Source organism: Pseudomonas sp. LBUM1678, from assembly GCF_059695575.1.
In genome coordinates this window covers 3950748-4008418 of the sequence record NZ_CP166775.1, presented here as the reverse complement: position 1 = coordinate 4008418, position 57671 = coordinate 3950748, and the positions used below count along the sequence as shown (strand labels likewise).

45 protein-coding genes (2 of these 45 cut by a window edge) are annotated in these 57671 nt (G+C 60.7%); 19 read left to right on the top strand and 26 right to left on the bottom strand.

Annotated features, from left to right (window positions below; genetic code table 11):
- Positions 1-1691 carry the 5' portion of an amidohydrolase gene (locus ACA070_RS18170; protein WP_497447744.1) on the bottom strand. The gene continues 52 nt to the left of window position 1, outside the view, so 1691 of the gene's 1743 nt are visible here — the first part of the coding sequence; it begins with the start codon at positions 1689-1691; its stop codon lies beyond the left edge, outside the window.
- A gap of 103 nt (positions 1692-1794) precedes the next feature.
- On the opposite strand from ACA070_RS18170, the gene ACA070_RS18165 reads away from it, so the two are divergent.
- The 8 genes from ACA070_RS18165 (at position 1795) to ACA070_RS18130 (ending at position 10608) form a co-directional block, all read left to right on the top strand.
- Positions 1795-2727, top strand: coding sequence for a LysR family transcriptional regulator (locus ACA070_RS18165; RefSeq protein ID WP_497447743.1), 933 nt, complete (start codon positions 1795-1797; stop codon positions 2725-2727).
- 168 nt (positions 2728-2895) lie between these two features.
- Complete coding sequence (lexA, locus tag ACA070_RS18160; protein WP_497447742.1) at positions 2896-3513, top strand: transcriptional repressor LexA; 618 nt, start codon at positions 2896-2898, stop codon at positions 3511-3513.
- Positions 3513-4130, top strand: coding sequence for a translesion DNA synthesis-associated protein ImuA (gene imuA / locus ACA070_RS18155; protein ID WP_033061610.1), 618 nt, complete (start codon positions 3513-3515; stop codon positions 4128-4130). The genes lexA and imuA overlap by 1 nt, the downstream gene beginning before the upstream one ends.
- A gap of 7 nt (positions 4131-4137) precedes the next feature.
- Positions 4138-5553, top strand: coding sequence for a Y-family DNA polymerase (locus ACA070_RS18150; RefSeq protein ID WP_497447741.1), 1416 nt, complete (start codon positions 4138-4140; stop codon positions 5551-5553).
- Positions 5529-8627 carry an error-prone DNA polymerase gene (locus ACA070_RS18145; protein WP_497447740.1) on the top strand — a complete coding sequence of 1033 codons (3099 nt, stop codon included), beginning with the start codon at positions 5529-5531 and terminating at the stop codon, positions 8625-8627. Before ACA070_RS18150 ends, ACA070_RS18145 begins: the two co-directional genes overlap by 25 nt.
- A 248-nt stretch (positions 8628-8875) precedes the next feature.
- Positions 8876-9550, top strand: a complete 675-nt coding sequence (locus tag ACA070_RS18140; protein WP_165557471.1) for a CsgG/HfaB family protein — start codon at positions 8876-8878, stop codon at positions 9548-9550.
- A 60-nt stretch (positions 9551-9610) separates the two neighbouring features.
- On the top strand, positions 9611-9952 hold the full coding sequence (locus ACA070_RS18135) for a DUF4810 domain-containing protein (protein WP_497451979.1): 342 nt from the start codon (positions 9611-9613) through the stop codon (positions 9950-9952).
- On the top strand, positions 9949-10608 hold the full coding sequence (locus ACA070_RS18130; protein ID WP_497447739.1) for a DUF799 domain-containing protein: 660 nt from the start codon (positions 9949-9951) through the stop codon (positions 10606-10608). The genes ACA070_RS18135 and ACA070_RS18130 overlap by 4 nt, the downstream gene beginning before the upstream one ends.
- Positions 10609-10740: 132 nt before the next feature.
- Here ACA070_RS18130 and ACA070_RS18125 read toward each other — a convergent pair whose 3' ends face one another.
- The 7 genes from ACA070_RS18125 to ACA070_RS18095 form a co-directional block, all read right to left on the bottom strand.
- Complete coding sequence (locus ACA070_RS18125; RefSeq protein WP_461958573.1) at positions 10741-11403, bottom strand: flavin reductase family protein; 663 nt, start codon at positions 11401-11403, stop codon at positions 10741-10743.
- Between the two features lie 12 nt (positions 11404-11415).
- Positions 11416-12903 (bottom strand): amidohydrolase family protein, encoded by a 1488-nt coding sequence (locus tag ACA070_RS18120; RefSeq protein WP_497447738.1) that lies wholly within the window; start codon positions 12901-12903, stop codon positions 11416-11418.
- Positions 12900-14096, bottom strand: a complete 1197-nt coding sequence (locus tag ACA070_RS18115; protein ID WP_497447737.1) for an amidohydrolase family protein — start codon at positions 14094-14096, stop codon at positions 12900-12902. The genes ACA070_RS18120 and ACA070_RS18115 overlap by 4 nt, the downstream gene beginning before the upstream one ends.
- 138 nt (positions 14097-14234) lie before the next feature.
- Positions 14235-15287 (bottom strand): extracellular solute-binding protein, encoded by a 1053-nt coding sequence (locus tag ACA070_RS18110; RefSeq protein ID WP_497447736.1) that lies wholly within the window; start codon positions 15285-15287, stop codon positions 14235-14237.
- A gap of 19 nt (positions 15288-15306) precedes the next feature.
- The gene (locus tag ACA070_RS18105) at positions 15307-16095 is read right to left on the bottom strand and encodes an ABC transporter permease (protein ID WP_497447735.1); all 789 of its coding nucleotides are present in this window, start codon (positions 16093-16095) and stop codon (positions 15307-15309) included.
- Complete coding sequence (locus ACA070_RS18100) at positions 16092-17009, bottom strand: ABC transporter permease (RefSeq protein WP_497447734.1); 918 nt, start codon at positions 17007-17009, stop codon at positions 16092-16094. The genes ACA070_RS18105 and ACA070_RS18100 overlap by 4 nt, the downstream gene beginning before the upstream one ends.
- Position 17010: 1 nt before the next feature.
- Positions 17011-18096: an ABC transporter ATP-binding protein gene (locus ACA070_RS18095; RefSeq protein WP_497447733.1), complete on the bottom strand. Its 1086-nt coding sequence runs from the start codon at positions 18094-18096 to the stop codon at positions 17011-17013.
- A 141-nt stretch (positions 18097-18237) separates the two neighbouring features.
- Between ACA070_RS18095 and ACA070_RS18090 the strand changes: the two genes are divergently transcribed.
- The 3 genes from ACA070_RS18090 (at position 18238) to ACA070_RS18080 (ending at position 24160) form a co-directional block, all read left to right on the top strand.
- Positions 18238-18927 (top strand): GntR family transcriptional regulator, encoded by a 690-nt coding sequence (locus tag ACA070_RS18090; RefSeq protein ID WP_222586402.1) that lies wholly within the window; start codon positions 18238-18240, stop codon positions 18925-18927.
- A gap of 327 nt (positions 18928-19254) precedes the next feature.
- Positions 19255-21366, top strand: coding sequence for a hybrid sensor histidine kinase/response regulator (locus ACA070_RS18085; RefSeq protein ID WP_497447732.1), 2112 nt, complete (start codon positions 19255-19257; stop codon positions 21364-21366).
- Positions 21367-21523: 157 nt separating this feature from the next.
- Positions 21524-24160: an excinuclease ABC subunit UvrA gene (locus ACA070_RS18080; RefSeq protein ID WP_497447731.1), complete on the top strand. Its 2637-nt coding sequence runs from the start codon at positions 21524-21526 to the stop codon at positions 24158-24160.
- A 139-nt stretch (positions 24161-24299) separates the two neighbouring features.
- On the opposite strand, the gene ACA070_RS18075 is transcribed toward ACA070_RS18080, so the two are convergent.
- From ACA070_RS18075 to ACA070_RS18050, 6 genes are read right to left on the bottom strand one after another with little or no spacing between them, the layout of a single operon-like run.
- A complete protein-coding gene (locus ACA070_RS18075; RefSeq protein WP_497447730.1) occupies positions 24300-26243 on the bottom strand; it encodes a PAS domain-containing hybrid sensor histidine kinase/response regulator in 1944 nt (647 codons plus the stop codon).
- A complete protein-coding gene (locus ACA070_RS18070) occupies positions 26233-27108 on the bottom strand; it encodes a sensor histidine kinase (RefSeq protein WP_497447729.1) in 876 nt (291 codons plus the stop codon). The genes ACA070_RS18075 and ACA070_RS18070 overlap by 11 nt, the downstream gene beginning before the upstream one ends.
- Positions 27101-28111 carry an ATP-binding protein gene (locus tag ACA070_RS18065; RefSeq protein ID WP_497451978.1) on the bottom strand — a complete coding sequence of 337 codons (1011 nt, stop codon included), beginning with the start codon at positions 28109-28111 and terminating at the stop codon, positions 27101-27103. Before ACA070_RS18065 ends, ACA070_RS18070 begins: the two co-directional genes overlap by 8 nt.
- Positions 28108-28512, bottom strand: a complete 405-nt coding sequence (locus ACA070_RS18060) for an anti-sigma regulatory factor (RefSeq protein WP_461958583.1) — start codon at positions 28510-28512, stop codon at positions 28108-28110. The genes ACA070_RS18065 and ACA070_RS18060 overlap by 4 nt, the downstream gene beginning before the upstream one ends.
- Positions 28509-28871 (bottom strand): STAS domain-containing protein, encoded by a 363-nt coding sequence (locus tag ACA070_RS18055; RefSeq protein WP_497447728.1) that lies wholly within the window; start codon positions 28869-28871, stop codon positions 28509-28511. The genes ACA070_RS18060 and ACA070_RS18055 overlap by 4 nt, the downstream gene beginning before the upstream one ends.
- A 4-nt stretch (positions 28872-28875) precedes the next feature.
- Positions 28876-29727, bottom strand: a complete 852-nt coding sequence (locus tag ACA070_RS18050) for an STAS domain-containing protein (protein WP_497447727.1) — start codon at positions 29725-29727, stop codon at positions 28876-28878.
- Positions 29728-30010: 283 nt separating this feature from the next.
- Between ACA070_RS18050 and ACA070_RS18045 the strand changes: the two genes are divergently transcribed.
- Positions 30011-30289 (top strand): hypothetical protein, encoded by a 279-nt coding sequence (locus ACA070_RS18045; protein WP_497447726.1) that lies wholly within the window; start codon positions 30011-30013, stop codon positions 30287-30289.
- A gap of 53 nt (positions 30290-30342) precedes the next feature.
- Here ACA070_RS18045 and ACA070_RS18040 read toward each other — a convergent pair whose 3' ends face one another.
- Entirely contained in the window at positions 30343-30864 is a 522-nt protein-coding gene (locus tag ACA070_RS18040) for a DUF4142 domain-containing protein (RefSeq protein WP_497447725.1), read from the bottom strand.
- Between the two features lie 219 nt (positions 30865-31083).
- Here ACA070_RS18040 and ACA070_RS18035 point away from each other — a divergent pair, with 219 nt between their 5' ends.
- Together ACA070_RS18035 and ACA070_RS18030 are read left to right on the top strand one after the other, a co-directional pair.
- On the top strand, positions 31084-31326 hold the full coding sequence (locus ACA070_RS18035) for a hypothetical protein (protein ID WP_497447724.1): 243 nt from the start codon (positions 31084-31086) through the stop codon (positions 31324-31326).
- 111 nt (positions 31327-31437) lie between these two features.
- Positions 31438-31698, top strand: coding sequence for a hypothetical protein (locus ACA070_RS18030; RefSeq protein ID WP_497447723.1), 261 nt, complete (start codon positions 31438-31440; stop codon positions 31696-31698).
- A 32-nt stretch (positions 31699-31730) separates the two neighbouring features.
- Here the strand turns inward: ACA070_RS18030 and ACA070_RS18025 are convergent, their stop codons facing one another.
- The 4 genes from ACA070_RS18025 to ACA070_RS18010 form a co-directional block, all read right to left on the bottom strand.
- Positions 31731-32693, bottom strand: a complete 963-nt coding sequence (locus ACA070_RS18025; protein WP_497447722.1) for an IS110 family transposase — start codon at positions 32691-32693, stop codon at positions 31731-31733.
- Positions 32694-33171: 478 nt separating this feature from the next.
- A complete protein-coding gene (locus tag ACA070_RS18020) occupies positions 33172-34263 on the bottom strand; it encodes an SMP-30/gluconolactonase/LRE family protein (RefSeq protein WP_497447721.1) in 1092 nt (363 codons plus the stop codon).
- Positions 34260-35405 (bottom strand): SRPBCC family protein, encoded by a 1146-nt coding sequence (locus ACA070_RS18015; protein ID WP_497447720.1) that lies wholly within the window; start codon positions 35403-35405, stop codon positions 34260-34262. The genes ACA070_RS18020 and ACA070_RS18015 overlap by 4 nt, the downstream gene beginning before the upstream one ends.
- Before the next feature lie 100 nt (positions 35406-35505).
- On the bottom strand, positions 35506-36369 hold the full coding sequence (locus tag ACA070_RS18010; protein ID WP_497447719.1) for a LysR family transcriptional regulator: 864 nt from the start codon (positions 36367-36369) through the stop codon (positions 35506-35508).
- A gap of 261 nt (positions 36370-36630) precedes the next feature.
- Between ACA070_RS18010 and ACA070_RS18005 the strand changes: the two genes are divergently transcribed.
- On the top strand, positions 36631-39267 hold the full coding sequence (locus ACA070_RS18005) for an MGH1-like glycoside hydrolase domain-containing protein (protein WP_497447718.1): 2637 nt from the start codon (positions 36631-36633) through the stop codon (positions 39265-39267).
- Positions 39268-39408: 141 nt separating this feature from the next.
- Here ACA070_RS18005 and ACA070_RS18000 read toward each other — a convergent pair whose 3' ends face one another.
- From ACA070_RS18000 to ACA070_RS17990, 3 genes are all read right to left on the bottom strand, one after another.
- The gene (locus ACA070_RS18000; protein ID WP_497451977.1) at positions 39409-41256 is read right to left on the bottom strand and encodes an amidohydrolase; all 1848 of its coding nucleotides are present in this window, start codon (positions 41254-41256) and stop codon (positions 39409-39411) included.
- Between the two features lie 306 nt (positions 41257-41562).
- Positions 41563-41877 carry an SCP2 sterol-binding domain-containing protein gene (locus ACA070_RS17995; RefSeq protein WP_429521146.1) on the bottom strand — a complete coding sequence of 105 codons (315 nt, stop codon included), beginning with the start codon at positions 41875-41877 and terminating at the stop codon, positions 41563-41565.
- 64 nt (positions 41878-41941) lie between these two features.
- The gene (locus tag ACA070_RS17990) at positions 41942-42652 is read right to left on the bottom strand and encodes a histidine phosphatase family protein (protein WP_497447717.1); all 711 of its coding nucleotides are present in this window, start codon (positions 42650-42652) and stop codon (positions 41942-41944) included.
- A 204-nt stretch (positions 42653-42856) separates the two neighbouring features.
- On the opposite strand from ACA070_RS17990, the gene sohB reads away from it, so the two are divergent.
- Together sohB and ACA070_RS17980 are read left to right on the top strand one after the other, a co-directional pair.
- Complete coding sequence (sohB, locus tag ACA070_RS17985; RefSeq protein ID WP_497447716.1) at positions 42857-43879, top strand: protease SohB; 1023 nt, start codon at positions 42857-42859, stop codon at positions 43877-43879.
- A 175-nt stretch (positions 43880-44054) separates the two neighbouring features.
- A complete protein-coding gene (locus tag ACA070_RS17980) occupies positions 44055-47861 on the top strand; it encodes a dermonecrotic toxin domain-containing protein (protein ID WP_497447715.1) in 3807 nt (1268 codons plus the stop codon).
- Positions 47862-47908: 47 nt separating this feature from the next.
- On the opposite strand, the gene ACA070_RS17975 is transcribed toward ACA070_RS17980, so the two are convergent.
- Entirely contained in the window at positions 47909-48403 is a 495-nt protein-coding gene (locus ACA070_RS17975) for a DUF934 domain-containing protein (RefSeq protein WP_497447714.1), read from the bottom strand.
- Positions 48387-50045: a nitrite/sulfite reductase gene (locus tag ACA070_RS17970; protein WP_497447713.1), complete on the bottom strand. Its 1659-nt coding sequence runs from the start codon at positions 50043-50045 to the stop codon at positions 48387-48389. Before ACA070_RS17970 ends, ACA070_RS17975 begins: the two co-directional genes overlap by 17 nt.
- Before the next feature lie 523 nt (positions 50046-50568).
- On the opposite strand from ACA070_RS17970, the gene ACA070_RS17965 reads away from it, so the two are divergent.
- A complete protein-coding gene (locus ACA070_RS17965; RefSeq protein WP_497447712.1) occupies positions 50569-51642 on the top strand; it encodes an ABC transporter substrate-binding protein in 1074 nt (357 codons plus the stop codon).
- Here the strand turns inward: ACA070_RS17965 and ACA070_RS17960 are convergent.
- Together ACA070_RS17960 and metH are read right to left on the bottom strand one after the other, a co-directional pair.
- Positions 51639-51857, bottom strand: coding sequence for a DUF2970 domain-containing protein (locus ACA070_RS17960; RefSeq protein WP_497447711.1), 219 nt, complete (start codon positions 51855-51857; stop codon positions 51639-51641). The genes ACA070_RS17965 and ACA070_RS17960 overlap by 4 nt on opposite strands.
- A gap of 329 nt (positions 51858-52186) precedes the next feature.
- Positions 52187-55897 carry a methionine synthase gene (gene metH, locus ACA070_RS17955; protein WP_497447710.1) on the bottom strand — a complete coding sequence of 1237 codons (3711 nt, stop codon included), beginning with the start codon at positions 55895-55897 and terminating at the stop codon, positions 52187-52189.
- A gap of 155 nt (positions 55898-56052) precedes the next feature.
- On the opposite strand from metH, the gene ACA070_RS17950 reads away from it, so the two are divergent.
- Positions 56053-57671: the 5' portion of a fatty acid cis/trans isomerase gene (locus tag ACA070_RS17950; protein WP_497447709.1), read on the top strand. Its footprint extends 679 nt past the window's final position; the window shows 1619 of its 2298 coding nt (coding positions 1-1619); its start codon is at positions 56053-56055; the stop codon falls past the right edge of the window.

Sequence of the window (57671 nt, the reverse complement as noted above, 5' to 3'; positions counted from 1 at the left end):
TGGGTGTCGTGCAGGGCTTTGTTGTCGACGCTGAACACGTCGCGGTCCAGCACGATGAAATCGGCTTGCTTGCCGGGGCTCAACGAACCGATCTGCTTCTCCAGCCCGATGGTGCGCGCAGCGTTCAGGGTGTAGGCGTAGAACATCGTTTCGCGATCGATGCGTTCATCAGCATTGAGCACACCCAGCGGACCTTCGCGGGTGATGGCCTGGGCCATGGCGTTCCACGGATTCGGAGAGGACACCGCCCAGTCACTGGCACCGGCGATGGTCGCGCCCTGTTTGAGCAGCGAATGCGCCGGGTACTGATAGCGGAAGGCGAGCGCGCTGACATACGGCTTGATCATGTCCAGGGTGTACTCGTCGGCGCTGGCCCACAGCAGTTGCATCGAGGCGATGACGTTGAGCGGCTTGAACCGCGCGAACTCTGTCGGGTTGACCATTTGCAGGTGGGTGATCGAGTGGGTCACGCCGCTCTGGCGATCTTTGCGCGCCTGGGCGATGCCGTTCAACGATTCACGCACCGCGCGGTCGCCGATGGCATGGATATGCACCAGCCAGCCACGCTGATCGATGGCGCTGACCAGTTCACCGAAATGCTTCGGATCGATCAGCAGCTCGCCCTGTTTGTGCGAGTTGCTGTACGGATCGATCATTGCTGCGCTCTGCGCCGGGTATTCGATCACACCGTCGGCGAAGATCTTGACCCCGGGCAAGGTCAGGTTCGGGATGCCCTGGAATTGCTGGCGGACCTTGTCCAGGGTGTCGAGATCGGCCGGCACGCTTTTCGGGTTGGCCACCAGCAACGCGGCGACGTGGGCGCTCAGGCCACCGCTTTCGGACAGCGCTTTGTACACCGGCAGTACGCCGACGGTTTTCTCCGTGGGTTTGAGGGCGAACACCGGCTCGCCAGGCGCGGCGTTGGCGGCGGGGTCCATCCACGCGGTGATGCCCAGGCTGTTGTTGTAGCGCACAGCGGATTGCGCGGCTTTCAACATGTCGGCGGGGCTCGGCACCGGCATCTTCGAGGCGACGCGATCCCAGCCGGCGTCCACCAGGAAACCGTTGGGGTTGCCATCGGCGAGTTTGCCAATGGTGTCTTTCTCGGCGTCCGGCAATGACTTGAGCAGCGCCGCATCAATCCCGGCGCGTTCGAGCATCACGTTATTGGCCCACGCGGTGTGGTGATCGCTGCCGGTGAACACCACGGGCACCTTGGCCCATTCGTCATTGTTGAATTTCTTGCCGAGGGCTTCGGCCTGGGCCCAATAAGTCGAACTCATGCCCGCCACGCTCAGCACATCGCCATGCCGGGCCTTGCCGTCATCGCGCCAGGCTTTCAGGCGTTTTTCCAGTTCGTCGAGGTCGACCACCTCGTCTTCCATATTGGCCGAGACCATTTCCAGGCCGCCGAAAACCGCGTGGGAATGGCTGTCGATCAGGCCGGGCATCAGGGCTTTTCCGCCGAGGTCGACGACTTTGGTGCCCGAGTCGATCAGGGCCTTGATCTGCGCATCGCTGCCGACTTGCAGCACTTTGCCGTCCTGTACTGCCAACGCCTGCACCTTCGGTTGGGCGCGGTCGGCGGTGAAAATCTTGCCATTGATCAGCACCAGATCGGCCGCTGCCATGGCTTCCATCGAGGCAAAACTGACTGCGGCCATCAATAGATTCGGGATGAATCTTTTCATTGAATGTTTCCTTGTTATTGCGTCTGATGGCCAGATTAGTGGCTTGTCACGGCAAGCAGAACGCCTTGCTCACGAAAAACGTTTTTGCCTGAATGGAAAAAGAATGGACAAGTTGGGTGCATTGAAAATGTTCGTGGTCACGGCGCAGCTGGGCAGTTTCAGCCGCGCCGCCGAGCAACTGGGCAAGACCCCGTCGGCTTTGACCAAAGCGGTCAATCACCTCGAGGCGGAGCTTGGTGCGCGGTTGTTCGAGCGCAGCACCCGGCGGATTTTGCTGACCGAATCGGGTCGTCTTTATCTGGAAACCGCGCGCCAGGTCTTGCAGCGGCTGGAGGAGGCCGGTGAGGAAATCGAGCAGTTGCAGCATGGCCTGCGCGGCAACCTGAAAATAACCGCGCCGCTGGCGTACGGGCAGGCTTTTCTCGATCAGGTGTGCGGCGGTTTTCTGGAGCAATACCCGCAGATCAACCTGCAAGTGGACCTGTGCGATGAGTTCGTCAATCTGCTGGAAAGCGGCTACGACCTGGCGTTGCGCGAGGGGCATGACGACTTGCCGGGGTTGATTGCTCGCGTTGTCGGCAGCAATCGGCTGGCGTTGTGCGCCAGCCCTGATTATCTGGCGCGCAAGGGGTTGCCGGTCACGCCGGACACCCTCGATGACCATGAATGGCTGCTCTATTGGCATCCATTGCTCAGCCGCGAATTCTGGTGGGCCGAGCGCGACGGACAGCGTTTGTGCCTGCCGCTAACGCAGTCGCCACGGTTGCGCAGCGACAATTACGACCTGTTGCTGGCCAATGCGTTGGCCGGACGCGGCTTGCTGCACACGCCGTTGTGGAGTGCCGCGCCGTATCTGGCGGATGGCCGGCTGGTGCGGGTGATGGCCGATTACACCATCGATCCGGACAGCTTCGGCTCGTACATCCTGGCGGTGTACCCCAGTCATCGACGGGCCACCGCCAAAGTGCTGGCTTTCATCGATTACATCGCAGGGTTTCTGGCGTCTCGTGGTTTGAGTGGTGACTGCGGCGGATGATGCTGGCATTTCGATGTTTACGCGCATGCATTGGCCTGGCTCTTCCTGTAGCAGCTGTCGAGTGAAACGAGGCTGCGATTTTTTAAAGAGCAAGATCAAGAGCTCGCAGCCTCGTTTCACTCGACAGCTGCTACAAGTCCTTGCCAGGAAAATGCCGAAAGAGTACAAATGTACTCCATGACGACTCTAACTCCCCGCCGTACTGCCATCCTGACGTTTATCCGCGATCGAATCGCGGAGCACGGTCAGTCCCCGAGCCTCGCTGAAATCAGCGAGGCGTTTGGTTTCGCCTCTCGCAGCGTGGCGCGCAAGCATGTGCTGGCGCTGACCGAGGCCGGTTTTATCGAGGTCAATGCGCATCAGGCCCGGGGCATCCGTTTGCTCGGGCAACCGGCGCGGCCCGAGTTGCTGGACATCCCGGTACTCGGTCGGGTGGCGGCGGGTGCGCCGATCGGAGCCGATGCCGAGGTACACAGCCGCTTGCTGCTCGATCCGTCGATCTTCTCGCGGGTGCCGGACTACATGCTGCGGGTCCAGGGGGATTCGATGATCGAGGACGGCATTCTCGACGGCGACCTGGTGGGCGTGCACCGCAATCCCGAGGCGCTCAACGGCCAGATCGTCGTGGCGCGGCTCGACGGCGAAGTCACCATCAAGCGTTTCGAGCGGGTCGGCGACGTTGTCCGGTTGCTGCCGCGCAACCCGGCTTACAAGCCGATCATCGTCGAGGCCAGTCAGGACCTGGCCATCGAAGGGGTGTTCTGCGGTCTGGTGAGGCAAGGGTGATGGGCGCCGTCGTTGCGCTGGATACGCTGTTCAATGGCGGCCAGGTCTGGAAGGGCCGGCCTGCGCCACCGGCTGTCAGCCCACAACCCACCGGGCATGCCGCGCTGGACGCGGCGTTGCCCACGGGCGGTTGGCCGGAAGCGGCATTGACGGAAATCCTCCTGGCCGGGCAGGGCGTGGGTGAGTTGCAACTGGTGTGGCCGGCACTGGCGCGGCTGTCGGCAGCGGGTGAACGTATCGTGCTGGTGGCACCGCCTTACGTGCCGTATCCCCAGGCCTGGCAGAACGCCGGGGTCGATCTGCGCCAGTTGTCGATCATCCAGGCCAGCGAGCGCGATGCGCTGTGGGCAGCGGAACAATGCCTGCGTTCGGGCAGTTGCGGTGCGGTGTTGTGCTGGCCGCACAAGGCCGATGACCGGGCGCTGCGGCGCTTGCAGGTGGCGGCGGAAACCGGCTCGACCCTCGCGTTCGCCTACCGCTCGATCAATGAAGCGATCAACCCTTCGCCCGCCGCCCTGCGCATCGCCATCGATGCCCGGCCTGCGCAATTGCGCGTGCTCAAGTGTCGGGGCGGGTTGGCGCGTTCGGCGCCGATTGCCTTTCCCGTGGGGCATTGAGGTTGCCATGCGCTGGGTCTGCATTCTTTTCCCGCAATTGGCGCTGGACGCGGTACTGCGTCAGCGCCCCGATCCCGATGAACCGTTGGCGCTGCTGACCGGCCCGGCGCAGCGTCGGGTGTTGCAAGCGGTCAACGCTCCGGCGCGGGCGCTGGGCTTGCGTCCGGGTCAGTCGATGACCGCCGCCCAAGCCTTGAGCAAAGGCTTTGTCACGGCCGAATACGACGTCGCCGAGATCGAACACTGGCAGCAGTTCCTGGCGGCGTGGGCCTATCGCTTCAGCTCTCAGGTCAGCGTGCATTACCCGCGTGCCGTGGTGTTTGAAATTGAATCGAGCCTGGGGTTGTTCGGGCCTTGGCCGCAGTTCGAGGCGCGGTTGCGCGTCGAGCTCGGCGAACTAGGCTTTCGTCACCGCATCGTCGCCGCGCCCAACCCGGTGGCCGCGCGGGTGTTGGCCAACGTGTATGACGGTCTGGTGGTGCCGGACGATCAAGCCTTGCGGTATCACCTGGGGCAGTTGCCCGTCGACCGGGTTGCCCTGGAGCCGGCGGTGGCCACGGCGTTGTCGCGCATGGGGTTGCGCACCTTGAGTCAGGTGCAGGCGTTGCCGCGCAATAGCCTGGCGCGACGTTTCGAGGCGCAGGTACTCAAGCACCTGGATGCCTTGTTCGGTGAGCGGCGGCTGGCGCTGGCGTTCTACCTGCCGCCGGACCGGTTTGATGTGCGCATCGAACTCAATTTCGATGTGCAGTCCCATCAGGCGCTGTTGTTTCCATTACGTCGCTTGACCGGCGATCTGTCGGCATTCCTCTGCGGTCGGGACAGTGGCGTGCAACGTTTCGACCTGCACCTGGAGCACGCCGGCTTGCCGGACACGGTGATCAAGGTCGGCCTGCTCAGCGCCGAGCGCGATCCGGCGATGCTCTTCGAACTGGCCCGGGGGCGGCTGGAACAGGTCCAGGTCGCGGCCCCGGTGCGCGGTTTCCGGCTGCGCGCCGAAGACCTGCCGAGCTTCGTTCCGCAGCGTCAGGAGCTGTTCGACGACCGTCCGCAGCAGTCCTTGCCCTGGGAGCAACTGCGCGAACGCCTGCGCGCGCGGCTTGGGGATGAGGCAGTGCATGGCTTGCGCTTTCAGGCCGATCACCGGCCAGAGTGCGCGTGGCAGGCACGGGCCGACAGCCAACTCTGCGCGGGGTTGGCAGGCGTGCAACGTCCGGGCTGGTTGCTGACGGAGCCGCAGGCCGTGCACGAAGGCTCGACACGGATCCTCATGGGGCCGGAGCGCATCGAGTCCGGCTGGTGGGACGGCGACGATGTGCGCCGCGATTACTACCTGATCGAAACCCGTTCCGGCCAGCAGGGCTGGGCCTACCGTGCGGTGGGTGAGGGCGGCCCGCTGTGGCTGCAAGGCTGGTTCGCATGAGCGTCGAGTATGCGGAGCTGCACTGCCTGTCGAACTTCAGTTTCCAGCGCGGTGCTTCCAGTGCCCTTGAGTTGTTTCAGCGGGCGAAAAAGCACGGCTATCAAGCGCTGGCGATCACCGATGAATGCACACTGGCCGGCATCGTCCGCGCCTGGCAAGCGGCCAAGTCGGTAGAACTGCCGCTGATCATCGGCAGTGAAATACGCATCGAGGACGGTCCGAAACTGGTGCTGCTGGTGGAAAACCTTGAGGGGTACCAGACCCTGTGCCGGCTGATTACCCGTGCGCGGCGCCGTACTCAGAAAGGCCAGTATCAGGTGCTGCGTGAGGACTTCAGCGAACCGATGCCGGGGCTGTTGGCGTTGTGGGTGCCGGACACGGTCGATGATTTTGCCAGCGGTCACTGGCTGAAACAGACGTTCAGCGATTGCCTGTGGCTGGCGGTGCAGTTGCATCGAGGTCAGGACGACACCCGGCGACTGGACGCACTGCTGACCCTGGCGCGGGAACTGCGGATTCCAGCGGTGGCCAGTGGCGATGTGCACATGCACACCCGTGGACGGCGCGCCTTGCAGGACACCATGACCGCGATCCGTCATCACCTGCCGGTGGCCGAGGCCGGATTGCGCCTGCATCCGAACGGCGAGCGGCATGTGCGCAGCCTCGATGCTTTGCAATCGATCTACCCGCAAGCACTGCTCGACGAAACGCTGATGATCGCCCGGCGCTGCACTTTCGACCTCGGCCAGTTGCGTTATCAGTATCCTCGCGAGCTGGTGCCGGAAGGCCAGACGGCCACGTCCTGGCTGCGGCATCTGACGGACGAGGGGATCGCGTGGCGCTGGCCAGACGGTCCGCAAGCCAAGGTGCTGGTGCAGATCGACAAGGAGCTGGAGCTGATCGCCGAGCTGGGCTACGAAAGCTACTTCCTCACGGTTCACGACATTGTGCGGTTCGCCCGCGCGCAAGAAATCCTCTGTCAGGGCCGTGGTTCTGCCGCGAACTCGGCGGTGTGTTTTGCCTTGGGCATCACGGAAATCGACCCGGATCGCACCACGCTGTTGTTCGAACGCTTTCTCTCCAAAGAGCGCAATGAACCGCCGGACATCGATGTCGACTTCGAACACGAACGTCGCGAGGAGGTCTTGCAGTACGTGTTCCAGCGTTATGGCCGGACCCGCGCCGCGCTCACAGCAGTGGTCAGCACGTATCACGCGGCCGGGGCGGTACGTGACGTGGCCAAGGCCTTGGGGTTGCCGCCGGATCAGATCAACGCCCTGGCTGATTGCTGTGGCCATTGGAGCGATGTAACTCCCCCCGTGGAACGCCTGCTTGAAGGCGGTTTCGACCCCGAGAGCCCGGTGCTGCGCCGGGTGCTGAGTTTGACCGGGCAACTGATCGGTTTCCCCCGACATCTGTCCCAGCACCCCGGCGGTTTCGTGATTTCCGAGCAGCCGCTGGACAGTCTGGTGCCGGTGGAAAACGCTGCCATGGCCGAGCGCACCATCATTCAATGGGACAAGGACGATCTTGACGCGGTCGGGCTGCTCAAGGTGGATATTCTGGCGTTGGGCATGCTCAGCGCGATCCGTCGCTGTTTTGATCTGCTGCGCCGTCATCGCAATCAGGACTTGAGCCTGGCGACGATCCCGTCCGAAGACTCGCTGACCTACGACATGATCGGCCGTGCCGACACCATCGGCGTGTTCCAGATCGAGTCCCGAGCGCAGATGTCGATGCTGCCCAGGCTCAAGCCCCGCAAGTTCTACGACCTGGTGATTGAAGTGGCCATCGTCCGTCCGGGGCCGATTCAGGGCGGGATGGTGCACCCGTATCTGCGCCGCCGGAACAAGGAAGAGCCCGAAACCTATCCCTCGCCGGAACTGGAAGTCGTACTCAAACGCACCCTCGGCGTGCCGCTGTTCCAGGAACAGGTGATGCAGATTGCGATTGTCGCCGCCGATTACAGCCCCGGCGAGGCCGATCAGTTGCGTCGCTCCATGGCCGCCTGGAAACGTCACGGCGGGCTGGAACCGCACAAGGATCGGCTGGCCGCCGGGATGAAGAAAAACGGCTACACGGCCGAGTTCGCCGCGCAGATCTTCGAGCAGATCAAGGGCTTTGGCAGCTATGGTTTCCCCGAGTCCCACGCCGCCAGTTTCGCCTTGCTGACCTACGCCAGTTGCTGGTTGAAATGCCACGAGCCGGCGGCCTTCGCCTGTGCGCTGATCAACAGCTGGCCCATGGGTTTCTACAGCCCGGACCAGATTCTGCAGGACGCGCGCCGGCATCATTTGCAGATTCGCCCGGTGGACGTGCGCGCCAGTGACTGGGATTGCAGCCTGGAGCCGATCACCGGCGCGCAGCCGGCGATTCGCATGGGGTTGCGGATGATCAAGGGCTTTCGCGAGGACGATGCCCGGCGCATCGAAGCGGCGAGGGCGAAGGGGGTATTTGTCGACATCGCCGACCTGGGTGAGCGCGCGCGACTCGATGCCCGTGCCCAGGAGCAACTGGCCGATGCCGGTGCGCTGCGAGGCCTGGCCGGTGACCGTCATCGGGCGCGCTGGGAAGTGGCGGGGGTGCACAAGCAACTCGGTTTGTTTGCCGGTTTGCCGAGCCAGGAAGAACCTGCGATCTATCTGCCCAAACCCACCGTGGGCGAGGACCTGCTGGCGGACTACAACAGTGTCGGCACCACCCTCGGTCCGCATCCGCTGGCGTTGTTGCGCGGTGAATTGAAAGCCCGGCGTTGCCGTAGCTCGAAAGAACTGATGGAGGTCGAACACGGGCGACCGGTCAGCGTCGCCGGGCTGGTCACCGGTCGGCAACGTCCGGGTACTGCCAGCGGCGTGACCTTCGTCACCCTGGAAGACGAGTTCGGCAACATCAACGTCATCGTCTGGCGCGACCTCGCCGACCGACAACGCCAGGTATTGGTCGGCTCGCAATTGCTCAAGGTCGATGGCCGCTGGGAAAAGGAAGGCGAGGTGCGGCACCTGATTGCCGGACGCTTGAGCGACCTGAGCCCCTTGCTGGACGGCATCAGCGTACGCAGCCGCGATTTCCGCTGATCCCAACCACTGAACGCCACTGATCGTTCCCACGCGGAGCGGGAACGATCGCGGCAGCCAATGCATTGGCGCCAATAAAAATTAAACACTGTTCTCAGTGATGGCACTTTGGCATAATGCCGGCCGCCGACGTCCCACACGTCGATTATCGATTCGATTCCCCCTCGCTTTTTCGCCGCTGCCCCCCGCAGCGGTTGGCTATGGCCGTGCCGGGATAACCGTTTTTTCAGAAGGAATGCACAGTGAGAATGATCTCTCGGATGTTGGTATCGGCGGCAGCGATTGCCCTCTTGGGCGCAATGGCCGGGTGTGCGACCGAAAGCTCGCGCGCCTTGCCGATCGCAAAAGTCGAAAGCGCCAGCGTGGTTTATAACGGTGTTCGCGTCCCCATGGCGGTCGGCAAATTCGACAACCGTTCGAGCTACATGCGCGGGATCTTCTCCGACGGCGTGGATCGCCTCGGCGGTCAGGCCAAGACCATCCTGATCACTCACTTGCAGCAGACCAACCGCTTCAGCGTGCTGGACCGCGACAACATGGGCGAGATCCAGCAGGAAGCCGCGATCAAGGGCCAGTCCCAGCGCCTCAAGGGTGCTGACTTTGTGGTCACCGGTGACGTCACCGAGTTCGGCCGCAAAGAGACCGGCGACCACCAGTTGTTCGGCATTCTCGGTCGCGGCAAGACCCAGGTGGCCTACGCCAAGGTCAACCTGAACATCGTCAACATCAGCACGTCCGAAGTGGTTTATTCGACTCAGGGCGCGGGCGAGTACGCCTTGTCCAACCGTGAAGTCATCGGCTTCGGCGGCACCGCTGCCTACGATTCGACCCTCAACGGCAAAGTGCTCGACCTGGCCATGCGCGAGGCGATCAATCGTCTGGTGGACGGGATGAATGCCGGGGCATGGAAACCGGGTAACTGATCAAGGTCGATGACAAGGAGCGGTACAAGCATGTTCAAGACGTATGTGTCGTGGGCGCTGATGGCGTCGACATTGCTGGTCAGTGGCCTGTTGGCTGGTTGCGCCGGCCCGAAAACCCTTTACCAGTGGGAAAGCTACCAGCCTGAGGTCTACGAGTACTTCAAGGGGGAAGAACCCAAGGAAGCTCAGGCCGAGGCGCTGGAACGCGACCTGCAGAAGATCAAGTCCACCGGCAAGACGCCGCCGCCTGGCTACCACGCTCACCTGGGTCTGTTGTACCTGAGCATGGGCAAGGACGATCAGATGGTGCAGCAGTTCCGGACCGAGAAAACCCTGTTTCCCGAGTCGACGCCGTACATGGATTTTCTGCTTAAAAACGCCAAGACCGGAGACATCCAATGATCGCGCGCTCATTGAAACTGCTGGCCGGGCTGCTGGCGCTGGCCGTGCTCGGTGGCTGCGTCAGCCCCAAGACCGTGGACTATTCGGCGTACAAGCAAGCCCGTCCGAAAACCATTCTGGTGCTGCCGCCGCTGAACAACTCGCCGGACGTCAAGGCGTCCTACAGCATGTTGTCGCAGGTCACGTACCCGTTGGCGGAAGCCGGTTACTACGTGCTGCCGATCACCCTGGTCGATGAGACATTCCGCCAGAACGGCCTGACCACTCCGGCGGATATTCACCAGGCACCGGCCAACAAGCTGCAGGAAATCTTCGGTGCCGATGCGGCGCTGTACATCACCGTGACGGACTACGGCACTCGCTACATGATCATCAGCAGCGAAACCGTGGTGACCGCCACCGCGAAACTGGTGGACCTCAAGAGCGGCACCACCCTGTGGACCGGCTCGGCCCGGGCTTCGAGTGAAGAGGGCGGTAACAACGGTGGCGGTAGTTTGGTGGGCATGCTGATTACGGCAGCGGTCAAGCAAGTGATCAACAGCTCCACCGACGCCGGCCACCCGATTGCCGGCGTGGCCAGTGCACGACTGCTGTCGGCCGGGCAACCCGCGGGCTTGCTGTACGGACCGCGTTCGCCGAAATACGGTACTGACTAAACCCCACAATCCTGTAGGAGCTGTCGAGTGAAACGAGGCTGCGATCTTTTGATCTTGCTTTTAAAAAGATCAAGATCAAAAGATCGCAGCCTCGTTTCACTCGACAGCTCCTACAGGATTTTTGTGTGACCGCTACTTGGCCTCAGGCCAGAACCGCTCCCCGCCGCCGGGTGCATCCGTCCACGCCTGCAACGACCGCGTCGGCAAATCAAAATAGTCCCGGGTTCGCGCATAACCATGCCCACCCATGCGCCCGATCGCATCCAACCCCAGCTGATCGATGTACAGGGTTTTCGGGTCGATCAATTCGTCCCGCACATGCGCCATCAACACTTCCCCAAAGATAATCTCCCGCGACTGCCCGATGGACAACGCCATCATCCGCCGACATTCCAACGCCACCGGCGCCTCGCCGATGCGCGGGCATTTGACCGTGGTGCCGGCAATCGCCGTAAGCCCCGCAGCCGTCAACTCATCGAAGCCAGGCGCGAAGGGCACCGCGCACACATTCATCGCCTCCACCAGCGCATCGCTGACGATGTTGACGGTAAATTCCTGATTGAGCTGGATGTTGCGGGTCGTGTCCTTGGGGCTTTGATCACCGTAGTTCTCCACGCCCAGCGCGAGGATCGGCGGGTCGGCGGACAGTGCATTGAAGAAGCTGAACGGCGCGGCATTGATCCGGCCTTCACCATCAATGGTGGTGACCAGCGCAATCGGCCGTGGCACCACGCTGCCGATCAGAATCTTGTATTTGTCCCGGGCACTCAATGTGCTGAAGTCGAAGCTTTGCATGGGCAGACATCTCTAAAGAAGGGGATCAATCGCGCTCAGCGGCGCCTGTGCGCTGTAGTCGTCGGCGAACGGGATGGCCGGTTTGAACAGGGTTTTCCAGTCCGGTTGGCCAAAGGCCCGGTCGCTGTGGCTACGCATCAGTTTTTCGAATTGTTGTTGGGCCTGGCGTTGCAGGGCGGGGTAATCGATGCCCTGAACCTGGCCGTCCTGCATGACGCAGCGGCCATTGATGTAACTGGCAATACAGTCGTCACCGCGACCGGCCAGCACCAGGTTTTTCAGCGGGTCGAACAACGGCCCCAGGTGCAAACCGCGCAGGCTGAACACCGTGATGTCGGCCTTGGCGCCAGGCGCCAGGCGGCCGAGATCGTCGCGGCCCAAGGCTTTGGCGCCGCCGAGCGTGGCGGCGTTGTACATATCCAGCGTGGAGGTCAAAGCCCCACCGCCCTCCATCAAACGGGCGATGTTCAAGCCCTGGCGCATGTTCTCCAGCAAATCCGCCGGCCAGGTGTCGGTGCCCAAGGCGAAGTTGATGCCCTTGGCCCGATAACGACCAAAGGAATTCAGCGCCTCACCGTCGCGGGCAAACACCACCGGGCAATGCACCAGACTGGCGCCGCCATCCACCACACGTTGCAGATCGTCATCGCCTGAGGTGTAGATACCGTGGGGCAGCAGGCTGCGCGGGGTCAGCAGGTCCAATTGCTGCAACCAGCGCAGCGGCGACACACCGCGCAGTTGCTCGACCATCGCCACTTCACCCAGCCCTTGGCAGCAATGCAAACGCATCGGCGCGTTCAGTTCACGGCTCAGCGCGACGGTGCGTTGCAGCAGCGCCGGGGTGCAAGTCTGGATTCTGTCCGGCAACAACGCACCACGAATCAAACCCTCATGCGTACCCTCGAAATCATGGAAAAACTGAACAGCGGCGTCCAGCCCTGCCATTCCCCGCGCCTCATCCCAGTGATGCCCGAGGGTGCCATCGGCCCGCCAATAACTCATGCCGCTCATGTAGCAGGGGCCGAGATAAGTCCGCAGCCCCAACTCGGCAGCCACTCCCGCCACGGCAGCAAATTCGTCGTAGGTTTCGGCCCACTCGCGGTAATACATCGAGGTGATCGGCATGGCCGTGGTGATGCCGTTGCGGATCAATTGAGTGAAGGCGTAGCGGTATTTGAAGACTTCTTCGTCGGGGTTGAAACTCTCGCGCGGACCAGCCGCCAGAGAGTCTTCGGACCACATCCGGCCCATGTCGCGTTCATCGCCGTTGTCCAGCGTCAGCACCGTGGAATCCAGATCCCCCAGTGCATCCAGGTCGATGAAACCCGGGCCGATCAGCGCGTTGCCGTAGTCGATCCACTGATCTATCGGCCCCGCATAATCACGCCCGACAAACACAATGCGCGAGCCTTCGAACACCACTTCGCCGTCGCGCCACAGCACGTGCTGCGTGCCGTCGAAACCGACCACGCAACTGGCCTTCAGACCGATGCGTTTCACAAGCGACTGTCCAGCAAACGGCCGCCCGTAGCGATCAACTCACCGCCGCGATAGACCTGGCGCGCGGGTCGCGAAACCACGGCTTCACCCAACGTTTGCACCGGCATCAGCAGGAAGTCCGCCGGGCGACCGATTTCCAGCCCATAGCCTTCACAGCCCAACGCCCGAGCACCGTTCACCGTTGCCGCTTCAAACGCTGCCGCCAGTTCATCGTCCTTGTTCAAGTCAAAACGGAACGCCAACAACATCGCCCGTTCCAGCATGTCGCCGTTGCCCATCGGCGACCAGGCATCGCGAATGCCGTCCGAACCCAGGCACACGTTCACGCCTGTTTCACGCAACGCGAGGAACGGCGGCACCGCGCAATCGGCGGGTGCTGAACTCATCAGCGAAATCCTCAATGCCGCCAAGCGTTCGGCCAGCGGTTTCACCTGGCTCCACGGCAACATCCCCAGGCAGTACGCGTGACTGATCATCACCCGACCCTGCCGCCCGAAACGCTCGGTGTAGTCGGCGATCAACGCGATTTGCCACAGGCCCAGTTCACCTTTGTCGTGCAGGTGAATGTCAACGCCACGGTCGAATTCGCTGGCCAGTTTGAAGACGAAGTCGAGTTGCGCGACCGGGTCGTTGTCGATGCCGCATGGGTCGAGGCCGCCGACGTTTTCCACGCCCAGCGCCATCGCTTCACGCATCAATTCGGCGGTGCCGGGGCGGCTGATCAGGCCGGTTTGTGGAAACACCACCAGCTGCAGATCGATCAGGTCGCGGTAAGTGTCGCGCAGCTGTTGCATGGCCTCGACATGACGCAGGCCGAATTCCGGGTCGATGTCGACGTGGCAACGCATGGTCAGCGAACCACGGGCGATGCAGTTTTCCAGCAGCGCGCCAGCGCGTTGGGCGATGGGCGCCTCGACTTCACGCAAGACGCGGCGCTCGTTGGCGATGTAGTCCTTGAGCGTCGGGCCGGCGCTGTTCGGGCGCCAGGGTTGGCCCCAGAGGGTTTTGTCGAGGTGGACATGGCTTTCCACCAGGGCCGGGGTCAGGAGCTGGTGTTGACCATCGATGTCGGTGGCGGTCAGTGAGGCGCCGGAGGCAGGGCGCCGTTGTTTGAACACGCCATTCTCAATCAGCAAATCTTCGGCGGTGGAACCGTAGGGCCGCACGTTGCGTAGCCAGCGGGATTGGGTCATCTAAACCTCGAATTCTGTGTTGTTTGGGAGGACCTCATCGCTGGCAGGCCAGCTCCCACATGGATCTGCGGTGTTCACAAAACCCCTGTGGGAGCTAGCCTGCTAGCGATAGCCGCGACTCGGTTTCAAGCCAGGCAATCAGCCCTTGAGCTTCGACCAAACCCGATCCTGCAGCTCCCGCGCCTTGTTGCTGCACTCTTTTTCCGGGCGCAAGCGCGAGGCGAATTCGTCGGGCATGTTGATGGCGTCCATGACTTTCCACTTGGCGTCGAGCAGCTTGTCGCTCTGGATGCCGTTGGCGTAGGCAATGGAGTTGGACACGGCGGCGGCGTTTTCCGGTTTCATCATCCAGTCGATGAAGATCTTCGCGTTGCCGGGGTGCGGCGCGCTTTTGGGCACGGCGAAGTTGTCCTGGAACATGGCCAGGCCTTCGCGCGGATAGACGTATTTGATGGTGCTCTTCTGCAACGTGGCGCGGGCGGTCGAGCCGTTCCAGTTCTGCATCATGATCACTTCACCGGAGGCCATCCGGTCGACGGTGTTGTCCGAGCTGTACATCTTCAGGAACGGTTTCTGTTTTTGCAGCAGCTCCAGAATGCGCTTGGCGTCCTGCGGGTTTTCGCTGCATTCGTCGACGTTCAGGTAATGGCTGGCGGCGTTGATCACGCTGCTGGAGGTGTCGAGGGCGGCCAGTTGTCCTTGCAGTTCCTTGCGCGGTTCGAAGAACTCTTTCCACGAGTCATCGAGCTTGCCGCCGGGCACCCGTGCGCTGTCATAGGAGAACCCGGTGGTGCCCCACAAGTACGGCGCGGAGAACTTGCGGCCCGGGTCGAAACTCGGGTCGCGGAACGCCGGTTTCACGTATTGGAAGTTGGGCAAGGCCGCTGCGTCGATTTGCAGCAGCAAGTTCTGGTTGATCAAGGTGCGCATGATCGACTGCGACGGCACGATCACGTCATACGCCGCGCCGCCGGCCTGCAACTTGGCCAGTAGGGTTTCGTTGCTGTCGTAGCCGTCCATGGTGACCTTGATCCCGGTCTCCTTTTCGAACTTGGCCAGCAGGTCGACCGGGTAGTAGTCGGTCCAGTTGTAGAAGAACAATTCCTTGGGTTCGGCGGCCTGTGCGCTGAAGGCGGTGAAGCAGCTCAGGGCCAGACCGGTGACGGCGAAACACATGTTTTTCATTTTCATGTTTTTGTGCGCTCCAGGATTATTGGTTTTTGCCGCGCTGTCCCAGCCAGAAGGCCAACACCACCAGCACGATGGAAATCAACAGCATCAGGGTCGAGATCGCGTTGATCTCCGGCGTCACGCCGGCCTTGATCGCCGAGAAGATGTACACCGGCAAGGTGGTAGAACCCGGGCCAGCGACAAAGAAGGTCATGATGAAATCGTCGAGGCTGACCACGAACGCCAGCACCGAACCGGACAGCACCGCCGGCCACAACAACGGCAACGTGACCCGGCGAAACACCTGCCACGGATTGGCGTACAGATCGTTGGCTGCCTCCAGCAGGCTCTTGTCCAGATCGTTCAAGCGAGCGCGGATCGGCAGGTAGGCGAAGGGAATACAAAAACCGACGTGCGCGACGATCACTGTCAGCAAACCGAGCTTGATCCCCAGCGCCATGAACAGCAGCAGGGTGGCCACGGCGGTGACGATCTCCGGCAGGATCAGCGGCAGGTTGATCCCGCCCTCGACCATCTTCTGTCCATAGAACGGTCGGTACGTCGCCAGCGCCGCGAGCAGCGCAATCGCCGTGGCGCAGACCGTGGCGATGCTGGCGACGATGATCGAGTTCAACGCCGCGGTCTGGATCGATGGGTTGGCCAGAATCCGTCCGTACCAGGCGAACGAGAACTCGGTCCACACCGTCGCCGAGCGGTTGGCGTTGAAGCTGTAGGCGATCAGGACAAAGATCGGCACGTACAGATACGCCAGGATCAGCAGGCTGACTTCGCGGGTGAGCGGCAGTTTTTTCAGGTGCAGGGCGATCATGCGGTGGCTCCCCGACGTAGCGTTTTAGCGGCGTTGCGGCTGTAGAGGGCGTAACCCACCAGCGACAACAGCAGAATCCCCAGCAACAGGAACGACAGCGAACTGCCCAGCGGCCAGTTGCGCGCGGTGCCGAACTGCTGCTGGATCAGGTTGCCGATCATCAGCGTCTTGCCGCCGCCGAGAATCGCCGGGGTAATGAAGGCGCCGAGGCTGGGCACAAACACCAGCAGCGCGCCGGCAATCACCCCCGGCATCGACAGCGGGAGAATGATCCGCTTCAGCGCATGCCAACGATTGGCGCCAAGGTCGTAGGCGGCTTCCACCAGACGCCAGTCGAGTTTTTCCAGGGTTGAGTAGATCGGCAGAATCATGAATGGCAGAAAGCTGTAGACCAGCCCGACGCTGACGGCGAAGTCGTTGTAGAGCAGGGTGATACCACCGGCCTGCGGGAACAGCGCGTTGAGGCTTTGCGCAAACCAACCGTGCTCGCGCAGGATGATCAGCCACGCGTAGTTGCGGATCAGCAGGTTGGTCCAGAACGGAATGGTGATCAGCAAGACCATGAGGTTGCGTCGACGCGGGGTCAGGCTCGACATCCACAACGCCACCGGAAAGCCGAACAGGAAACACAGCAACGTGGTGCCGCCGGCCTGGAACACCGAGCGCAGCAACGCCTGGGCATAGACCCAGTTCAGTTCCAGTTCACCGTCGAATCCTTCCTGGAAAAACAGCTGCACGTAGCTTTGCAATTGCCAGTCGGCCTGCCAGTCAACACCGCCATACACGTTTCGCGGCAACAGGCTGATGTAGCCCATGATGCCCAGCGGAATGGCGATCAACGCCAGCAAAGTCAGAACCACCGGGCTGAGCAACAGCGCGCGGTTGAGGGCGGGAGAAGTACTGCTGACGCTCATCTCAGGCCTCCATCAACAGACAGGCGTGAGGCGGCAGATTGACCGCCACACGATCACCGACGACACGGCCGCGGTTGAGGCCTTCGTTGTTCTCGCGCAGCATGACTTTGATGTCGTTGTTCAAGCGGCATTGGTAAAGGGTCGCGGTGCCGACATACAACACCGCTTCGATCACGCCGCGCAGGTGATGCGGTTGCGTCGGGTCGACCAGTTGCGAACGCTCCGGGCGAAAGGCCAGTTGCACGTTGGCGCCGTCGAAGCCTTGAGCAGGGCAAGGGATTTCCACCGGCATGCCGCTCGGCACGAAGAGTTTTTCGTTCTGCTGGCCGCGCTTGAGGTGGCCGGGAAGGAAGTTGATGTCGCCGATGAACTGGGCAACGAACTGATGCTGCGGGCGTTCGTAAATATCGTTGGGCGTGCCGATCTGCAGGATCTTGCCGGCGGACATCACGGCGATGCGGTCGGACAGGGTCAGCGCTTCTTCCTGATCGTGGGTCACGAAAATAAACGTGATCCCGGCTTCCTTCTGCACGCGCTTGAGTTCGACCTGCATTTCCTTGCGCAACTTGAGGTCCAGCGCCGACAGCGGTTCATCCAGCAACAGCACTTTGGGTTTCGGCGCCAGGGCCCGGGCCAGGGCCACGCGTTGCTGTTGACCGCCGGACAATTCGGCCGGTTTGCGCCTGGCCAGGTGTTGCATTTGCACCAGCGCCAGCATCTCATCGACACGCTGTGCAATTTGCTTGTGATCAAGACCCTGCATCTCGAGGCCGAAGGCGATATTCTGCGCGACACTCATGTGTGGAAACAGCGCGTAGCTCTGGAACACGGTGTTAACCCGGCGCTTGAACGGCGGCAGATCATTGACCGCTTCGCCGGCGAGACGGATCTGGCCTTCGCTGACACGCTCGAAGCCGGCGATGGTGCGCAGAAGGGTGGTTTTGCCACAGCCGGAAGGGCCGAGCAGGGTGAAAAATTCGTTGTCGGCAATGTCGACTGAAACGTTGTCGAGGGCTGGAGCCAGCCCCGGATCGTCGGAATACCGCTTGGAGACACTACGCACTTCGATCGCTATTGGTTGACCCATAATGGTGCAATCCTCTAATTATTGTATGCAATATCTGGATGCAATCTACAAATAACCGGATTAACCTGCCCGTGCAACCCCCTTTTTCCAAAGGCTACTCATCGCCTGGGGCCAGTTGTTTAGCGCTAAAGGAGTGTTGAGATGACCGAGAAGAAGCTCGAAACCACGGTCGACCGCGTCTACCAAGGGGTTTACGAGGCGATCAGCAAACGTTCGTTGCGTCCCGGCATGAAGCTTGGCGAGGCGTCGCTGGCCGAACTTTTTAATGTCAGCCGCACGTCGGTTCGTGCTGCGCTCAAGCAATTGGAAGCGGATGGGCTGGTCACCACCGAGCCCAATAAAGGTGCGTCGGTATCGTTGCCCAGCGACGAAGAGATCCGCTCGTTGTTCGAAACCCGGCGGTTGATCGAGATCGGCATCGTCAGCGAACTCTGCCGTCGTCGCGACACCGCGGTGACCCAGGACCTGCGCGATCACCTGTTACTGGAGGATGAAGCGCACCGCAGTGGCGACCATGAACGGCTGATTCATTTGCTCGGCGAGTTCCACATCAAGCTCGCACGAAGCCTGAACAACCCGGTGCTGCTGGACTGGTTCCAGAAGCTGATTTCCCGCGCCTCGCTATACGCCGCCGCGCTGGATGACGACAGCCACGAGGCGTGCCGCGACGACGAACACCTGCGGCTGATCGAGTACATCGAGGCCGGCAATCAGAGCGCGGCGATCGAACTGACCTGCATGCATTTGAACGGCATCGAGAAGGCGATTCTCGATGTTGCTGCCACACTGAAAACCGGCTATCACCCGCTCAAGCACCTGATCGAGGTTTAATGGTGCACCCCGATATCTGTAGCAGCTGCCGAGCCTGCGAGGCTGCGTTCGGCGGCGAAGCCGTCGTGAATTCACGCCACGCGGTGTATCAGATAGACCGTGCGTTCTGGTTTTACGACGGCTCCGCCGCCGAACGCAGCCTCGCGCTGCTCGGCAGCTGCTACAGGGCTGTTCGTCAGGCAAGACCACAATAATCTGCAGACCAAGAATCGGCTAACCTCTATGAAACCATTGACGTCGATGGTGCTCGAAACAAACGGGCCCGCGCCGTCCTCGCGCAGTTGCGATCCCGCACGTCAGCCACTCACAAGGACACAGAGCCAGTCGATGCAGTTTCTTTCTGATAGCCACGGGTGTGCCGGCTGGAACGGTGAAATGGCCGGGCGCATCCGCGCGTTCGACTGGAGCCGGACCGAGCTTGGAACCATTGACGCCTGGCCCGCCAGTCTGTGCAGCGCGGTGCAGCTGATGCTAGCGTCCCCGCTGCCGATGGTGATGCTCTGGGGACGGGCGGGTTACATGATCTATAACGATGCCTACTCTGTGTTTGCCGGTGGCCGCCATCCGTATCTGCTGGGTGCTCCGGTGGAGCTGGGCTGGCCGGAAGTGGCCGAGTTCAATCGCCATGTCGTCGACACCTGCCTGGCAGGCGGCACCTTGTCTTATCGCAATAAAGAACTGGTGCTGCTAAGGAACGGGATTCCTGAAGACGTCTGGATGGACCTTTATTACAGCCCGGTGGCAAATGATGAAGGGACGCCGGCCGGGGTCCTGGCGATTGTGGTCGACACCACCGAACATGTGATATCCGAACGCCGGCGCCAGGAAGCCGAAGACGCTTATCGCGCCGACAACGAACGGGTGCGCCTGGCGCTCAATGCCGGGGCTTTGCTCGGTTCGTTCGTCTGGGACATCAAGGGCAATGTGCTGTCCGGCGACGAGCGCTTTGCCCGGACTTTTTCCTACCCCGCCGAGCAGAACCTGGCCGACCTGTGCACCGACATCGCTGAAGCAAAGATTCATCCCGACGACCGCAATTGGGTCCAGGAACAGGTCAGTCAATCAGTGGCAACCGGCGAGCCCTTCAATGCCGAGTATCGGGTCCTGCGCCCCGACGGCAGTTATCTGTGGGTGCAGGCCAGTGGGTGTTGCGAGTTCGACGAGCAGGGCGAGCCATTCCGTTTTCCCGGTGTGTTGATCGACATTCACGAACGCAAGATTGCCGAAGAATCCTTGCTCAAATTCACCCGCAACCTCGAGCAGCGCGTGGCCGACGAAGTCGATGCGCGGCTGGCGGCTGAAGAACAATTGCGCCAATCGCAGAAGCTCGAAGCCATCGGCGGCCTCACCGGCGGCGTGGCCCACGACTTCAATAACCTGCTGCAGGTGATCGCCGGCAACCTGCACTTGCTGGCGCGGCATGAGCCGGACAACGCCAACGTGCAGCGCCGGGTCAGTGCATCGATTGCGGCCGTCGAGCGCGGCGCCAAACTGTCTTCGCAATTGCTCGCGTTTGCCCGCCGCCAACCGTTGTCGCCGGCGGTGTGCAATCCACAGCAGATCTTCGAAGGCTTGGGCGAGCTGTTGCAGCGGGCGCTGGGGGAAACCATCCAGATCGAAGTGCAGGTTCCGCAAGCACCCTGGCACATCAACGTCGACCGCAACCAACTGGAAAACGCCATTCTCAACCTGGCGATCAATGCCCGTGACGCCATGCAGGGCGAAGGGACCATCGAACTGAGCGCCGAGAATGTGGCGCTCGACCGTAAATTCTGTTCCGGCAAGGGCATCATGGCGGGCGATTATGTGCGAGTCGCGGTCGCCGATACGGGCGCTGGCATGTCACCCGAGGTGCTCGGACAGGCGTTCGAGCCGTTTTTCACCACCAAGGCCGACGGTCAAGGCACGGGCTTGGGACTGAGCATGGTGTTCGGCTTCGTCAAACAGAGCGGCGGGCACATCGAGATCTCCAGCGTCGTCGGGCAGGGCACTCGTGTGCAGCTCTACTTCCCACGCAGCTTGCGAGCGTTGCCCAGTGAAACAACGCAGCGGGTTTCACCCCGCCGGGGCGGGCACGAAACCATTCTGGTGGTGGAGGACAACGAAGCGGTGCGCAGCTCGGCGGTGGAGTTGCTGCGCGAAGAGGGCTATCAGGTCCTGACCGCGGCCAACGGCGACCAGGCGATGCAGATGTTGCTGGAGGGTGTGGTGGTTAACCTGATTTTCACCGATGTGGTCATGCCCGGCCTGATCAAAAGCTCAGACCTGGCGGCCTGGGCCAAGGTGCAAAATCCCCCGGTGGCGGTGCTGTTTACCTCCGGCCACACCCGAGACATCATTTCGCGCAATCACCAACTCAGCCCCGATACCCATTTGCTGAGCAAACCGTATGGGCCCGAAGCACTGACACACATGATTCATACCGTCCTCAGCGGCTAACCACATTCAATGTGGGAATATCCCCCTGTGGAAGCGAGCCTGCTCGCGAAAGCGTACTGTCAGTCGACATCAATGTTGAATGATAAATTGCTATCGCGAGCAGGCTCGCTCCCACAGGGGTTTTGTGTTTTTTCAGCTATTCAATTAAGGCCACTCGATGACTTCAACGCGCACCTCCAATCCTCCTTCCGGCATGGTCAGGGTCCGCGGTGCCCGGGAACACAACCTCAAGAACATTGACGTCGACATCCCCCGGGACGCATTGGTGGTGTTCACCGGGGTCTCGGGTTCGGGCAAGTCATCGCTGGCGTTTTCCACCCTGTATGCCGAAGCACAACGCCGCTATTTCGAATCCGTGGCGCCGTATGCGAGGCGTCTGATCGATCAGGTCGGTGTGCCGGACGTGGATTCCATCGAAGGCCTGCCACCGGCCGTGGCCCTGCAACAGCAGCGCGGCACACCGAGTACGCGGTCTTCGGTGGGCAGCGTGACGACGCTGTCGAGCCTGATTCGCATGCTGTATTCCCGGGCCGGCAGTTATCCGGCGGGGCAGCCGATGCTGTATGCCGAGGACTTTTCGCCCAACACACCTCAAGGCGCCTGCGCCGAATGTCATGGTTTGGGCCGAGTCTATGAAGTCACCGAAGCCTTGATGGTCCCGGACCCGAGCCTGACCATCCGTCAACGCGCGGTGGCTTCCTGGCCAACGGCGTGGCAAGGGCAGAACCTGCGCGACATCCTGGTGACGATGGGCTACGACGTTGACAAACCCTGGCGCGATCTGCCGAAAAAACAGCGGGACTGGATCCTCTTCACCGAGGAAACACCGACCGTTCCGGTGTATGCCGGGCTCACCCCCGAAGAAACCAAAGTCGCGCTCAAGCGCAAAATGGAGCCCAGCTACCAAGGCACGTTTACCGGCGCCCGACGCTACATCCTGCACACGTTCAGTCATTCGCAAAGTGCGCTGATGAAGAAGCGCGTCGCGCAATTCATGCTCGGCAGCCCGTGCCCGTTGTGCGACGGCAAACGGCTCAAGCGCGAGGCGTTGTCGGTGACCTTTGCCGGCTACGACATCGGCGAGCTGTCGCAGATGCCGTTGCTGCAAGTGGCCGAGGTGCTGAAACCGGTAGCGGCCCACAGTTACCTGGAACAGGCCGAGGAGGCGGGCGAAGTGCTGACGCACAGCCAGACCCGCGAGGCCCGTGAACAGCGCGTAGCCCACGGCGCCAGCGCTCATGCCAACGCGCCGGACGTGCGGCATACGCCTAACCTGTCGGTGGAAAAACGCCTGGCCGCGCAACGGATCGCCCAGGACTTGCTGGAGCGGGTCAGCACCCTGACCGACCTGGGCCTTGGTTATCTGGCCCTGGAACGCAGCACGCCGACGCTGTCGTCCGGCGAGTTGCAGCGGCTGCGCCTGGCCACTCAATTGGGCTCGCAATTGTTCGGCGTGATCTACGTGCTGGATGAGCCTTCGGCCGGTCTGCACCCGGCGGATGGCGAAGCGTTGTTTGAAGCACTGCAACGTTTGAAGGCTGCCGGCAACACGCTGTTTGTGGTTGAGCACGATCTGGAAACCATGCGACGTGCGGACTGGCTGATCGATGTCGGCCCGGCGGCGGGTGAACATGGCGGGCGGATTCTGTACAGCGGACCGCCCCAAGGACTGGCCGAGGTCAAGGATTCCCAGACCCGTGCCTACCTGTTCGCCGAGCAGGTTACTGACGCCAGAATCAGCCGCAAGCCGACCGATTGGCTGCGCCTGGAAGGTATCACGCGCAATAACCTGAACGACCTCAGCGTCGAGTTTCCCCTGGGGTGTTTTACCTCGGTGACCGGCGTTTCCGGTTCCGGCAAATCAAGCCTGGTCAGTCAGGCCTTGCTGGAATTGGTGGGGGCGCATCTGGGGCGGGGCACCAGCGGCAGCGAGCCTGAAGAGTTGAGCCTTGAGGACGATGCGCCGCAGGTCAGCGGCGGTCAGGTCACGGCCGGGCTGGAATCGATCAAGCGTCTGGTACAAGTCGATCAGAAACCCATCGGCCGCACGCCGCGCTCGAACCTGGCGACGTACACCGGGCTGTTCGACAACGTGCGCAAACTGTACGCCGCCACGCCCCAGGCGCAGGCCGAAGGTTATGACGCCGGGCAGTTCTCCTTCAACGTCGCCAAGGGCCGTTGCCCGACCTGCGAAGGCGAGGGTTTTGTCAGCGTTGAGTTGCTGTTCATGCCCAGTGTCTATGCCCCGTGCCCGACATGCCACGGCGCTCGCTACAACCCCGAGACGCTGGCGATCATCTGGCAAGGTTTGAACATTGCCCAGGTGTTGCAGTTGACGGTGGACGAAGCGGTCGAGGTGTTCGCCGAGCAACCGGGCATTCGCCGTTCTCTGGAAGTGCTGCGTGATATCGGTCTGGGCTATCTGCGCCTCGGCCAGCCGGCCACCGAGCTCTCGGGGGGTGAAGCCCAGCGCATCAAACTGGCGACCGAGTTGCAACGCAACCAGCGTGGGGCCACATTGTATGTGCTCGACGAACCGACTACCGGTTTGCATCCACGGGACGTTGACCGGCTGCTTGAACAGTTGAATACGCTGGTGGCGGCGGGGCACACGGTGATTGTGGTGGAGCATGAAATGCGCGTGGTTGCGCAGAGTGACTGGGTGATCGATATCGGGCCAGGGGCGGGGGATCAGGGCGGCAAGATTGTCGTTGCCGGCACGCCGCAGAAAGTGGCCAAGAGCAAGAAGAGCCGCACGGCACCGTTTTTAGCTCGGACACTTGGCTCTGCTTGAGAGGGATATTGTTATCGCTGGCCTCATCGCGAGCAGGTCGAATCGTCGCACCGTCGCTCCCACAGGTGATTTGTGTACGCCACAGATCCAATGTGGGAGCGACGGTGCGACGATTCGACCTGCTCGCGATGGCGGCCTGTCAGGCGCGGTCGATCGTGCGCCGGACCTTGTCCAACAGCTCGTTAATCTGAAACGGCTTGATCAGCATGTCCATGCCTTCACCCAGGAACACCTGGCGGTTGATCGCGTTCTCCGCGTAACCGGTCATGAACAGGATCGGCAAGCCCTCACGCCAGCTACGGGCGACATCGGCCAGTTCCCGGCCGTTCATGCGCGGCAGACCGACGTCCGTCAGCATCAGATCAATCGAGGGGTCGTTTTGCAGGCGTTCAAGGGCGCCTTCGATATCACCCACCTGGGTGCAGCGATAACCGGCATCCAACAGCACTTCGGCGACGAACATGCGCACCGACGGCATGTCTTCGACAATCAACACATGCTCACCCAAACCCTGTTGATCCACTGACGTCTGTTCCGCTTCAGTGGCGGTCGGATCGGCACTGGCGGGCAGCATGATGGTCACTTCGGTGCCACGACGGGCCACGCTGCGGATGTGCGCGTCGCCACCCGATTGCCGGGCGAATCCGTAAATACTCGACAACCCCAACCCGGTGCCCTGGCCCAGTGGCTTGGTGGTAAAAAACGGGTCGAACACCTTGTCGATCACATTGTGTTCGATGCCCGTCCCGTCATCGCGCACGGACAGTGCGACATACGCCCCGTCCGCCAGTTTCAGATCACCGCGCGAATACGCCGCGTAGGTGCTGACCCAGATATTCCCGCCCTGGGGCAACGCATCGCGCGCGTTGATCACCAGGTTGAGGACGGCGCTTTCCAGCTGAATAGGATCGACCAGGGCAATCGCGGCTTTGGAGGTCAGCTCGAGTTTCAGCGCAATGTGTTCGCCGATGGTGCGCGCCAGCAATTCTTCGAGGGAACGGATGTGTTCGTTGATGTCCACCGGCCGGGTATTGAGCGGCTGCTGGCGGGCGAAGGCCAGCAAACGATGGGTCAGGGAGGCGGCGCTCATGGCCGAGTTCAGTGCCGCTTCGGCATAGAACTGGACCTTGTCGGTACGCGAATCGGCCACCCGTTTCTGGATCAATTCCAGGCTGGTGATGATGCCGGTCAACAGGTTGTTGAAGTCATGGGCGATGCCGCCGGTCAGCTTGCCCAATGCGTCCATTTTCTGCACTTGCAGCAGCTGGCTCTCGGTGCGCACGCGCGCGGCGATCTCGTGTTCCAGCTGCATCGTGGTGTCGTCGAGCCGGGCCAGGTGCGAGCGTTCGCGATGGCGATGCTCGGTGACGTCCTCCACGAACACCAGGCTCAGTTCAGGGGTGCGATACGGCGAAATCTGCCACTCGGTTTCCCGCAGCTCCCCCTCGATCCGCATATTCAGCGTGCCTTTCCAGCGTTCACCCGCGGTCAGGCGCACGCGCAGTTCATCAAGGATCGCTTGCTGTTGGTCGGCGAAGCATTCGCGCAAGGTGTCCGGGTCGCGGTTGTCCTGAATCAGTCGGGAGAAGGCATGATTGCATTCGTGAACTTTAAATTGGGCGTCCAGCACCGCGATGGGCGCCGAGACGTTGACGAAAATCTCCCGAAAACGCGCCTCGCTTTCACGCAGGGCGTTTTCCGTATCACGCACCCGCAGCAAGGTGCGCAGGGTCGCCAGCAACACGTCCGGGTCCACGGGGTGGATCAGGTAAGCGTCGGCGCCAGCGTCCAGGCCGGTGATGATGTCGCCGGTCTGGATCGACGCCGCCGACACGTGAATCACTGGCAGCAACGCCGTGGCGGGCTCCGAGCGCAGTTTACGGACAATGTCGAAGCCGCTCATGTCAGGCAGGTTGACGTCCAGAATCAGCGCATCGATCAATTCGCTGTCGATCAGCGCCAGGCCTTCGCCGCCGGTTCCGGCCTCCAGCACGATGTAGCCGTGCGGCTCCAGGCGTCGGCGCAGGGCGTAACGGGTGGCGGCGTTGTCATCGACGATCAACAGGCGAATGTCACGTTTCATCGGCAGGCTCCATGGCGATGGCCAGCGGGATGATCACGAAAAAGGTCGAACCGACCCCGGGCGTACTTTCGACCCCGACCTCGCCACCCAGCAGTTCGGCGAAGCGTTTGCACAAGGACAAGCCCAGACCGGTGCCGCGCAGGCGTTTTTGCAGGGGCGAATCGACTTGGGAAAAGTCCTCGAACAATGCCCCATGTAGCTCGGCAGCGATACCTATTCCTGTGTCGCTGACGGCAAAGCGCACATGGCTGGCGCCCTCGAGAGAGGCCGAAACCCGCACTTCACCGCGGGTGGTGAACTTCAGCGAGTTGGAAATGAAGTTGCGCAGGATCTGCGCCAGCTTCTTGTCATCGGTGTACAGGCGCGGCAGACCGACCGGTTCTGCGAAGATCAGGTCGACCGCCGACGCGTCGACGATCGGGCGAAACATGCCGCGCAGGGCGGCGAACAAGTCGAACATGTCGAACCAGGCGGGCGAGATGGTGATGCGCCCGGCCTCGATTTTCGCAAGGTCCAGCAGGTCGTCGACCATGTCGCTCAACTCCCGCGCGGCGGTGCTGACGAACGCGACCTGCCTGTGTTGCTCGGGGCTCAGCGGGCCGTCGAGTTCATCGGTCAGCAGGCTGGCGATGCTCAGGATCGAGCCCAGTGGCGTGCGAAACTCGTGACTCATGTACGACAGGAAGCGGCTTTTGAGGTCCGACGCCTGACGCAGTTCTTCAGCCTGGTTGTCGAGCTCGGCGTACAACGCGAGCACGCCCTGATTGGTTTCGTCGAGCTCCTCGCGCAGCGCTGCGGTTTCGTTCTGCAGGCGCTCGATCAGTGCCGAGGGTTCTTCGATCGGCGGCATGGGCGACTCAGCCATGGGCGGTCTCCAAAGCAACGACCAGTACCGTCACATCGTCCCGGCCGCGACAGAAATCGCGATGCAGGACGGCGGCTATCACGGCGGGATGACGGTGCACCAGGCCGGGGTAGTCGTTCAAATTCCAACGGGACTGCAGGCCGTCGCTGTACATGATCAATAGATGTCCGTTCACGTGAGCATAGTCAAAAGGCTGGGCTTTCCGGTATTGCCCGCCGACGATACCCGGATGGGACGCCAGGCCACGGGACTTGTCCAGGCTGATCAGGCTGCCGCCGATGTTGCCGATGCCGGTGAATCTGAGTGTGCCATGGTGGCCGTCGAACTGCGCAATCGCCAGGGCGCCGCCCCGGGTACCGATCATGGCCCGGTGAATGTCTTCGAGCAGGAACACCGGCACGGCAAACGGTGCCACGGCGAAGGCTTTTTCACCGGCGCGGGCGGCGCGTTCGGCTTCTTCGCCATGGCCCAGGCCGTCGATCATCAAGGCACTGATATTTGCCCCGTCGAACGCCAGGTGCCAGACATCGCCGCACGCCGGGTCGTCGTGCAGCGAGTGCTGGCTGATGCCGATGCGCAAGTCCGCTGCCTTGCTGGCGCGTGGATACAAACGGGCCAGCAACACGGTGCCACGCGAGTCGGTGTGCACATCGAAGACGTCCGCCTGGCGCGACACCGCACCGAGGCCGATGCCCTGAGTGCCTCCCGTGGAAAACCCGTCAGCCATGCACGCCTGCAAGTCAAAGCCTTGGGCTCGGTCCACCGCAAGCATCTCGATGCCGCTGGCGCTTTTACCGGGCAGGATTCGCAAGTGCAATTCGCCCCGGGTTGCGTGCTTGAGTACGTTGCTGGCCAATTCAGTGGCCACCAGCGCCACGCGGCCGGCATCCGTCGCGTCGAAACCGTGGTCTTCGGCGAGCTTCTGCGCGGTGCGCCGGGCAAAGCCGATCTGGCTGCTGTCCTCGATCAACAGCACTTGGGTCATCGACCCCCTAATGTTCATGTCCATCGGGTGATCGTTATTCGAGTGCCTTTCCCGGGCTCGGTGTCCAGTTCGAACTCCTCCACCAGCCGTTTTGCCCCGGTCAAGCCAAGGCCCAGACCGCTGCCGGAGGTCCAGCCGTCGGTCATGGCCAGTTTGATGTCCGGGATGCCGGGGCCTTCATCGCGAAACGTCAGGCGCAAGCCGACCCTCGAGTTTTCGTCGAGGATCTGCCAGTCCATGTCGCCACCGCCGCCATAGACCATGGTGTTGCGCGCCAGCTCGCTGACGGCGGTCACCAGTTTGGTCAGGTCGATCAGGCGCATGCCGCATTCGGTGGCCAGCTTGCGCGCAGTCTGCCGGGCCAGGACCACATCCTGCTCGATCTGAATTGGCTGAGTGCCGCTGCTGCGCAGGGTCATTGCTCGCGTACTCGTTCCCGAAGCAGTTTCATTCCGCGCTCGACGTTCAGCGCGGTGCTGACCCCGGGCAAGGTCAGGCCGAGCTCAACCAGCGTAATCGCCACGGCGGGCTGCATGCCCACCAGCACGGTTTCGGCGTCCATGATTTTCGACAGCCCGGAAATGGTCCCGATCATCCGGCCAATAAACGAATCGACCATGTCCAGCGCGGAGATATCGATCAACACGCCCCGCGCCGAGGTGTTGCTGATGCGCTCCGACAGGTCATCCTGCAAGGTCAGGGCAAGCTGATCGTGCATGTCGACCTGGATGGTCACCAGCAGAAAATCGCCCATTTTCAGAATAGGAATGCGTTCCATCGGCTTATACCGTCTTGCTGACGGTGATTCCCAGACGGGTCAAAGCCAGTTTGAGGGCATCGGCCAGGTTGGCCTTGGTGACCACGCCTTGCAGGTCCAGCCCCAGGTGAACGATGGTCTGAGCAATCTGCGGACGCACGCCGCTGATGATGCAATCGGCACCCATCAGGCGAATCGCGGTCACGGTTTTGAGCAGGTGCTGAGCCACCAGAGTGTCGACGGTCGGCACGCCGGTGATGTCGATGATGGCAATTTCCGAACCGGTATCGACGATCCGTTGCAGCAGCGATTCCATCACCACCTGGGTGCGTTGCGAGTCCAGGGTGCCGATCATCGGCAGGGCGAGTACGCCGTCCCAGAGCTTGACCACCGGGGTGGAGAGCTCCAACAGTTCTTCCTGCTGACGCTTGATCACCGCTTCGCGGGATTTCTGGAAGGTACGGATGGTGTGCATGCCCAGCGCATCGAGCAGCTGGGACACTTCCCAGAGCTGTTCGGCCAATACAGCCGGATTGTCGTTGTAGTGAGATTGCAGCAAGGAAAACAGCGGACCTTTCAGCGAGAAAATGAAGCTGGCGGTCTGGTGGGAGTCCTGACCGAGCAGGGCGCGGCTGTGGGAGAGTTTTTCGAGGAATTGGCGAACTTCGTCCCAGCCCGGCGCGGCGATATTCGGGCCGTTGCCGTTTTCCAGACCCGCGACCACCAGTTGCAGAAATTCCGAGGTCTGCTGCTTCAGCTCATGGTCCTTGAGGTTGCGGTTGGCACCACTGATTTCCAGGCTAGTGACCCAATTGCCAAGCAGTTGCACGTGGTTGTTTTTCATCGCGTCGAGTGTGCTGATTTGCATTGCTGCCATGTTCTTGTGCTCCTGAAATTTGACGGGCCGATTCCCCAAAAAACAATGGGCCCGAGTCAGTGACATTTGCCGAGTGAAATAGTTAGTAAGTCGGACGGGATATTTTCATCCTGGCCAGTACTTGCCCGATAACTCTAGTCGGCACAGTCGTCGACGACGATTTTTTGACCCTTGTCCTACCGGGTGCCTGTCCATTGGATTGAACCCCTGTCCGGAGATGGCTTCGAACCTTAAAGGCCCCGGCTGTTTGAATCGTGGGCATGCCGTCACGAGCGAGGTACGTATGAAAGACGAATCGACACAAGGACAGGAACAATCGGGGGCCCCGGTTGACCGCAATGACCCGGCGATTGATCCGCAGACCCCGGGTGAGGGCGCGCCGGGTGGTCAGCGCCAGAGCCAATCCGCCGGATCGCAGAGCGCTGATGCCGATGCAGCGGTGGATCAGAAGAACCACCACACCGACAACGATAATGAGTTCAGCCCTGGTTTCAAACCGTCGCCAGACCGGCCAAAACCCGGCGAAGACACGGATGCCGACATCGACACGGATGGCGGCTAGTTCCGTCAGGCTAAAAAAGGCCGCATCAATCGATGCGGCCTTCTTTTTGGGTGTTATTTGCTGGGGTGGGCGGCCTGGAGTTTTTTTGCCATATCCAGATGTTTTTCCAGGGCTGGCAACATTTTTTGCGCGAAGCCTTTCAGGTCGGTGGCGCCTTTGACCTTGTCGTCCGTCACCGTGTTGGCTTGTTTTTTGAACAGCTCGATGGTTTCTTCGTGGGCCTTCACCTGATTGTTGGCATAGGCCGCGTCGAAGGATTCGTCGCGCATGTCGAGGATTTGTTCCTTGGCCTGCTTGACCAGCGTCGTGTCGTCCGGAACCTCGATATCGTTCTTTTTCGCCAGCGCAGTCAGTTCCTTATTAGCCTTGGTGTGGTCGGTGATCATCATATTGGCGAACGCCTTGATGTTCGCCGATGAGCTTTTTTCCAGGGCCAGTTTGCTGGTTTCGATTTCTGCGATGCCGCCTGCGGCTGCGTTGTCGACAAAGTCATTGGAAGTGGCGGCAAAAACTGTGCCCATGCTGGCGCTCAAAGCTACGGCCAGGGCGAGGTGGCGCAGGGTGAATCCGTCCATTGGTCATTCTCCACACAGGTTTGAGTAGGCGATCAAGGTGATCGTTATTCAATGGAGGCAGCCGCTCGGGCAAAGGTTTTATCGGGTTTGCGACCGTACGACGAACGGACACCGCTGGTCTGATAGGCGGTCGACAGAACCTGCCAACCGAGGCCATTCTGATAGTTGGCGAACGCAATCGATCGCGTTTGCTACCCGAAAAACAAACGGAGGTGTTCCATGCCGGTGCCACACGACCTTTATCAGGACCTGAAACTTTCAAAGGAAGATGTCCAGAAAAAACGCACCAAGGATTCTCGACTGGATTCATTGCTTAACCAGTATTCGCAAGCGGACGCCGAGGTGGTAAAGGCTGAAACCGCACAATCGGATGCGCCTAGCGATGACGCATTGAAGAAACTCAAGGAGAAGCGCGTGCAGGTCAAGAATCAGATCGTTGACAGGCTCCAGACGCCATCCTGACGCGCTTTGCCAACCCACCGACGACCGGTGACTGAAATATTGGAACGGTGATTAAACCAGGCACCTCGAAAGATCAGAGTCCGACCTTTTCGACTCCCTGCGAGGTGCCTTATGACCGACCCAGCCTTTCCCGATAAAGAAGAGTTCCCGAGTGAAGAGCAGGGCGGGTTCGACCCGATTCCGACTCATCCTGAACCATTAAGCCCCGGCCGCACTGCGGTCAATCCCGAAGATGAGCCGGGCATCGACGAATTGCCGAACAATGAAGGTGTGCGCCCGTTGAATGAAGACGACTCCACCACGATGGACCCGGAACGGGTGCGTGAAGAAACGGACCACGCCGTACGCGATAACCAAATGGATCCCCGCTAACCCACCCCACCACACATCCCCTGTGGGAGATTCTATGTTGCAGGGGAACCCTGCAGCCTCAAATTCGGCTGGTATTCGCTCTGGTTTTTCATGAGCGCGAATGCCACCCGGCACAGCTTGCGGGCGAGAATGACCAGGGCTTGGGTTTTTGCCAAGCCTCTGGCCAGGTAGGACTCATAGTACGGTTTCCAAGTGGGGGACCGACATGCCGCCATTGCCGCGTTGTGAGCCAGGCGCCGTATCTCCGTATCGCCTTTTTTGCTCAGGTGACGTGGGCCGTTCTTTTTCCCGGAATCTCTTGCTCTCAAGTCCATCCCCAAAAAGGCAATGAACGCATCGCCACTGACGAAGTGGCCACGCATGAACGCGGTCGCCAAGCCAATAGCAGTAAGATCACCAATCCCCTCAATGGCTTTGCAACGCTTGATGTTTTCGGTGATGCCCGCTTCTTTGCTGACTTTGTGCAGTAACTTCTGAATGACCTGCTCAGCTTGTTTGAAGGACTTCAACTGCTGGGCCAACTCCTCTTTCAGAAGCGGTTCGCTCGACCAGCTCAACGTGATCCCCACACGCACGTTGATGAGTTCTGCGCGTCTATGCAGCAGACTTTTCAATACTTTGTAGGCCTGCGGAGGTGGACTCCAGATGCGCAGCCGTTCCTGCTCGCTAGTCAGGTAACGCGCCAGCAAACGCGCATCACAAGGGTCGGTTTTCGCCCGCTGGCCAATGCTTTCGCGGTAGTGGCTCAGCCGATAAGCATCCACAACGTAAACCCGATGCCCCATTTCGTGGGCCAGCTCAACCGTGTCTAAGTGGTAAATGCTGGTAGCTTCCAGGGCAATTGAGCTTTGCGCAGGCAGCGTTTTGAGCCAACGGCCAAGAGTTTCCCGATCGTTGTTGATGGCTTGAGTGATTTTCAGGTCTTCGCGGTAAGCGACGATTTCGGCCTTGGCCACATCGATACCGATTACCGTTGGCGAGGTAAGGATTGTCATGACGAATCCTCGGAGCTAGGGTTTAGGTGCTTGTCGGGGTTTACCCTTGCGCTGGCTTGCCTCTATCGTCGGTTTTACCGATGAATTCCTTATCGGCGCTTTGGGTAGAAAGGGCGGGACGAGAAGTCTCCCACGGTCCGTACTGGCTAGAGTCGGAATCGAGCTTTTAGTCCCGCCCACCCCTTCAAGTCTAAACATACAAGCGAGCCTGCTCGCGATGAGGTCCTGCCAGTCAATATCAATGTTGAATGTCAGACCGCTATCGCGAGCAGGCTCACTCCCACATTTTGATCTGCGTTATTACTGGAATGCAGTTGATCGCCATGACCCCCTGACAAGGTGCGCGCCCGCTAATTCCTCCCCACACGCATCCCCTGTAGGAGCGAGCCTGCTCGCGATGAGGTCCTGCCAGTCAATATCAATGTTGAATGTCAGACCGCCTTCGCGAGCAGGCTCGCTGCTACATATTTGATCTGCGTTACTTCTGGAGGGCGGTGGTGAGGGGTATGCGCGCCATATTGTTTGCCTTCAGCGAACCCAAATACAACCAGTCCCCATACTCGCGCACCGTGGTAATCGGCGAGTAATTGCCGTTGCTAGCATCCTGCAAGTTGGCGATCACCTTGCCGTCGAGGTCCAGGCCCAGTGCAAAGGCGCGCTTTTCCACGGGTTTGGGCAGCACCGTCATTGCCCGTACGATCATCTTGCGCACAAACGGGTGCGGCGCCGTGGCGTCGAGCAGTGCATTGCGCGGTGCGTAGAGCGCCACCCAGAAGCGGTCGCGGCCATTGAAGGCGAGGTTGTCCGGCAGTCCCGGCAGATTGTCGATAAACACGTCGTGGGTACCGGCCTTCGGCCCGCTCAACCAAAAGCGGGTGATGCGGTAAGCGCCGGTTTCGTTGACCAGCACAAAGCTATCGTCCGGCCCCAGCGTCACACCATTGGCAAACTCGAGCTTGTCCAGCAACACCGTGGTTTTGCCCGTCTGAAAGTCATAGCGCAACAAACGGCCGTCGCCGCCGTGCTCGATGATCGCCTCGCCATCCTTGCCATAGCCCCAACGGCTGGAGGCGTCGCTGAAATAGGCGTAGTGCCCGGGCTTGTCGATGGCCACGTCATCGGTAAAGCCGAAAGGCTCGCTGCCGGCCGCAGTGGTCAGCGGGATTAACCGGCCCTGGGCATCCAGGGACAGTAAACCTTTTACGCCGTCAGCGATCACCAGCAATCCATTCGGGTGGCGTGCCAGGCCCAGCGGTCTGCCGCCGGTATCGGCCAGCACTTTGGTGTCCTTACCGTCGAGGCTGGTGCGGATCAGCCGGCCATCGTGCAGCCCGGTGATGAGCACGTTGTCTTCCAGTAACAGCGCCTCGGGCCCTTCGATGTCTGCCGGACCGACACGTTCCACCCCTTTGAGGCGCTGATTGTCGGCATACACGCCGCTGGTGAGGGAAGGTGCGGGCGCCGGTGTCCAGGCCACCGGCCGCACCTTGGTCGGGAACAACAGCAGAAATGCGCCCAGGGCAATGATCAGCAGCAATAGCAGATTGCGAAACCTGAAGGCTCTTCTCACACGGTGACTCCTGCCGGGGTCAGGAGTTTTTGCGCCATCTCGCGCAACGCCAGCATCGACGCCGCGGATTCGCGCTCGATGCGCCGCTTGAGCAGCAGTTGATTGGTGATACGCATCGCCAGGCCACTGAACTGATACTCCAGCGTGCGCACAAAGCGAGTGCCTTCACCCTGCGCTTCGCATTCGTAGGTCACGACCAGCGACAGCCCATGATCACCGCGCGCCCAGGCACTCCAGCGCCGTCCTGGCAGGTATTCGTTGACCTCCCAGCTCAAGTGCCCCGTACGCCCGCCGGCACGGATGTCTTCCTCGAACCGCTGGCCGGCATGGAGCGGGCCACCTTGCCCCTCGACCTTGAGGGAGGACGGATGCCACTCCGGCCAACGGGTGACGGTGCTGGCATAGGCGAGCACTTCAATCGGATTTCCAGCGATGGCGATCTGGTGCTGCATGCGGGTCATGGTCGTTCTCGTCAGGGTCGGGGTGTCATGCTCCGGCTCCCAGTACAGGGTGCCGAACAGGTAGTCCATCAGCGGAAAAACGATATTGAAATTGCGTTCCTGCATCAGCTCGCGACGGTGATGCAGTTCATGCAGGCGGCGCATCTGGCGGATCCACGGCAGACGCGTGACCGGGTTGCTGGGGGGCAAGTGCTCGCAGGCATGAAACACCTCGTACATCAGGTACCCGAGGACCAGACAGCCGCCGAACAGTCCGGCGACGTTGGCATCGACCTGCTTGAAAAGCCACCAAAGGGGCAGGGTGATGACCACGGTGTGGACCACGATCAGCCAGGCCGGAAACAGAATCACCCGCCAGTCACGGGCGCTGTCGTAGGTCATGTGGCCGGGGGCGAAAAAGCTGTGATGGTCGCCGGCATGGCGGGCGTAAAACATCCGCGCGAAGCTCTTTTTGTGATGCCCCAGATGCCGGTGCACCATGTACACGCCGAAGTTGAAGAACAACAGCGTCAGGGGCACCGCCGCCCATTCCAGCGGTTGGACCTGATGCACGGTGCTCCAGAATCCGCCGATCGCCAGCAAGCCGAACAGCAGCACGAAGGCGCCGTGCAGCCAAGGGTTGTAGCGGGGATGAATGTCTGCGCGATAGCGGCTGCGAAATGCCTGGGTGGTCTGCCTCACTGCGGTCACCTCTGGTTTTTGTTATAACCAGCAGATTAGCTGATCTGCCCGCACAGGCTTGAGCAAAGCTGGATGTCACAAGCGCCATGATCCGGTGTATTCAGGTCAGTGGGTTCCAGCGCTGGGACCAGTCGTCGTCGGTCTTGATCACTTCACGCAACAGATCGAAGGCCCGTTGCAGGGTCGCCGAGTCGCGATCGCGCGAATAAACCAGGTAGGTCGGGTAACTGAATTCCGGGGCTTTGGGCACGGGCTCCAGTACGCCGCTTTCCAGGTAGCTCTGGACCACGCGGGTGCGGAAGTAGCCGCTGCCGCCGTTTTCCAGGATGTATTGCAGGGCCAGTGGCCCGAGGTTGAAGCTCAGGGCTGCCTTGGCTTTTTCTGGCAGGGCGGCATCGTGCTGGCGGCGGAAGTCCGGGCCCCAGTCGATGTACACGTAAGGATCAGGGCGCCCGGCGAGGCGTACGAGGATGAGTTTTTCTTCGAGGATCTGCTCGACTTGCAGACGCGGCCAATACTCGGGTTGATAGACCAGCGCGGCGTCCAGCACCCCCAGTTCCAGTTGGCGCAACAGGTTCTCGCCGTCACGGATTTCCATGCGCAAGGCGTGGCTGGGGATTTTCTCGCGCAGCTCGCCGGCCCAACTGAGCATCAGCGGGTTGCACAGACTGACCTCGCCGCCGATGTGCAGCACGTCGCGGTACCCCTCGGGCAACGGCAAGTCCCGACGCGCCGCTTCCCAGGTCTCGACCAGTTGATTGGCGTACACCACAAAGGCCTCGCCATTGGGCGTCAGGCGCGCACCGGCGCGGTTGCGCACGAACAGCGTGCTGCCCAGCTGGCTCTCGAGTTTTTGCACGCGCGCGGTGATTGCGGTCTGGGTGACGTGGAGATTTTCAGCGGCGGCGGCAAGGCTGCCGTGGCGGACAATTTCCAGGAAGGTGCGAGCGAGATCGATGTCCATGGGGCGGCCGGTGCGGGAAGTGCACGCATTGTAAACGGATACCGCGGGGGGCGGGCTTATGTAGCAGCTGGCGAAGCCTGCGTTCGGCTGCGAAGCAGTCGCAATATCAGGCACCGCGGTATTTCAGATAGACCGAGATACCCGGATTGACGACTGCTTCGCAGCCGAACGCAGCCTTCGGCAGCTGCTACAGGGGCTGTTCAGTTATGGGGCGCGGCGAAGCACTACACTGCAACCGTCTCTAGCCCAACGGCGCCCCCCATGACGGCAAAGCACGCAGCAAACATCCTCGATACGACTGAAGGCCTGCGCCTGGCCGGCCGCGATGCCGAGGCCTGGCGCGAATGGGGGCCTTTCTTGAGCGAGCGCCAATGGGGCACGGTGCGCGAGGATTACAGCGCCGATGGCGATGCCTGGCGTTATTTTCCCCATGATCATGCCCGCAGCCGTGCCTATCGATGGGGCGAGGACGGGCTTGCCGGGTTTTGCGACAAAGCTCAGCACTGGTGCCTGGGGCTAGGCCTGTGGAACGAGCGAGACCCGATTCTCAAAGAGCGACTATTTGGCCTAAACAACGCCGAAGGCAATCACGGCGAGGACGTCAAAGAGCTGTATTTCTACGTCGACGGCGTGCCAAGTCATGCGTACATGCGCATGCTCTACAAATACCCGCAGGCCGAATTCCCTTATGCCGACCTGGTGGCCGAAAACGCTCGCCGTGGCCTGGCCGACACCGAGTACGAAATCCTCGACACCGGCGTGTTCGAGGACAACCGTTATTTCGACGTGACGGTGGAGTACGCCAAACACGCGGCCGACGACCTCTTCATGCGTGTCACCGTGCACAACCGGGCCGATCAGCCGGCACGGCTGCACGTGTTGCCGCAGCTCTGGGCGCGCAACAGCTGGAGCTGGGCAGCGGACGGGCAGCAGCCGAGTCTCACGCTAAGCGGCGATGAGGTCCTGGCCCGGCACCCGCAACTCGCTGATCGCCAGGCCAGTGCCTGGGGCGAGGAGGATTGCCAATGGCTGTTCTGCAACAACGAGAGCAATTTCCCCAAACTCGATGGCGTGGCGGCGAGGGGGCCATTCAAGGACGGCATCAATGATTTCCTGGTCGCGGGTAACAACGATGGGATCCGTCATGACGCTGGAACCCGGGTGGCGGCGCACTTCACCCTGGATTTTGAAGCCGACCAAAGCCGATGCGTGTACCTGCGGTTCGCTCCGGTCGGCGCGGTTCAGGTCAACGCCAACGCACTGTTCGAACGGCGTCGCAGCGAAGCCGATGATTTTTACGCGGCCCTGCAAGCCGGCATCGCCGATGCGGATGCGGATGCGCGCAATGTTCAGCGTCAAGCCCTGGCCGGGTTGCTCTGGTCGAAGCAACTGTATTATTTCGACGTCAATCAGTGGCTAGACGGCGATCCGGCTCAGCCTTCGCCACCACCCGGGCGTAAGCACATTCGCAATACCCATTGGCGCCACCTGTCGAACTTCGACATCGTGTCCATGCCAGACACCTGGGAATACCCGTGGTACGCCTCGTGGGATCTGGGCTTTCAGGCCGTGGCGTTCGCGCTGATCGATCCCGGGTTCGCCAAGCATCAATTATTGCTGCTGGTCAAAGACCGCTTCATGCACCCCAACGGCCAGTTACCGGCCTACGAGTGGCGTTTCGACGACGCCAACCCGCCGGTGCATGCTTGGGCCTGTTGGCGGGTGTATCAGCAGGACAAGGCGCTGACTGGAACAGGGGACATGGATTTCCTTGAACGGATCTTCCACAAACTGCTGCTGAACTTTTCCTGGTGGGTCAACCGCAAGGACGCCGAGGGCCGCAACCTGTTCCAGGGCGGTTTCCTGGGGCTGGACAACATTGCCCTGTTCGACCGCTCGGCGCTGTTGCCGCCCGGCTATCAGCTCGACCAGGCGGACGGTACGGCGTGGGTCGCCGCCTATGCGCTGGACCTGATGCGCATGGCATTGGAGTTGGCCAAACGTAACGCTGTGTACGTCGATATTGCGGTGAAGTTCTTCGAACACTTCCTCTACATCGCCGGGGCCATCAATCGGGTCGACTCCGATGCCGAAGGCTTGTGGGACGAGCAGGATCACTTCTTCTACGACGTCCTGCATCGCCCCGAAGGCGTGAATGAGCCGCTGCGTTTGCGCTCGATCGTCGGCCTGATGCCGCTGTTCGCCGTGCAAGTGCTGGAGCAACACGAGCATGAGGGGCTGCCCGGCTTGCGTGAGCGTTTGCTCGGTTTCATGCGGCATCGCCCGGACCTCGCCAGCCTGGTTTCACGCTGGACCGAACCTGGCGAAGGCAACCGTATGCTGCTGGCGCTGCTGCGTGGCGAGCGCACCAAGGACCTGCTCAAACGCATGCTTGATGAAAGCGAGTTTCTCTCTGAATTCGGTGTTCGCTCGTTGTCCAAAGCCTTCGCCGAACAGCCATTCGGCCTGCAAATCAACGGCGAACGGCTCTGTGCCCATTACGAACCGGCAGAATCCGAATCGCGCCTGTACGGCGGAAACTCCAACTGGCGCGGGCCGGTGTGGATGCCGATCAACTACATGCTGATCGAATCCCTGCGCGAGTTTCATCGCTATTACGATCAGAACTTTTCAGTGGAATACCCTACGGGCTCGGGGTTTCTGGCGTCACTGGATGAGGTGGCCGACAGCTTGAGCCAACGACTGACCCGGCTTGTACTGCGCGACGAAGAGGGCAATCGGCCGTCAATGGCGGCGTATCCGCAGTTACAGGCGGACCCCGCCAGCCGCGATCTGGTGCTGTTTCATGAGTATTTTCATGGCGAAACCGGACGCGGAATGGGGGCCAGCCATCAAACGGGATGGAGTGCGCTGATTGCGCTGTTGTTGCAGCCTTGATTTCTGCCCAACACGGGCCCCCTGTAGGAGTGAGCCTGGTCGCGATGGGGTCCTGTCATTCAGCACTGATGTAGGCTGACAAGACGCCTTCGCGAGCAGGCTCGCTCCTACAGTGATCGGCGGTGTTGGTGAAGTCTTTGTTCAAAACGCGAAACAGGAGCAGCCAAACGCCCCCCAAAATCCCTGAAAATCACTGACCGGCGCTGACGACATTCGCGCTCGCTCATGACTGTGCGCATGCACCGCACACGCGCCGACGCATTGATGCACTTGGGCCGTCAGTGGCGCCAGGGGTTTCCAGTGGCCCGGCACCTTGGCAACGGGCGACCATTCAGGCACCACCGGCACTGGCGGCGGCCCGAGTTTTTCGAACTCGACGGCGCCATGGACGATCTTGCCGTCGACGATGGTCAATACCGACTCGATCCATTTGACCGCTTCGTCCTCGATATGAAAGTAGTCCGCCGACAGCGCAATCAGATCTGCCAGTTGCCCGACTTTGATCTGGCCTTTCTTGCCTTGTTCGGAGGAAAACCAGGCGCTGCCGTGGGTGAACAGTTCCAGCGCCGTATCGCGGCTCAAGCCTTGCGGGTACAGCTCCAGTCCACCGACGGTGCGGCCGCTGACCAGCCAATACATTGAGGTCCACGGGTTGTAGCTGGACACGCGCGTGGCGTCTGTACCGGCGCCCACCGGAATGCCTTCGGCGAGCATGCGCGCGATCGGCGGCGTGTGTTCGGCGGCTTTGGCGCCGTAGCGGTCGACGAAGTATTCGCCTTGAAAAGCCATGCGATCCTGAATGGCGATGCCGCCACCCAAGGCTTTCACCCGCTCAATGTTCTGCGGGGTGATGGTTTCCGCATGATCGAAAAACCACGGCAGACCATCGAACGGAATGTCGCGATTGACCTTCTCGAACACGTCGAGCATGCGGCTGATGGATTCGTTGTAGGTGGCATGCAGGCGGAATGGCCAGCGTTGTTCCACCAGATGGCGCACCACCGGTTCGAGTTCCTGTTCCATGGTTTGCGGTAGGTCCGGACGTGGCTCGAGGAAGTCCTCGAAGTCTGCCGCCGAGAACACCAGCATTTCCCCCGCACCGTTGTGCCGCAGGAAGTCGTCGCCTTGGCCGTAATGGGAAGTGCTGGTCCAGTTTTTGAAGTCGGTCAGCTCTTCCTTGGGCTTCTGGGTGAACAGGTTGTAGGCGATGCGCACGGTGAGTTGTTGGTCTTTGGCCAGCTGCTGAATCACCTGATAGTCGTCCGGGTAGTTCTGATAACCGCCGCCGGCATCGATGGCGCTGGTAACGCCGAGGCGGTTGAGTTCGCGCATGAATTGGCGGGTCGAGTTGACCTGATACTCCAGCGGCAGCTTCGGTCCCTTGGCCAGGGTTGAGTAGAGAATCATCGCGTTCGGGCGGGCGATCAGCATGCCGGTGGGATCGCCGTTGGCATCACGCTGGATTTCTCCGCCCGGCGGATTCGGCGTGTCACGGGTATAACCGACCACTTTCAGCGCGGCGCGGTTGAGCAGGGCGCGGTCGTAGAGGTGCAGCACAAACACCGGCGTATCCGGCGCAGCCTTGTTCAGCTCATCAATCGTCGGCAGGCGTTTCTCGGCGAACTGGAATTCGCTCCAGCCACCGACCACCCGCACCCATTGTGGCGTTGGCGTGCGATCGGCCTGGTCCTTGAGCATGCGCAAGGCATCGACCAGCGAAGGCACGCCTTCCCAACGCAGTTCGAGGTTGTAGTTCAGGCCGCCGCGGATCAGGTGCAGGTGCGAGTCGTTGAGACCTGGAATCACCGTGCGGCCGTGCAAGTCGATGATTTGCGTGCCGGGGCCTTGCAGGGCCATGGCCTGGGCGTCGCTGCCGACCACCACAAAGCGTCCGTCCTTGATCGCGACGGCACTGGCCTGTGGTTTCTTGCGATCGACGGTGTGCAGGCGTCCGTTGTACAAAATGAGGTCGGCCGGGGTATCGAGCATGGTTTTACTCCCTGCGAATAGCGGGCTGATCCAGGCACCGACGGCACCTGCCGAAAGGCCTTGCAGTACACGTCGGCGGTTGAAACCGTCGTGGTCGTCAGGTGGGCTCATGGCAGTGCTCCGCGCAAAGGCTCTTCATAAAAGAAGCGAGGGCAAACAGCCGATGTCTGACGCATGCGGCCAGAAGGAATATAGACGGCAAATCCACAGGTAGCCGTTTTCCAAGGGCGGAAAACGACGAATCCCGCCTCGAGGGGCGGGATTCGTGTGCAGCCAGGGAGGTTCCCGATGAAGGGAACCGCCGTCTTAGCTTGGGAACAGCTCGGACAGTTTCATGGCCAGCATCATGTCGCCTTCAGCGCGCAGTTTGCCGCCCATGAACGCTTGCATGCCATCGGTCGAACCGTCGACGATGCCTTGCAGGGTTTCGCCGTCCATCACCAGAGTGACCTGGGCGTCAGGGTTTTCGCCTTCTTGCAGCTCGCAGGTGCTGTCTTTGACGATCAGCGAGAAGTTCTTGGAATCGTCGATGCGGAAACCGAATACCAGGTCCAGACCGGCAGCGGCGGCTGGGTTGAACTTGGCTTTCATTGCTTGTACGGCATCAGCTACGGAGGTCATGGTTCGATCCTTTCTTGGGTAATTAGAGCTGGGTGATTACAGCCAGGGTCACAATAGTCCGGACTCAGCGAAACGTGATGAGTTCCGGTGCCTTCAACAGTTGCAAGTGCGCATGACTGTTGAAAGAAGACAGCGCCACCTCGCGACCGCGAAACTTCAGCAGGTTGAGCGAGGTGTTGACGATTTGCCAGTTCAGTTCAAATGCCTGCCTTGCCGGCATTTGAGTAATGAGGTGGAGCAGGGCAGTGATGGTGCCGCCGGAGGTGAACACGGCGATTTTCTGGGTGTTGTCGGCGCTTTCGAGGATGCGCTGAAGACCGGCCTGCACGCGTTCGACAAAGCCCAGCCAGCTTTCAAGCCCCGGCGTGTCATAGGTGCCAGCGAGCCAGCGTTCGATGATCAGGGCGAAGATGCGCTGGAATTCGGCACGGTTTTGCGCGGCGTTGCGCAGGATCTCCAGTGCTTCCGGTTCATCCTCCAGCATGGCTGGCAGCAGCGCGCGGATCACCGCGTCGGCGTCGAATTCGTTGAAGGCGGAATCGATTTCCAGGGTCGGCACCGGCAGGCCCACGGCAGCGAACTGTTCCAGCGCACTGTTGGCCGTATGCTGCTGGCGGCGCAGGTCGCCCGAAAGGCAGCGGTCGAAGCTGACACCCAGCTCGGCGAGGTGCTGGCCGAGGATTTCTGCCTGGCGAACACCGGTCGGCGACAGGACGTCATAGTCGTCTGCACCAAAGGAGGCCTGGCCATGTCGAATCAGATAGATGCTGCCCACGTCCGCGTCATCCCGGTACGTTGAAGGTTTGGCGAGGTTATGAGGATGACGGTGAGCTGTCAATGAAAAAACATACGCTTGTTTGAAATGCCCGTTACAGGCTTGTTGCCAGAGGTTTCACGGCTGGCCGCCGAGGCGGAGCATGGGTATGCTGGCGTTATCCCGCGCGTGTTTTAGGCCGCGCATCGTTTTGAAGGAGTCACTGTGGAGTTTTTGTCCGAGTACGCCAGTTTCCTGGCCAAGACCGTGACACTGGTGATCGCCATTCTGGTGGTCCTGGCCAGTTTCGCGGCGTTGCGCAGCAAAGGTCGACGCAAGTCGGCCGGGCAGTTGCAAGTCAGCAAGCTGAATGATTTCTACAAAGGGCTGCGCGAACGCCTTGAGCAAACCTTGCTCGACAAGGACCAGCTCAAGGCCCTGCGCAAGTCCCAGGCTAAAACCGATAAAAAGCAAAAGAAGAAACCCGAGGCCAAGCCACGGGTGTTCGTGCTGGATTTCGACGGCGACATCAAGGCGTCGGCTACTGAAAGCCTGCGCCACGAGATCACCGCACTGCTGACGTTGGCCACGCCAAAAGACGAAGTGGTACTGCGTCTGGAAAGCGGCGGCGGCATGGTTCACAGCTACGGCCTGGCGTCCTCGCAACTGGCGCGCATTCGCGACGCTGGCGTGCCGTTGACCATCTGCATCGACAAGGTCGCGGCCAGCGGTGGCTACATGATGGCGTGCATCGGCGAGAAGATCATCAGCGCCCCGTTCGCGATTCTGGGTTCGATCGGCGTCGTGGCGCAGTTGCCTAACATCAATCGATTGCTGAAAAAACACGACATCGACTTTGAAGTCCTGACCGCCGGTGAATACAAGCGCACCTTGACCGTGTTTGGCGAAAACACCGAGAAAGGTCGCGAGAAGTTTCAGGAAGACCTGGACATCACCCACCAGCTGTTCAAGAACTTCGTCTCGCGCTATCGCCCGCAACTGGACATCGACGAGGTCGCCACCGGTGAAATCTGGCTCGGCATCGCCGCGCTGGACAAACAGCTGGTGGACGAGCTCAAGACCAGCGACGAATACCTCGCTGAACGCGCGAAGAAGTCCGAGCTGTACCACTTGCATTACGCCGAACGCAAAAGCCTGCAAGAGCGCATTGGCATGGCAGCCAGCGGTTCGGTCGATCGCGTATTGCTGAGCTGGTGGAGCCGCTTGACCCAGCAACGCTTCTGGTAATTTTCTACGCCGAACCAAAAAATGAAACCGTGGGTAACCACGGTTTTTTTTGGCCTTCAGAAAGGACCACTGAGAATAGCGAACTTTCCCAGGGCCATTGTCGATCGCTCCGGCATCCGACTGGACTTAGGCCGGGTAGGGTGGTGGTCCTGAAATGACTGCAATGGAATGCACCATGAATGAATCCGACGATAATGTTGCTGGCCCCCATCTCGCGTCGTCTCTGCAAATGAGCACCGAGCTGAAAGCCGCCGTGGACCTCGCCTTGCCACAATCCCCTGGCCAGTTTGGCGAACGTTTGATCAAGGAAAAGTGGGGCCCGGGCATCGATCCGCAAACAGCCTTGCTGGTCACGCTCGATTACAACTACAAGGGCCATCCTGCCCAGAACGGTATCGAGCAGGGGCGGGTGGCGAATTCCCGTTCGCTGCTGCAAGCGCTGTTGTCCAACTATCAGGCCGTGGGTGACGGTCGCTTCGCTGAAACCGCGTTCGGTCTGTACACGCCTGCGAACGTGGGGCCGAACGTTCGGGTGGTCGAGCACGTCGACGAATTCGCTGATCATGGCAGCGGCAATCACCAGTCGTATGAAGGCATCTATCGTCAAACCACGCCGCAAGTTTACGGGCCGCTGACTCAGATCAATCTGAGACCCGCCGATTTCAAGAAGTGGGTCTGGGAGCTGGAATTAAAGGATGTGTACCAAGCGTATCTCGCTCAGGCCTGGCCAGCCGATGACGTGGTCGTCTCGGCCAGACCTTACGGGTTGAGAACGTCGGTGAAAGCGGCGTTCGTCATGGCGGCGTGGTTGCAGCTTCATGAACAGCGCCTGACGCAAAAGGGTCTGGAACTTGCGATGCGGGCGGCAGGGTTACCAGCCGATCAGCGCTGGGACACGCTGGCCCTTGAGCAACTGCAAGCACAGACGCGTATTCCTTCAACCATCAAGTTCGGCCTTTTGAAGCTTTACCGCTACACCGCGACCGATATCTGGGCTTTCCGTGACACCGTCAGTGCCCGGGTGCTGGTGTACATCCCTGGCAATTCTTCACCGCTGCACGAGTTTGCCGGTGCCACGCAACTGCACCAATGGATTGTCGCGCAGGGCCAGTCCAGCGAGACTCGACAGGCATTGGCCCGCCACTTCGCCGAGGACGATCGCGAGGACGGTACGTTTCACGCCGGTGTGCTGACGGCGCTGGACGGCATGGCGCTTTATCCCGAAAAACACTGGCTGACCAACAACGCAGGCTTCTTCAACAACGACGGCTACTGGGACCCGAACGAGTACATCGGCTACGACGACCCGGCCGCCGCCACCGATCCTTTTGCCCGGTTGGTGCTGACGATGAAGCAGGCGGCTCAGTCAGAAATCCAGACCATCCGTGACGATGCGCAGGTCAACCGGGATCAGTTGAGCGCTGTTGTCGAACCCATTGTGCAATGGGTCAACCGGTTTGGCCCGCTCGCCTTGTTCGTCCCCGGAGGTGAGGGGCTGCTGGCATTGGCCGGGCTCATTGACGCTGGTTATGGCCTGAATCAGGCGGTCAATGGAAGAACGCCGAGCCAACGCTCGGAGGGCCGGACGCGCACGGTGTTCGGCTTGCTTAATGCGTTGCCGATGCTGGGTGCAGAGTCGGCTCTGAAGGGTAATGTTGCCGAGGCCGATAGCATGGCCGAGCGCGCCCGCGAGCCCGGCGCCGATCCGGGAGAGCAGGGGCCTCGTCCTGCGCCGGATGCAACCGTTGCCCCGACGCCCGTGAGCAACCGAATCGATCTCATCCGTGGAATCGGCCCCTCGGTGGCTTCCTTCAGCGATGAGGTTCTGGCGCAGATCGCCAAGGTCAGCGCGATTGACGACGACCTGCTGCGGTTGATGCACACGGGCCGCCCACCGACGCCCTTGCTGGCGGACACGATCAGCCGCTTCAAGATCGATCAGGATCTCGGCCCGGCCGGGGACCCCGCGCTATTCAATCAACATTACGCAACGCTTCAAGGGTCAGAGCACGAGTGGGTCCGACTGTTTCAACGCGAATACCCGGGCCTACCGACAGTCGCCATCGAGCAAATGCTCGACCGCTATGGCGTGGACATCCAGGCATTACCCGATGCTACCGAGGTCAAGCAAGTGTTCGCACGTCTGGACGGCAAGGCGCGGCAATACCAACAGCATGTTCGGCTTGATCGAGCCTATGAAGGCTTTTATCTGCGGTCTGTGGTGAACGCCGAGACGGACACGCTGGCATTGCACTCCCTGAAAAATCTGCCTGGCTGGCCAACAGATCTGCGAATCGAGATCCTCGACGGTTCGTCCACTGGGCGGGTGCTTGACCGTTGCGGCCCCCTTGATACCGCTCATTCCCGAAGCGTCATCAAGGTGGGAAACCGTTACCTGCGACAAGGCCGGCAAACGGATTTCTACGATGCGCTGCTCGGCGTGCTGTCGGACGAGGAGCGTTCGGCGTTGCATCTCACCTCTCTGAATCCCGCCAGCGAGTTGCGGCTCAACCTCAGCGATCGGGCATTGCCCCGTTCTGAAACGCTGCTCGGTTTGCAACGGATGGACAGAAGAATGACTTTCGAACCCCAGGGCCTGCGCGGCGGTGGTTACCCGACGACACCGCAGGGCGAAGCGATGAAGCTGCAAGCGACCAAGTTGCAGATCAAGGATATTTATCCGGAGATCACCGACGAGGGCATTGATCAGGTGTTGCAGTCCGCCGGTGACAGGGTGCAGGCGTATATCGACCAGCTGAATCAGCAAATGCACCAGCTCAACACCGACTTGAGCAACTGGGTCGATCAAGCGGCGCAAGACATTGCCGACATGCACATTCCCTTGCTAGCCATGGGGGATGAGGAGGCTGAAGGGATGAGCCATGCGCAAATCGCCGTGCACAATGCTCACGTGCTGCAAGCCGCCCTGCAACAAGAGAGAGCGGTCAGGACAGAGCTTGCCGAGGAGCTTTTCGCCATCTGGCAAAAGCGCGGGCCAGTGCAGGATCGTCTCTATGAAGGCGGGCAGCTACGCGGTGTCAGGCTGGATATGACGTTCGAGGATTATCACCGATTACCCGCCCTGAATGTCAGGCTCAACGATGTGATCGAATTGTCAATGCGAGGTTTCCACCTGACCGTGCATGACAGTTTGAACGGGTTCCTGGCGAATTTTCCAAACCTTGAAGTGTTGAACCTGGAACGTTTCGACTTGCGGCCATTCTTCGTGGGCGGTGCCACTGGGCACGCCTTGCCGACAGTCATCGGCCAGTTGCCCAAACTGACCACACTCAACCTGCGAGCCACTCAGCTGGTATTCACTGAACGCGCCGCTTCACAACTGAGTGAGCTGACCCATTTGCAAACGCTGGACCTGAGCGACAACCCGTTGGGTGTGCCGCCTATGGTGCTGGGCATGGACAATTTACGTCAGCTCAACCTGAGGAATACCGGAATTACCCGCTGCCCGGTCGGGATCAAGGATCAGCCGTACCTGACGATGCTGGATTTGCGCGACAACAGTATTACGCGGGTTCCGTCAGCGGTCATGAATCAGGCAGTGGCAGACGATCGCGTGCTGCTCTGGGGGAATCCGTTGACCGACGAGGACACATTGCGCCGGCTGGTCAGTCATCGTGAACAAACGGGAATCAATCTGTGGTTGAGCGCGCCGGGCGCGGACTATGGCACGTCAACGGTGTGGTTACGCGACTGCGACGAAGGGTTGCGACAGTCCCGGCAAGCCCTTTGGCAGCGACTGGCAAGTAAACCTTCCGGTACACGGTTTTTGGCCGTAATAGACCGGCTGAGCCTGACGGCCGACTTTCGGGTCAGTTATCCGTCGCTCCAGGCGCGGGTCTGGCGACTCTTGCAAGAAGCAGATGCCACGGACGAAATATGGGGGCGAATGAGTCGCGGCAGCGGACGGTTTGATCATCCGATGGCGGCGTTCAGGGCTCTGGAGGAACGAGCCGGTTTCTGAACGAAGGAGGGCACCTTGAACCCCGGATGGGGTTCAAGGTTTGCCAATCAGCGGCGACGGAACAGCGGCAGCGGTTCGTCGGTGGCGGCCTGATAGGTCACCGAGAAGTCCTTGAGACTGTCCAGGGCTTCGTACGGGTCTTTATCGGCGCGCAACGCAAAGGCGTCGAAACCGCAGCGACGCAGGTAGAACAGTTGGTCGCGCAGCACATCGCCGATCGCCCGCAGTTCGCCTTTGAAACCATAACGGTCACGCAGCAAACGGGCATTGGAGTAGTTGCGGCCATCGGTAAAGGCCGGGAAGTTCAAGGCGATGACCTGGAAACTTGCCACGTCCTCACCGATCTCTTCGGCTTGTTCGTCAGCGTCCAGCCAAACGCCCAGGCCGCCGTCGCGGGCCTTGAGCATGCGCGCGTGATCACGCCACAGCGTCAGCGGAACGATCAGGTCGTCGCAGTTGCTGATCTCGTCGATGTTGAAGTCCTTGGGCAGCAAGTGCCAGGTTTCGTCGACGACCTCGTTGTTCTTAATGATTCGCTGCATAGACGCGCTCCTTGAAGAGGTCGATGCCAATACGCTGATAGGTGTCGATGAAACGCTCGTCTTCGGTACGTTGTTCGATGTACACGTTGATCAGCTTTTCGATCACATCAGGCATGGCTTCCTGGGCGAAGGACGGGCCGAGGATCTTGCCCAGGCTGGCGTCGCGGCTGGCGCTGCCACCGAGGGAAACCTGGTAGAACTCTTCGCCTTTCTTGTCCACCCCGAGAATGCCGATGTGGCCGACGTGGTGGTGACCACAGGCGTTCATGCAGCCGGAGATGTTCAGGTCCAGTTCGCCAATGTCGAACAGGTAGTCCAGATCGTCGAAACGACGCTGGATCGATTCGGCGATCGGGATCGACTTGGCGTTGGCCAGCGAGCAGAAATCACCGCCAGGGCAGCAGATGATATCGGTCAGCAAGCCGATGTTCGGCGTGGCGAAACCTTGTTCGCGCAACTCGCCCCACATCGCGAACAGTTGGGTCTGTTCTACGTCGGCCAGAATGATGTTCTGCTCGTGGGAGGTGCGCAGTTGACCGAAGCTGTAACGATCGGCCAGGTCGGCCACGGCGTCGAGCTGCTTGTCGGTGATGTCGCCCGGCGCAACGCCAGTCGGCTTCAGGGACAGGGTCACGGCCACATAACCCGGCTTCTTGTGCGCCAGGGTATTGCGGGCGCGCCAGCGCGCGAAACCCGGGTGTTCCTTGTCGAGTTCGGCCAGCGCAGCGCTCTGGTTGTCCAGGGCCTTGTAGTCCGGGTCGACGAAGTGTTTGGCAACACGATGCACTTCGGCTTCGGTCAGCGTGGTCTGGCCACCGCGAAGGTGTTCCATTTCCGCATCGACTTTCTGCGCGAAGACTTCAGGCGTCAGGGCTTTGACCAGAATCTTGATCCGCGCCTTGTACTTGTTGTCACGACGGCCATAGCGGTTGTAGACCCGCAGGATGGCGTCGAGGTAGCTCAACAGGTCTTGCCACGGCAGGAATTCATTGATGAACGCGCCCACCACCGGCGTACGGCCGAGGCCGCCGCCCACGAGCACACGGAAGCCCAGCTCGCCCGCGGCGTTGTGCACCGGCTCAAGACCGATGTCATGGACTTCGATGGCGGCACGGTCGGACGTCGAGCCGTTGATGGCGATCTTGAACTTGCGCGGCAAGTAAGCGAATTCAGGGTGGAACGTGGTCCACTGACGAACGATCTCGCACCATGGGCGCGGGTCGATCAGCTCATCGGCGGCGACACCGGCGAACTGGTCGGTGGTGACGTTGCGCAGGCAGTTGCCGCTGGTCTGGATCGCGTGCATCTGCACGGTCGCCAGTTCAGCGAGGATGTCCGGGATGTCTTCCAGCGCCGGCCAGTTGAACTGCACGTTCTGCCGGGTACTGATGTGGGCATAGCCCTTATCGTAGTCGCGGGCTATCTTGGCCATCATCCGCGTCTGGCGCGAGGTGAGTTGGCCATAAGGCACCGCCACCCGCAACATCGGCGCGAAGCGTTGGACATAAAGCCCGTTTTGCAGGCGCAGGGGGCGGAATTCTTCTTCGCTCAGCTCGCCTGCCAGATAGCGTCGGGTCTGATCACGGAACTGCTTGACGCGGTCCTCGATGATCCGCTGATCGTACTCGTCATATACGTACATATAAGTCCTGTTCTCAGGCTTGGGCCGGTCGGATCCCGTTGCGTTTTTTCGCCTGGAGGTCTCCGATACTGCCTCGGCAATTCTGCGCGCACGGCCGCGCACTCCCTACGGAGCCGGGGCAAGATACCAGTTTGCAGTTATGCGCAAAAGTGATGTTTGAGTATATGCAAAGAACCAAAACGACTAACGAGAACCGTTATTACTAAACCCTTATTTGTCGTGCGGGCAATCGTCGTCTTTACTGTGGTCGAGTCTTTATGCAATCACCGATAAAACCGACAAGAGGCGATGCAATGAGCAACCCTACCAAAGCAACAAAGCCTGATAGCACGGTCGATGCTTGGGCGATTCTGTTTCTGATCATCCTGGTCGTGGGCACTGCAGTATTTTGGGTCAGCCATCAATAACCGACCCCGTCCGGGCCCGGTTCCGACGATTGTCGGACAAAAACCGGAATAAACGCCGTTTGCCGGGACTTCGCTGGCTATAATGCGCGGCGAAATTTCCGGGGGCTCGGACGTTAATGTTGAAGTTTTTCTACACCGTTCTGCTGATGCTCGGCGCGGCTTACGGCCCTGCTGCGCGCGCGGAGTCGGTGTTGTTCCTGAATCCCGGGAAGACGGACGAAGCCTTCTGGCTCAGTTATTCGCAATTCATGCAGGCTGCTGCCACGGACCTGGGCATTGATCTGCAAATCCTCTATTCCCAACGCATGCCTGAGCTCACGCTGGCGCAGGCCCGTATCGCGTTGCAAGGTCCCGATCGTCCGGACTATCTGGTGTTCGTCAACGAACAGTACGTCGCCCCGCAGATTTTGCGTCTGGCCCAAGGCAGCGGGGTCAAGCTGTTTACGGTCAACGCTGCGCTGACGGCCAATCAGCTGAGCCTGCTGGGTGAACGCACTGATCGATTGGGCAGCCTGGTACCGAATGATGAGGAGGGCGGCTACCTGATGCTCAAGGAGCTGATTCGCCAGCATCCACCGGTGGCGCCCGGTCAGGTCATCGAGTTACTGGCGTTTTCCGGCCTGAAAATCACACCGTCGGCGCAACTGCGCGAGCAAGGCATGATGCGCGCCTTGGCCGAACACCCCGAGGTGCGCTTGCGCCAGCTGGTTTACGGCGGCTGGACCCGGGACCGGGCCTATGAACAGGCCAAATTGTTGTTCCGGCGTTACCCGAAGGTTTCGTTGGTGTGGTCTGCCAATGACGAAATGGCGTTTGGCGCCATGCAGGCGTATTCGGAGGCGGGTGGCGTGCCTGGCAAAGATGCGTTGTTCAGCGCGGTGAATGCGTCGCCAGCCTCGTTGCAGGCGCTGGTTGACGGCCGCATGAGCGTGTTGTTGGGCGGGCACTTCACGTTGGGCGGTTGGGCGCTGGTGGAGTTGCATGACCTTGAAATGGGCGTGGACCTGGACCAGTACGGCGGGCGTGATCGGCTGATTCCGTTACTGCAACTGATCGACAAGGCCCAGGCCAAACGATTGCTGGCCTTGGGCGCATCACCGAATTACGGGGTGAACTTCCGTCGCCTGTCGGCCAAGGGCCGGCCGACGTCCTATCGCTATCCGTTCAGCCTTCAAACCCTGATGCGCTAACGTCCCGCCAGATGCACCACCAACTGCACGATGCCGAACAGCATCAATGCAAACACCGCCGTGAACAGAATCCCCAGAATCACGAAATGACTCGGCTTGCCGTGGGTGAAGTCTCGCGCCCGGTTCTTCCCGCTCTGCACCCCGAACGCCGCCGCCATGACGCTGTGCAGCATCTGCCAGAACGTCGGCGGCTTGTTGTCGACTGGATCGTCCATAAATCCCTCGTCACTTATGTGTGAGAGCTAAGCATAGACAATCCACGGCATGCACAAACCAGATGTGGGGGCTAGCCTGCTCGCGATGGGGCCATAACATTCAAAATTGTCGTTGACTGTTACACCGCCATCGCGAGCAGGCTCGCTCCCACACTTGATCGGGTTGAGCCGGATACTTGTGAACGACCCAAAACACCTGTGGGAGCGAGCCTGCTCGCGATGGCGGCCTGACAGTCACATTGATATCGACTGTCATGGCCTCATCGCGAGCAGGCTCGCTCCCACAAGGGGATCTTTGTTGGCCGCAGGTATTACGGCCAGTTGAGGGGTTAGTTGTCGTACCCGAGGTTCGGCGCCAGCCAGCGTTCAGTCACGCTCAATTCCTGCCCCTTACGCGACGTGTAGCTCTGCACCTGGTCCTTGTCGATCTTGCCCACCGCAAAATACTGCGCTTGCGGGTGTGCGAAGTACCAGCCGCTGACCGCTGCCGCGGGGAACATCGCGTAGTGCTCGGTGAGGAACACGCCGCTGCGGCCTGCTTTCATTTCCGCAGCTTCAGGGTCCAGTAACTTGAACAGCGCGGATTTCTCGGTGTGATCCGGGCAGGCCGGGTAGCCGGGAGCAGGGCGGATGCCGGTGTATTGCTCTTTGATCAGCGCCTCGTTGTCGAGCGTCTCGTCCTTGGCATAACCCCAGTAGTCTTTACGCACTTGCTGGTGCAGCCATTCGGCACACGCCTCGGCCAAACGGTCGGCCAAGGCCTTGACCATGATCGAGTTGTAATCATCGCCAGCGTCTTGATAAGCCTTGGCCACTTCCTCGGCGCCGATGCCTGCGGTGGTGATGAAACCACCCACGTAGTCGGTGATTTCGCTGTCCTTCGGTGCAACGAAGTCGGCCAGCGAGAAGTTCGGCTTGCCGTCGGTCTTGATGATCTGCTGGCGCAAGTGATGCAGTTTGGCAATCGGCTTGCCGTCATCGCCGTAGACTTCGATGTCATCCTCACGCACCTGGTTGGCGGGCCAGAAGCCGAACACCGCACGGGCGCTGATGAGTTTTTCGTCGATCAGTTTGGCGAGCATTTCCTGGGCGTCGGCGTACAGCGAGGTGGCAGCTTCACCGACCACTTCATCCGTGAGGATGCGCGGGAACTTGCCGGCCAGGTCCCAGGAGATAAAGAACGGCGTCCAGTCGATGTATTCGGCCAGGACTTTCAGGTCGATGTTGTCCAGCACTTTGGAACCGGTGAAGGTCGGTTTCACCGGCTCATAAGCGCTCCAGTCGAACTGCGGCTTCTTCGCGATAGCGGCCGGGTAGCTCAGGCGTTCGGTGCGGGCGCTGCGGTTGGCGGTGCGCTCGCGAACATCGATGTATTCCAGGCGGGTCTTCTCGACGAACGCCGGTTTCAGTTCCTTGGACAGCAACTGCGTCGCCACGCCCACGGCGCGGGAGGCGTCCGTGACGTAGATCACCGCATCGTTGCTGTACTTCGGCTCGATCTTCACCGCGGTGTGCGCCTTGGAGGTGGTCGCGCCACCGATCATTAGCGGTAGGTAAAAGTCCTGACGCTGCATCTCGCGGGCCACGTGGACCATTTCATCCAGCGAAGGCGTGATCAGACCGGACAGGCCAATGATGTCGCACTTCTGCTCCTTGGCCACTTGCAGGATCTTCTCTGCCGGGACCATCACGCCGAGGTCGACGATGTCGTAGCCATTACATCCGAGCACCACGCCAACAATGTTTTTGCCGATGTCGTGCACGTCGCCTTTCACCGTGGCCATCAGGATCTTGCCCTTGGCTTCCGGCTTGTCGCCTTTTTCCAGTTCGATGAACGGAATCAAGTGGGCCACGGCCTGTTTCATCACACGGGCGGATTTCACCACCTGCGGCAGGAACATTTTGCCGGCACCGAACAGGTCGCCGACGATGTTCATGCCTGACATCAGCGGGCCTTCAATCACTTCAATCGGACGCGTGAACGACTGCCGCGATTCTTCGGTGTCTTCCACGATGTGCGTGGTGATGCCCTTGACCAGCGCATGCTCCAGACGCTTGTTGACGGGCCAGCCGCGCCACTCTTCGGTCTCGGCTTCCTTGACGCTGCCATCACCCTTGTACTTATCGGCGATGGCGAGCAGGGCGTCGGTGCCTTCCTGCGTGCGGTTGAGCACCACGTCTTCTACCGCGTCACGCAGTTCGGCCGGGATCTGGTCGTAGATCTCCAGCTGGCCGGCGTTGACGATACCCATGGTCAGGCCGTTGCGGATCGCATACAGCAGGAACACCGAGTGAATCGCCTCACGCACCGGGTTGTTGCCACGGAACGAGAACGACACGTTGGACACGCCGCCCGAGGTCAACGCATACGGCAGCTCGTCACGGATGTAGGCGCAGGCATTGATGAAGTCCACCGCGTAGTTGTTGTGTTCTTCAATACCGGTGGCCACGGCAAAGATGTTCGGGTCGAAGATGATGTCTTCCGGCGGGAAGCCGACTTCGTTGACCAGAATGTCGTAGGAACGTTTGCAGATTTCCTTCTTGCGCGCTTCGGTGTCGGCCTGGCCGGCTTCGTCGAAGGCCATCACCACCACGGCGGCGCCGTAGCGCTTGCACAGTTTGGCGTGATGAATGAACTGCTCGACGCCTTCTTTCATGCTGATCGAGTTGACGATGCCCTTGCCCTGGATGCACTTGAGGCCGGCTTCGATCACTTCCCACTTGGAGGAGTCGATCATGATCGGCACGCGGGAGATGTCCGGTTCACCGGCAATCAGATTGAGGAAGGTCACCATGGCCTTCTTCGAATCGAGCATCCCTTCGTCCATGTTGATGTCGATCACCTGGGCGCCGGCTTCGACCTGTTGCAGGGCGACTTCCAGGGCTTCGGTGTAATTGTCTTCACGGATCAGGCGGGCGAATTTGGCGGAGCCGGTGATGTTGGTGCGCTCGCCGACGTTGACGAACAACGAACTGCGATCGATGGTGAACGGTTCCAGACCCGAGAGGCGGCAGGCCTTGGGGATTTCCGGGATTTCCCGCGGCGCATAACCGGCAACGGCTTTGGCGATGGCTTCGATGTGGCCCGGCGTGGTGCCGCAGCAGCCGCCGACGATGTTGAGGAAGCCGCTCTGGGCGAATTCTTCGATGACCTTGGCGGTTTCCGACGGCAGCTCGTCGTACTCGCCGAATTCGTTCGGCAGGCCGGCGTTCGGGTGGGCGGAAACGTGGGTGCCGGCCTTGTTCGACAGTTCTTCGAGGTATGGACGCAATTCGCTGGCGCCGAGGGCGCAGTTCAGGCCGACGGAAATCGGCTTGGCGTGGGCCACCGAGTTCCAGAACGCTTCGGTGGTCTGGCCTGACAAAGTACGGCCGGAGGCGTCGGTGATGGTGCCGGAAATCATGATCGGCAATTCGACGCCCAGTTCTTCGTAAACCCCTTGCACGGCGAAGATCGCGGCTTTGGCGTTCAAGGTGTCGAATATGGTTTCAATCAGAATCAGGTCGGCGCCGCCTTCAATCAGGCCTTTGGTGGCCTCGGTGTAGTTTTCCACCAATTGATCGAAGGTCACGTTGCGGTAGCCGGGGTTGTTCACGTCCGGCGACAGCGAGCAGGTGCGACTGGTAGGGCCGAGCACGCCGGCGACGAAGCGTGGCTTGTCCGGGTTCTCGAGGGTTTTCGCATCGGCGACCTTGCGCGCCAGGCGGGCACCTTCTACGTTCAGTTCGTAGGCCAGTTCTTCCATGCCGTAATCGGCCATGGAAATCCGGGTGGCGTTGAAGGTGTTGGTTTCCAGAATGTCGGCGCCGGCATCCAGGTAGGCTTTCTCGATGCCGCCAATCACGTCCGGACGGGTCAGCACCAACAGGTCGTTGTTGCCTTTGACATCACTCGGCCAGTCAGCGAAGCGTTTGCCGCGATAATCCTGCTCCTCGAGCTTGTAGCTCTGGATCATCGTGCCCATGCCGCCATCGAGAATCAGAATGCGCTCTTTGAGGGCGTGTTTGAGAGCTTGAAGGCGGACGCTGCGATCGGACATTGGGACTACTCGGAAAGACCATGACGAAGGGGCGGGATCATAGCAAACCTGTGCGGTTTTAGAGCATGTCCCGGTTTTGCATGAATATCGCTCATGTTGGTGTGGGGGCTTCACCGGTAGAATCGCGGCGCTTTTTCATGATCGGGACCAGGGACATGTCGTATCGCGTCATCACCAGCATTTTCATGCTGCTTTTAAACTGGGATGCCGTTGCGCAGGATCCCGCGATTTCCCCGGCCATTTCCTACAGCCGGGACATCCAGCCGATCTTCACCGAAAAGTGCGTGGCCTGCCATGCCTGCTACGACTCTGCCTGTCAGCTCAATCTGGGCAGCGGCGAAGGGGTGGCGCGTGGTGCGACCAAAACCCCGGTCTACGACGGCGAACGCAGCCAGGCCGCCGCGCCGACCCGGCTGTTTTATGACGCCTTCGGCAAACGCGCCTGGCAGCAGAAGGGCTTCTATTCGGTCCTCGACGCCCAAGGTAGCCAGGCTGCGTTGATGGCGCGAATGCTGGAGCTGGGCCACACAACCCCGCTGCAACCCAACGCCAAGTTGCCGGAAGACATCGTCCTGGGCCTGAACCGGGGCAACATGTGCGCCATGCCGGCGGAGTTCGACGGCTACGCCGGTACCCACCCGAAAGAAGGCATGCCGCTGGCGGTCACCGGCCTGACCGACCAGCAATACCAGACGCTGCAACGCTGGCTGGCCTCGGGTGCGCCCATCGATGAGCAAGGCCTGGTGCCGAGCGCGAAAGAAGCCTTGCAGGTGGTGCAGTGGGAAAATCTGCTCAACGCCCCGGGCGCGCGGCAAAGTCTGGTAGGCCGCTGGTTGTTTGAGCATTGGTTCCTTGCCCACCTCTACTTCAAGGATGGCGAACCGGGGCATTTCTTCCAGTGGGTGCGCTCGCGAACCCCGACCGGGCAGCCGATTGACCTGATCAATACCCGACGTCCGAACGACGATCCAGGCACTCAGGTGTATTACCGCTTGTGGCCGGTTCGGGGCGTGATCGTGCACAAGACCCACATCACGTATCCGCTGAGCGCGGCGAAAATGGCGCGGATCAAAAGCCTGTTTTACAACGGCGATTGGCAGGTCAACGCCTTGCCGGGATACGGGCCGGAGCGTCGGGCCAATCCGTTCACTACATTCGAAGCGATCCCGGCGCAGGCGCGTTATCAGTTCATGCTCGATAACGCCGAGTACTTCGTGCGCACCTTCATTCGCGGCCCGGTCTGCCGCGGCCAGATCGCCACCGATGTGATCCGCGATAATTTCTGGGCGCTGTTCCAGGCACCGGAGCACGACCTCTACATCACCGACCCGAACTATCGCGGCCAGGCCACGCCGTTGCTGGCCATGCCGGGGCAAAACGATGACGTCGGCAGCGTCCTGAGCCTGTGGCATGACTACCGCAACAAACGCAACGAGTACGAAGCGCTGCGTCGGGACAATTACGCGGAGCTGCCGGCGCCGAGCTGGTCGACCCTGTGGGCCGGCAATGACAACGCACTGCTGAGCATCTTTCGGCATTTCGACAGCGCTTCGGTGAACAAGGGCCTGATCGGCGACGTGCCGCAAACCCTCTGGCTGTTCGACTTTCCGCTGCTGGAACGCACGTATTACCAGTTGGCGGTCAACTTCGATGTGTTCGGCAATGTGTCCCATCAAGCCCAGACGCGCCTGTATTTCGATCTGATCCGCAACGGCGCCGAGCAGAATTTCCTGCGCCTGATGCCGGCCGATTCGCGGGACGATTACCTCAATGA

Bases quoted from the DNA above. Each gene is read 5' to 3' on its own strand.
- ACA070_RS18165 (WP_497447743.1), top strand. From the start codon at position 1,795: ATGGACAAGTTGGGTGCATTGAAAATGTTCGTGGTCACGGCGCAGCTG.
- lexA (WP_497447742.1), top strand. From the start codon at position 2,896: ATGTACTCCATGACGACTCTAACTCCCCGCCGTACTGCCATCCTGACG.
- imuA (WP_033061610.1), top strand. From the start codon at position 3,513: ATGGGCGCCGTCGTTGCGCTGGATACGCTGTTCAATGGCGGCCAGGTC.
- ACA070_RS18150 (WP_497447741.1), top strand. From the start codon at position 4,138: ATGCGCTGGGTCTGCATTCTTTTCCCGCAATTGGCGCTGGACGCGGTA.
- ACA070_RS18140 (WP_165557471.1), top strand. From the start codon at position 8,876: ATGATCTCTCGGATGTTGGTATCGGCGGCAGCGATTGCCCTCTTGGGC.
- ACA070_RS18135 (WP_497451979.1), top strand. From the start codon at position 9,611: ATGGCGTCGACATTGCTGGTCAGTGGCCTGTTGGCTGGTTGCGCCGGC.
- ACA070_RS18130 (WP_497447739.1), top strand. From the start codon at position 9,949: ATGATCGCGCGCTCATTGAAACTGCTGGCCGGGCTGCTGGCGCTGGCC.
- ACA070_RS18125 (WP_461958573.1), bottom strand. From the start codon at position 11,403: ATGCAAAGCTTCGACTTCAGCACATTGAGTGCCCGGGACAAATACAAG.
- ACA070_RS18115 (WP_497447737.1), bottom strand. From the start codon at position 14,096: ATGACCCAATCCCGCTGGCTACGCAACGTGCGGCCCTACGGTTCCACC.
- ACA070_RS18110 (WP_497447736.1), bottom strand. From the start codon at position 15,287: ATGAAAATGAAAAACATGTGTTTCGCCGTCACCGGTCTGGCCCTGAGC.
- ACA070_RS18105 (WP_497447735.1), bottom strand. From the start codon at position 16,095: ATGATCGCCCTGCACCTGAAAAAACTGCCGCTCACCCGCGAAGTCAGC.
- ACA070_RS18100 (WP_497447734.1), bottom strand. From the start codon at position 17,009: ATGAGCGTCAGCAGTACTTCTCCCGCCCTCAACCGCGCGCTGTTGCTC.
- ACA070_RS18095 (WP_497447733.1), bottom strand. From the start codon at position 18,096: ATGGGTCAACCAATAGCGATCGAAGTGCGTAGTGTCTCCAAGCGGTAT.
- ACA070_RS18090 (WP_222586402.1), top strand. From the start codon at position 18,238: ATGACCGAGAAGAAGCTCGAAACCACGGTCGACCGCGTCTACCAAGGG.
- ACA070_RS18085 (WP_497447732.1), top strand. From the start codon at position 19,255: ATGCAGTTTCTTTCTGATAGCCACGGGTGTGCCGGCTGGAACGGTGAA.
- ACA070_RS18080 (WP_497447731.1), top strand. From the start codon at position 21,524: ATGACTTCAACGCGCACCTCCAATCCTCCTTCCGGCATGGTCAGGGTC.
- ACA070_RS18075 (WP_497447730.1), bottom strand. From the start codon at position 26,243: ATGAAACGTGACATTCGCCTGTTGATCGTCGATGACAACGCCGCCACC.
- ACA070_RS18070 (WP_497447729.1), bottom strand. From the start codon at position 27,108: ATGGCTGAGTCGCCCATGCCGCCGATCGAAGAACCCTCGGCACTGATC.
- ACA070_RS18065 (WP_497451978.1), bottom strand. From the start codon at position 28,111: ATGAACATTAGGGGGTCGATGACCCAAGTGCTGTTGATCGAGGACAGC.
- ACA070_RS18060 (WP_461958583.1), bottom strand. From the start codon at position 28,512: ATGACCCTGCGCAGCAGCGGCACTCAGCCAATTCAGATCGAGCAGGAT.
- ACA070_RS18055 (WP_497447728.1), bottom strand. From the start codon at position 28,871: ATGGAACGCATTCCTATTCTGAAAATGGGCGATTTTCTGCTGGTGACC.
- ACA070_RS18050 (WP_497447727.1), bottom strand. From the start codon at position 29,727: ATGGCAGCAATGCAAATCAGCACACTCGACGCGATGAAAAACAACCAC.
- ACA070_RS18045 (WP_497447726.1), top strand. From the start codon at position 30,011: ATGAAAGACGAATCGACACAAGGACAGGAACAATCGGGGGCCCCGGTT.
- ACA070_RS18040 (WP_497447725.1), bottom strand. From the start codon at position 30,864: ATGGACGGATTCACCCTGCGCCACCTCGCCCTGGCCGTAGCTTTGAGC.
- ACA070_RS18035 (WP_497447724.1), top strand. From the start codon at position 31,084: ATGCCGGTGCCACACGACCTTTATCAGGACCTGAAACTTTCAAAGGAA.
- ACA070_RS18030 (WP_497447723.1), top strand. From the start codon at position 31,438: ATGACCGACCCAGCCTTTCCCGATAAAGAAGAGTTCCCGAGTGAAGAG.
- ACA070_RS18025 (WP_497447722.1), bottom strand. From the start codon at position 32,693: ATGACAATCCTTACCTCGCCAACGGTAATCGGTATCGATGTGGCCAAG.
- ACA070_RS18010 (WP_497447719.1), bottom strand. From the start codon at position 36,369: ATGGACATCGATCTCGCTCGCACCTTCCTGGAAATTGTCCGCCACGGC.
- ACA070_RS18005 (WP_497447718.1), top strand. From the start codon at position 36,631: ATGACGGCAAAGCACGCAGCAAACATCCTCGATACGACTGAAGGCCTG.
- ACA070_RS18000 (WP_497451977.1), bottom strand. From the start codon at position 41,256: ATGCTCGATACCCCGGCCGACCTCATTTTGTACAACGGACGCCTGCAC.
- ACA070_RS17995 (WP_429521146.1), bottom strand. From the start codon at position 41,877: ATGACCTCCGTAGCTGATGCCGTACAAGCAATGAAAGCCAAGTTCAAC.
- ACA070_RS17980 (WP_497447715.1), top strand. From the start codon at position 44,055: ATGAATGAATCCGACGATAATGTTGCTGGCCCCCATCTCGCGTCGTCT.
- ACA070_RS17975 (WP_497447714.1), bottom strand. From the start codon at position 48,403: ATGCAGCGAATCATTAAGAACAACGAGGTCGTCGACGAAACCTGGCAC.
- ACA070_RS17970 (WP_497447713.1), bottom strand. From the start codon at position 50,045: ATGTACGTATATGACGAGTACGATCAGCGGATCATCGAGGACCGCGTC.
- ACA070_RS17965 (WP_497447712.1), top strand. From the start codon at position 50,569: ATGTTGAAGTTTTTCTACACCGTTCTGCTGATGCTCGGCGCGGCTTAC.
- ACA070_RS17960 (WP_497447711.1), bottom strand. From the start codon at position 51,857: ATGGACGATCCAGTCGACAACAAGCCGCCGACGTTCTGGCAGATGCTG.
- metH (WP_497447710.1), bottom strand. From the start codon at position 55,897: ATGTCCGATCGCAGCGTCCGCCTTCAAGCTCTCAAACACGCCCTCAAA.